This window comes from Geodermatophilus sp. DF01-2 (assembly GCF_004571065.1).
Taxonomy (GTDB): Bacteria; Actinomycetota; Actinomycetes; order Mycobacteriales; family Geodermatophilaceae; genus Geodermatophilus.
The window spans coordinates 54,460-110,427 of the sequence record NZ_SPQN01000002.1 but is presented as its reverse complement, the minus strand read 5'-3'; the positions used below and the strand labels follow the sequence as shown (position 1 = coordinate 110,427).

General features: G+C 74.5%; 59 protein-coding genes, 1 tRNA gene and 1 pseudogene (1 of these 61 only partly in view). 37 read left to right on the top strand and 24 right to left on the bottom strand.

The features are described 5' to 3' along the window. On the bottom strand, positions 1–347 hold the 5' end (the start) of the coding sequence (locus E4P41_RS01445) for an enoyl-CoA hydratase/isomerase family protein (RefSeq protein WP_135139092.1). Its footprint begins 433 nt before the window's first position; 347 of the gene's 780 nt are visible here — the first part of the coding sequence; it begins with the start codon at positions 345–347; its stop codon lies beyond the left edge, outside the window. A gap of 384 nt (positions 348–731) precedes the next feature. Here E4P41_RS01445 and E4P41_RS01440 point away from each other — a divergent pair, with 384 nt between their 5' ends. The 7 genes from E4P41_RS01440 (at position 732) to E4P41_RS01410 (ending at position 7,263) form a co-directional block, all read left to right on the top strand. Then, positions 732–1,124 (top strand): hypothetical protein, encoded by a 393-nt coding sequence (locus tag E4P41_RS01440; RefSeq protein ID WP_135139091.1) that lies wholly within the window; start codon positions 732–734, stop codon positions 1,122–1,124. 94 nt (positions 1,125–1,218) lie between these two features. Beyond that, positions 1,219–2,463, top strand: a complete 1,245-nt coding sequence (locus E4P41_RS01435; RefSeq protein ID WP_245177040.1) for a glutathionylspermidine synthase family protein — start codon at positions 1,219–1,221, stop codon at positions 2,461–2,463. Between the two features lie 18 nt (positions 2,464–2,481). Next, positions 2,482–2,928: a nitroreductase family deazaflavin-dependent oxidoreductase gene (locus E4P41_RS01430; RefSeq protein WP_135139090.1), complete on the top strand. Its 447-nt coding sequence runs from the start codon at positions 2,482–2,484 to the stop codon at positions 2,926–2,928. A 254-nt stretch (positions 2,929–3,182) separates the two neighbouring features. Next, positions 3,183–4,142 carry an iron-siderophore ABC transporter substrate-binding protein gene (locus E4P41_RS01425; RefSeq protein WP_245177039.1) on the top strand — a complete coding sequence of 320 codons (960 nt, stop codon included), beginning with the start codon at positions 3,183–3,185 and terminating at the stop codon, positions 4,140–4,142. 108 nt (positions 4,143–4,250) lie between these two features. After that, entirely contained in the window at positions 4,251–5,315 is a 1,065-nt protein-coding gene (locus tag E4P41_RS01420; protein ID WP_245177038.1) for an iron ABC transporter permease, read from the top strand. Continuing rightward, positions 5,312–6,391, top strand: coding sequence for an iron ABC transporter permease (locus E4P41_RS01415; protein ID WP_209307463.1), 1,080 nt, complete (start codon positions 5,312–5,314; stop codon positions 6,389–6,391). The genes E4P41_RS01420 and E4P41_RS01415 overlap by 4 nt, the downstream gene beginning before the upstream one ends. 53 nt (positions 6,392–6,444) lie before the next feature. After that, a complete protein-coding gene (locus tag E4P41_RS01410; protein WP_245177037.1) occupies positions 6,445–7,263 on the top strand; it encodes an ABC transporter ATP-binding protein in 819 nt (272 codons plus the stop codon). A gap of 263 nt (positions 7,264–7,526) precedes the next feature. Here the strand turns inward: E4P41_RS01410 and E4P41_RS01405 are convergent, their stop codons facing one another. Continuing rightward, positions 7,527–8,585, bottom strand: a complete 1,059-nt coding sequence (locus tag E4P41_RS01405) for a winged helix DNA-binding domain-containing protein (RefSeq protein WP_135139088.1) — start codon at positions 8,583–8,585, stop codon at positions 7,527–7,529. Positions 8,586–8,641: 56 nt separating this feature from the next. Between E4P41_RS01405 and E4P41_RS01400 the strand changes: the two genes are divergently transcribed. From E4P41_RS01400 to E4P41_RS01395, 3 genes are read left to right on the top strand one after another with little or no spacing between them, the layout of a single operon-like run. Continuing rightward, positions 8,642–9,256 carry a class I SAM-dependent methyltransferase gene (locus E4P41_RS01400; protein ID WP_135139087.1) on the top strand — a complete coding sequence of 205 codons (615 nt, stop codon included), beginning with the start codon at positions 8,642–8,644 and terminating at the stop codon, positions 9,254–9,256. Continuing rightward, positions 9,253–9,378, top strand: a complete 126-nt coding sequence (locus tag E4P41_RS23515) for a hypothetical protein (RefSeq protein ID WP_280658798.1) — start codon at positions 9,253–9,255, stop codon at positions 9,376–9,378. The genes E4P41_RS01400 and E4P41_RS23515 overlap by 4 nt, the downstream gene beginning before the upstream one ends. Positions 9,379–9,389: 11 nt before the next feature. After that, complete coding sequence (locus E4P41_RS01395; RefSeq protein WP_135139086.1) at positions 9,390–9,815, top strand: DUF1801 domain-containing protein; 426 nt, start codon at positions 9,390–9,392, stop codon at positions 9,813–9,815. Here E4P41_RS01395 and E4P41_RS01390 read toward each other — a convergent pair. Further along, on the bottom strand, positions 9,800–11,140 hold the full coding sequence (locus tag E4P41_RS01390; RefSeq protein ID WP_135139085.1) for a phosphoribosyltransferase family protein: 1,341 nt from the start codon (positions 11,138–11,140) through the stop codon (positions 9,800–9,802). The genes E4P41_RS01395 and E4P41_RS01390 overlap by 16 nt on opposite strands. 191 nt (positions 11,141–11,331) lie before the next feature. Here E4P41_RS01390 and E4P41_RS01385 point away from each other — a divergent pair, with 191 nt between their 5' ends. Next, entirely contained in the window at positions 11,332–11,538 is a 207-nt protein-coding gene (locus E4P41_RS01385; RefSeq protein WP_135139084.1) for a hypothetical protein, read from the top strand. 106 nt (positions 11,539–11,644) lie between these two features. Beyond that, entirely contained in the window at positions 11,645–13,264 is a 1,620-nt protein-coding gene (locus E4P41_RS01380) for an ABC-F family ATP-binding cassette domain-containing protein (RefSeq protein ID WP_135139083.1), read from the top strand. 84 nt (positions 13,265–13,348) lie between these two features. On the opposite strand, the gene E4P41_RS01375 is transcribed toward E4P41_RS01380, so the two are convergent. The 3 genes from E4P41_RS01375 to E4P41_RS01365 all read right to left on the bottom strand — a co-directional run bounded on the left by E4P41_RS01375 (position 13,349) and on the right by E4P41_RS01365 (position 17,090). Then, positions 13,349–14,185, bottom strand: coding sequence for a DUF4190 domain-containing protein (locus E4P41_RS01375; RefSeq protein ID WP_135139082.1), 837 nt, complete (start codon positions 14,183–14,185; stop codon positions 13,349–13,351). 368 nt (positions 14,186–14,553) lie between these two features. Beyond that, complete coding sequence (locus tag E4P41_RS01370; RefSeq protein WP_135139081.1) at positions 14,554–15,756, bottom strand: MFS transporter; 1,203 nt, start codon at positions 15,754–15,756, stop codon at positions 14,554–14,556. A gap of 152 nt (positions 15,757–15,908) precedes the next feature. Further along, entirely contained in the window at positions 15,909–17,090 is a 1,182-nt protein-coding gene (locus tag E4P41_RS01365; protein ID WP_135139080.1) for an alcohol dehydrogenase catalytic domain-containing protein, read from the bottom strand. Positions 17,091–17,193: 103 nt separating this feature from the next. Here E4P41_RS01365 and E4P41_RS01360 point away from each other — a divergent pair, with 103 nt between their 5' ends. The 7 genes from E4P41_RS01360 (at position 17,194) to serB (ending at position 25,672) form a co-directional block, all read left to right on the top strand. Further along, entirely contained in the window at positions 17,194–18,420 is a 1,227-nt protein-coding gene (locus E4P41_RS01360; RefSeq protein ID WP_348536447.1) for a cation diffusion facilitator family transporter, read from the top strand. 207 nt (positions 18,421–18,627) lie between these two features. Continuing rightward, on the top strand, positions 18,628–19,584 hold the full coding sequence (locus tag E4P41_RS01355) for a cytochrome c oxidase assembly protein (protein WP_135139078.1): 957 nt from the start codon (positions 18,628–18,630) through the stop codon (positions 19,582–19,584). Between the two features lie 117 nt (positions 19,585–19,701). Next, complete coding sequence (locus E4P41_RS01350) at positions 19,702–20,205, top strand: YfcE family phosphodiesterase (protein WP_135139077.1); 504 nt, start codon at positions 19,702–19,704, stop codon at positions 20,203–20,205. After that, on the top strand, positions 20,202–21,419 hold the full coding sequence (locus tag E4P41_RS01345; protein ID WP_135139076.1) for an MFS transporter: 1,218 nt from the start codon (positions 20,202–20,204) through the stop codon (positions 21,417–21,419). The genes E4P41_RS01350 and E4P41_RS01345 overlap by 4 nt, the downstream gene beginning before the upstream one ends. Beyond that, positions 21,416–22,282 carry a putative RNA methyltransferase gene (locus tag E4P41_RS01340; RefSeq protein WP_245177036.1) on the top strand — a complete coding sequence of 289 codons (867 nt, stop codon included), beginning with the start codon at positions 21,416–21,418 and terminating at the stop codon, positions 22,280–22,282. The genes E4P41_RS01345 and E4P41_RS01340 overlap by 4 nt, the downstream gene beginning before the upstream one ends. A 125-nt stretch (positions 22,283–22,407) precedes the next feature. Continuing rightward, a complete protein-coding gene (gene ctaD, locus E4P41_RS01335; RefSeq protein WP_135139075.1) occupies positions 22,408–24,159 on the top strand; it encodes a cytochrome c oxidase subunit I in 1,752 nt (583 codons plus the stop codon). Positions 24,160–24,406: 247 nt separating this feature from the next. Then, positions 24,407–25,672, top strand: a complete 1,266-nt coding sequence (gene serB, locus E4P41_RS01330; RefSeq protein WP_245177035.1) for a phosphoserine phosphatase SerB — start codon at positions 24,407–24,409, stop codon at positions 25,670–25,672. 145 nt (positions 25,673–25,817) lie between these two features. On the opposite strand, the gene E4P41_RS01325 is transcribed toward serB, so the two are convergent. Together E4P41_RS01325 and E4P41_RS01320 are read right to left on the bottom strand one after the other, a co-directional pair. After that, entirely contained in the window at positions 25,818–26,390 is a 573-nt protein-coding gene (locus E4P41_RS01325) for an isochorismatase family protein (protein ID WP_167760869.1), read from the bottom strand. Between the two features lie 12 nt (positions 26,391–26,402). Continuing rightward, positions 26,403–27,686, bottom strand: a complete 1,284-nt coding sequence (locus tag E4P41_RS01320; RefSeq protein WP_135139073.1) for a nicotinate phosphoribosyltransferase — start codon at positions 27,684–27,686, stop codon at positions 26,403–26,405. A 53-nt stretch (positions 27,687–27,739) separates the two neighbouring features. Here E4P41_RS01320 and clpS point away from each other — a divergent pair, with 53 nt between their 5' ends. Beyond that, positions 27,740–28,036, top strand: a complete 297-nt coding sequence (gene clpS, locus E4P41_RS01315; RefSeq protein WP_135139072.1) for an ATP-dependent Clp protease adapter ClpS — start codon at positions 27,740–27,742, stop codon at positions 28,034–28,036. Then, positions 28,033–28,530, top strand: a complete 498-nt coding sequence (locus E4P41_RS01310; RefSeq protein ID WP_135139071.1) for a DUF2017 family protein — start codon at positions 28,033–28,035, stop codon at positions 28,528–28,530. The genes clpS and E4P41_RS01310 overlap by 4 nt, the downstream gene beginning before the upstream one ends. Here E4P41_RS01310 and E4P41_RS01305 read toward each other — a convergent pair. Further along, entirely contained in the window at positions 28,469–28,825 is a 357-nt protein-coding gene (locus tag E4P41_RS01305; protein WP_135139070.1) for a hypothetical protein, read from the bottom strand. The two genes, E4P41_RS01310 and E4P41_RS01305, sit on opposite strands and share 62 nt — an antisense overlap. 203 nt (positions 28,826–29,028) lie before the next feature. On the opposite strand from E4P41_RS01305, the gene E4P41_RS01300 reads away from it, so the two are divergent. The 6 genes from E4P41_RS01300 (at position 29,029) to E4P41_RS01275 (ending at position 33,416) form a co-directional block, all read left to right on the top strand. Continuing rightward, the gene (locus E4P41_RS01300) at positions 29,029–29,502 is read left to right on the top strand and encodes a M67 family metallopeptidase (RefSeq protein WP_135139069.1); all 474 of its coding nucleotides are present in this window, start codon (positions 29,029–29,031) and stop codon (positions 29,500–29,502) included. A gap of 270 nt (positions 29,503–29,772) precedes the next feature. Further along, on the top strand, positions 29,773–30,048 hold the full coding sequence (locus E4P41_RS01295) for a ubiquitin-like small modifier protein 1 (RefSeq protein WP_135139068.1): 276 nt from the start codon (positions 29,773–29,775) through the stop codon (positions 30,046–30,048). 37 nt (positions 30,049–30,085) lie between these two features. Next, entirely contained in the window at positions 30,086–31,036 is a 951-nt protein-coding gene (locus E4P41_RS01290; protein ID WP_135139067.1) for a cysteine synthase, read from the top strand. 67 nt (positions 31,037–31,103) lie between these two features. Beyond that, complete coding sequence (locus E4P41_RS01285; RefSeq protein ID WP_135139066.1) at positions 31,104–31,844, top strand: MBL fold metallo-hydrolase; 741 nt, start codon at positions 31,104–31,106, stop codon at positions 31,842–31,844. Positions 31,845–31,883: 39 nt separating this feature from the next. Next, positions 31,884–32,837, top strand: coding sequence for an ATP-dependent DNA ligase (locus E4P41_RS01280; RefSeq protein ID WP_135139065.1), 954 nt, complete (start codon positions 31,884–31,886; stop codon positions 32,835–32,837). Between the two features lie 93 nt (positions 32,838–32,930). Then, the gene (locus E4P41_RS01275; protein WP_135139064.1) at positions 32,931–33,416 is read left to right on the top strand and encodes a DUF4262 domain-containing protein; all 486 of its coding nucleotides are present in this window, start codon (positions 32,931–32,933) and stop codon (positions 33,414–33,416) included. Between the two features lie 114 nt (positions 33,417–33,530). On the opposite strand, the gene bcp is transcribed toward E4P41_RS01275, so the two are convergent. After that, positions 33,531–34,031 (bottom strand): thioredoxin-dependent thiol peroxidase, encoded by a 501-nt coding sequence (gene bcp, locus E4P41_RS01270; RefSeq protein WP_135139063.1) that lies wholly within the window; start codon positions 34,029–34,031, stop codon positions 33,531–33,533. Between the two features lie 140 nt (positions 34,032–34,171). Then, positions 34,172–34,576 (bottom strand): YjbQ family protein, encoded by a 405-nt coding sequence (locus E4P41_RS01265; protein WP_135139062.1) that lies wholly within the window; start codon positions 34,574–34,576, stop codon positions 34,172–34,174. A 247-nt stretch (positions 34,577–34,823) separates the two neighbouring features. Between E4P41_RS01265 and rph the strand changes: the two genes are divergently transcribed. Together rph and rdgB are read left to right on the top strand one after the other, a co-directional pair. Further along, entirely contained in the window at positions 34,824–35,576 is a 753-nt protein-coding gene (gene rph, locus E4P41_RS01260; protein ID WP_135139061.1) for a ribonuclease PH, read from the top strand. After that, positions 35,573–36,184: an RdgB/HAM1 family non-canonical purine NTP pyrophosphatase gene (rdgB, locus tag E4P41_RS01255; RefSeq protein ID WP_135139060.1), complete on the top strand. Its 612-nt coding sequence runs from the start codon at positions 35,573–35,575 to the stop codon at positions 36,182–36,184. Before rph ends, rdgB begins: the two co-directional genes overlap by 4 nt. A gap of 122 nt (positions 36,185–36,306) precedes the next feature. Here rdgB and E4P41_RS01250 read toward each other — a convergent pair whose 3' ends face one another. Continuing rightward, positions 36,307–37,128 (bottom strand): hypothetical protein, encoded by an 822-nt coding sequence (locus tag E4P41_RS01250; protein ID WP_135139059.1) that lies wholly within the window; start codon positions 37,126–37,128, stop codon positions 36,307–36,309. 177 nt (positions 37,129–37,305) lie between these two features. Then, complete coding sequence (locus E4P41_RS01245) at positions 37,306–38,898, bottom strand: HNH endonuclease signature motif containing protein (RefSeq protein WP_245177034.1); 1,593 nt, start codon at positions 38,896–38,898, stop codon at positions 37,306–37,308. A gap of 404 nt (positions 38,899–39,302) precedes the next feature. On the opposite strand from E4P41_RS01245, the gene E4P41_RS01240 reads away from it, so the two are divergent. Beyond that, positions 39,303–40,223 (top strand): hypothetical protein, encoded by a 921-nt coding sequence (locus E4P41_RS01240; RefSeq protein WP_135139058.1) that lies wholly within the window; start codon positions 39,303–39,305, stop codon positions 40,221–40,223. Between the two features lie 6 nt (positions 40,224–40,229). Here the strand turns inward: E4P41_RS01240 and E4P41_RS01235 are convergent. Further along, positions 40,230–40,310: transfer RNA gene (locus E4P41_RS01235), tRNA-Leu, on the bottom strand. Positions 40,311–40,399: 89 nt separating this feature from the next. Between E4P41_RS01235 and E4P41_RS01230 the strand changes: the two genes are divergently transcribed. After that, complete coding sequence (locus tag E4P41_RS01230) at positions 40,400–40,630, top strand: DUF3618 domain-containing protein (RefSeq protein WP_135139057.1); 231 nt, start codon at positions 40,400–40,402, stop codon at positions 40,628–40,630. Between the two features lie 179 nt (positions 40,631–40,809). Here the strand turns inward: E4P41_RS01230 and E4P41_RS01225 are convergent, their stop codons facing one another. Next, a complete protein-coding gene (locus tag E4P41_RS01225; protein ID WP_135139056.1) occupies positions 40,810–41,436 on the bottom strand; it encodes a TetR/AcrR family transcriptional regulator in 627 nt (208 codons plus the stop codon). Positions 41,437–41,572: 136 nt separating this feature from the next. Between E4P41_RS01225 and E4P41_RS01220 the strand changes: the two genes are divergently transcribed. Next, a complete protein-coding gene (locus tag E4P41_RS01220; protein ID WP_135139055.1) occupies positions 41,573–42,652 on the top strand; it encodes an EAL domain-containing protein in 1,080 nt (359 codons plus the stop codon). On the opposite strand, the gene E4P41_RS01215 is transcribed toward E4P41_RS01220, so the two are convergent. After that, positions 42,630–43,211 carry a histidine phosphatase family protein gene (locus E4P41_RS01215; protein ID WP_135139054.1) on the bottom strand — a complete coding sequence of 194 codons (582 nt, stop codon included), beginning with the start codon at positions 43,209–43,211 and terminating at the stop codon, positions 42,630–42,632. The genes E4P41_RS01220 and E4P41_RS01215 overlap by 23 nt on opposite strands. Positions 43,212–43,328: 117 nt before the next feature. Here E4P41_RS01215 and E4P41_RS01210 point away from each other — a divergent pair, with 117 nt between their 5' ends. Next, complete coding sequence (locus E4P41_RS01210; protein WP_135139053.1) at positions 43,329–44,183, top strand: aldo/keto reductase; 855 nt, start codon at positions 43,329–43,331, stop codon at positions 44,181–44,183. A gap of 73 nt (positions 44,184–44,256) precedes the next feature. Here the strand turns inward: E4P41_RS01210 and E4P41_RS01205 are convergent, their stop codons facing one another. Beyond that, a complete protein-coding gene (locus E4P41_RS01205; protein ID WP_209307462.1) occupies positions 44,257–44,745 on the bottom strand; it encodes an STAS domain-containing protein in 489 nt (162 codons plus the stop codon). On the opposite strand from E4P41_RS01205, the pseudogene E4P41_RS01200 reads away from it, so the two are divergent. From E4P41_RS01200 to E4P41_RS01190, 4 genes and pseudogenes are all read left to right on the top strand, one after another. Continuing rightward, a pseudogene (locus E4P41_RS01200) lies at positions 44,737–45,828 on the top strand (acyl-CoA dehydrogenase family protein); the annotation flags it as partial. The gene E4P41_RS01205 and the pseudogene E4P41_RS01200 overlap by 9 nt on opposite strands. 61 nt (positions 45,829–45,889) lie before the next feature. Next, entirely contained in the window at positions 45,890–46,075 is a 186-nt protein-coding gene (locus tag E4P41_RS22940; protein ID WP_245177033.1) for an acyl-CoA dehydrogenase family protein, read from the top strand. Beyond that, positions 46,068–46,802: a PaaI family thioesterase gene (locus E4P41_RS01195; protein ID WP_135139051.1), complete on the top strand. Its 735-nt coding sequence runs from the start codon at positions 46,068–46,070 to the stop codon at positions 46,800–46,802. Before E4P41_RS22940 ends, E4P41_RS01195 begins: the two co-directional genes overlap by 8 nt. A 476-nt stretch (positions 46,803–47,278) precedes the next feature. After that, positions 47,279–47,539 (top strand): DUF3024 domain-containing protein, encoded by a 261-nt coding sequence (locus E4P41_RS01190; protein WP_209307461.1) that lies wholly within the window; start codon positions 47,279–47,281, stop codon positions 47,537–47,539. Between the two features lie 79 nt (positions 47,540–47,618). Here E4P41_RS01190 and E4P41_RS01185 read toward each other — a convergent pair whose 3' ends face one another. The 7 genes from E4P41_RS01185 to E4P41_RS01155 all read right to left on the bottom strand — a co-directional run bounded on the left by E4P41_RS01185 (position 47,619) and on the right by E4P41_RS01155 (position 55,777). Beyond that, positions 47,619–48,323, bottom strand: coding sequence for an N-acetyltransferase (locus tag E4P41_RS01185; protein WP_135139050.1), 705 nt, complete (start codon positions 48,321–48,323; stop codon positions 47,619–47,621). Further along, positions 48,320–49,096, bottom strand: coding sequence for a class I SAM-dependent methyltransferase (locus E4P41_RS01180; RefSeq protein ID WP_135139049.1), 777 nt, complete (start codon positions 49,094–49,096; stop codon positions 48,320–48,322). Before E4P41_RS01180 ends, E4P41_RS01185 begins: the two co-directional genes overlap by 4 nt. A gap of 39 nt (positions 49,097–49,135) precedes the next feature. Continuing rightward, a complete protein-coding gene (locus tag E4P41_RS01175; protein ID WP_135139048.1) occupies positions 49,136–51,151 on the bottom strand; it encodes an HNH endonuclease signature motif containing protein in 2,016 nt (671 codons plus the stop codon). Between the two features lie 282 nt (positions 51,152–51,433). Continuing rightward, entirely contained in the window at positions 51,434–52,552 is a 1,119-nt protein-coding gene (locus tag E4P41_RS01170; protein ID WP_135139047.1) for an NAD-dependent epimerase/dehydratase family protein, read from the bottom strand. Beyond that, a complete protein-coding gene (locus E4P41_RS01165; RefSeq protein WP_167760867.1) occupies positions 52,545–53,825 on the bottom strand; it encodes an MFS transporter in 1,281 nt (426 codons plus the stop codon). The genes E4P41_RS01170 and E4P41_RS01165 overlap by 8 nt, the downstream gene beginning before the upstream one ends. Then, positions 53,822–54,391 (bottom strand): helix-turn-helix domain-containing protein, encoded by a 570-nt coding sequence (locus E4P41_RS01160; protein WP_167760866.1) that lies wholly within the window; start codon positions 54,389–54,391, stop codon positions 53,822–53,824. The genes E4P41_RS01165 and E4P41_RS01160 overlap by 4 nt, the downstream gene beginning before the upstream one ends. A 48-nt stretch (positions 54,392–54,439) precedes the next feature. After that, entirely contained in the window at positions 54,440–55,777 is a 1,338-nt protein-coding gene (locus tag E4P41_RS01155) for an MFS transporter (protein WP_135139044.1), read from the bottom strand. Between the last annotated feature and the right edge of the window lie 191 nt (positions 55,778–55,968).

Here is a 55,968-nt window from a genome sequence, read left to right as displayed (position 1 = left end):
GCCAGCTCCACCCCGCCGCCGATGCAGTGGCCGCGGATCATCGCGATCGTCGGCTTCGGGAACTCCCGCAGCGCCGCCTGGGCGGCGAGGTTGTCCCGGCGCAGCGCCGCCATCGGGTCCTCGCGGTCGGGGCCGCCGAGCAGGTCCGCGATGTCGGCGCCGGCGCAGAAGCTCGCGCCCGCCCCGGTCACCACGAGCACCCGGACGGCGGGGTCGCCGGCGGGGCCGGCGAGCGCTTCGGGCAGCGCCGCCCACATGCCCGCCGTCATGGAGTTGCGCTTCTCGGGCCGGTCGATGGTGAGGACGGCGACCGCACCGTCGGTGTCCACGCGCAGGAAGTCGCTCATCCTCGGCCCGATCGTGAGCCTCCGGCCCCCTCGAGCCCGCCCCCGCGGCGGTCCCGGACGCTCGACGTGCCGAGGCCGGCGCCCTCGCTGGACCTCATGATCCGAAGACCTCCCGGTCGACGTCGGACATCGCGAACCGCGCCTCGACCGCGTCACCGGCCGCGGCCAGGACCGTGGTGAAGCCGTCCTGCGCCGGTCTCGCTGGCCACCTGGGCGATCTCGGGTGGTCGCCGAGCGGACATCGGCGCCTTCCCACGGATACGGGCCTGGCGTCCGAACGGTACTGGCTGCGGCCGGATCCGGCGCTCGGGCGCCGGGCCGGGACCGCCCCGGGCGCCCGGCGCTCTAGGGTCGGTCGACACGCCCCTCGACCCGGGAGGACGCATGGCGGTCTCCAACCGCGTCCGCAGCGCCCTGACGACGACGGTGCTGGCGACCGCGGCCACCGGCTTCCTCGCCGGGTGTGGCACCGGGGAGGACGACGAGCAGGAGCAGGTCGCCTACTGCACGAACGAGGACGGCGAGATCGTCGACGAGGACTTCTGCGACGACGACTACCGCGGTCCCGGGCTCTTCTTCCTCTACCTGGGCGCCTTCCGCCCCGGCCTGCCGGTCGGCACCGTGCTGCCCAGCGGGGGCACCCGGATCAACCCCGCCGACACCGCCGCCCGCCAGCGCGCCGGACTGCCCCCGACCGGCCGGGTCGACGCCGGCACGCGGGTCACCGGCGGCATCGGCTCGGGCCTCGGTGGCCGCGTCGGCACCGCCGGCGGCTGATGTCCGCCCCTCCGCCGAGACCTGCGAACTCGTGGCCATCAGGGCCCGATCGCCACGAGTTCGCAGGTCTCGCGGGTCGCGGAGGTGACCGCGGGTGAGGCGCGTCGAGGGCGGGGTGGTCCGCCCCGGCTGGGAGGCCGAGATCGAGGCCCAGGGACTGGTCTACAACCGCACGGAGCTGCCCGGCGGTGAGGTGCGCAGCTACTGGCGCGAGGGGCCGTTCTACGACTTTCCGATGGAGGAGGTCGAGCGGCTGGAGGGCTGGGTCGCCCAGCTGTTCGAGATGTGCGTGGCCGCCGGCGACCACGTGATCGAGCACGACCTGTTCGACCGGATGGGCATCCCGCCGATCGCCCGGCCCGAGATCCGGCGCACCTGGGAGACCGAGCCGCCGAGCGTCTACGGCCGCTTCGACCTCCGCTACGACGGCTCCGGCCCACCGAAGCTGCTGGAGTTCAACGCCGACACCCCGACCGGGCTGGTCGAGTCCGCCGTCACCCAGTGGAACTGGCACCTGTTCACCGGGCAGGGCGCCGACCAGTGGAACGCCCTGCACGACCGGCTGGTCGCCGCCTGGCAGCGCAACCTGCTGCGCTGGGAGCGGCGCACCGGCGTCCGCCCGCGGGTGCACCTGGCCTGGACGTCGGAGGAGCGCTCCGGCGAGGACCGGATGACCGTCGCGTACCTCATGGACACCGTCGTCCAGGCCGGCTACGAGGCGATCGAGCTCGTGGTCGAGGACATCGCGCTCGACGACGGCGACGGCCGCTTCTACGACCAGCAGGGCCGCCACCTCGACGTCGTCTTCAAGCTCTACCCCTGGGAGTGGCTGCTCGAGGACGAGTTCGGCCCCGCCGTCCTCGCCGACGCCGCCCGCCCGGGCGGCACCACCTGGGTGGAGCCGGCCTACAAGATGCTGTGGAGCACCAAGGCGCTGCTGCCGGTTCTGTGGCAGCTGTTCGGCGGGGACCCGGTGCTCTCCCCGCTGCTCCTGCCGGCCTACTTCGCCGACGAGATGCCCTCGTCGTGGCGCACCTTCGTGCGCAAGCCGCTGTGGGGCCGGGAAGGGGCGAACGTGCAGATCGTGCGGAACGGGCAGGTCGCCGTCGACATGCCCGGGCGCTACGGCACCGAGGGGTTCGTCGTCCAGGAGTTCGCCCCGCTGCCGGACTTCGCCGGCGTCGACGGCTCGCACCACCCGGTGCTGGGCGCGTGGGTGGTCGACGGCGAGCCGGCCGGCCTGGGCATCCGGGAGAGCGACGGGCTGGTCACCGACAACCTCAGCTTCTTCGTGCCGCACACCATCGACTTCACGGCTCCGGAGGCCGCACGCCGGTAGCCCCCCTACGGTCGGGTCATGCCGTTGGAAGGTGAGTACGAGCCGAGCCCCCAGGCCTGGGTGCGCGAGCAGGTCGAGCGCTACGAGGCCACCGGAGGCGGGGAGGCCAACACGCTGCGCGACACCGGGCTGCCGGTGGCGATCTTCAGCACCCGGGGCGCCAAGAGCGGCAAGGTGCGCAAGCAGCCGCTCATGCGGGTGGCGCACGAGGGCGCCTACGCGATGGTCGGATCGCAGGGTGGGGCGCCCACGGACCCGGCATGGGTGGCCAACCTGCGGGCCCACCCGGACCAGGTGACGGTGCAGGACGGACCCGAGCCGTGGGACGGCGTGGCCCGCGAGGTGACCGGCGAGGAGAAGCGGCGGTGGTGGGAGCGCGCCGTCGCCGCCTATCCGCCCTACGCCGAGTACCAGAACCGCACCGACCGGGAGATCCCGGTCTTCGTCGTGGAGCGCCGGCGCTGAGGGACCCGTCGGGCGTCGGCGCCGTCCGGGGGAGGGAACCCGTCCCAGGAGTGCGTTGCCGGCCCTGGCTGTGCCGAGGCCCGCGGCTCCCGTGGTCGGGGGACGGCGGTCGCCGCCAAAGGCGCATGCTCTAAGGTATGCCTTGCCTAAGCAGCGGGTCGACAGCTCGGCCCGTTCCGACGGGCTCGATCCGGCCTCACGCGCGTCGAGCCCGGCGGTCCCGCGCCGCTGACTCCCGGAAGGACGTGCGCCAGGTGCGCTCACGACTGCTCAGCCCCGCCTTCGTCGCCACCGCTGTCATCGCCACCGCGGCCCTGACCGGCTGCGGCTCGACCACCGAGAACGTAGGAGAGGAGGCATCCGCCCAGGGCGGCTCCGGGTCCGTGGAATCATCGTCGGTCGCCCATGCCATGGGGACGACGGAGGTCCCGGCCGATCCGCAGCGGGTGGTCACCCTCGACACCCCGCACCTGGACACGGCGCTGTCCTTGGGGGTGACCCCGGTCGGGTCGGTGCAGTCCAGCGTCGCCGAGGGCCTGCCGGGCTACCTGGGCGACCGCACCGAGGGCATCGAGATCGTCGGAACGATCGAGGAACCCGACCTCGAGGCCATCGCGGCACTGGACCCCGATCTGATCCTGTCGTCGCAGGTGCGGCACGAGCAGATCTACGACCGGCTCAGCCAGATCGCCCCGACTGTCTTCACCGACTACGAGGAGGGCTGGCAGTCGATCTTCACCACTACCGCGGAGGCGCTGGGCCTCGCCGAGGAGGGCGAGCAGGCCCTGGCCGAGTACGAGCAGCAGGCCGACCAGGTCGGTGAGGCCATCGGCGCTGAGGGCGCCACCGCCTCTGTCGTGCGGTTCCTGCCCGACGAGACCCGGATCTATGGGCCGGAGACCTTCGCCGGCAGCGTGCTGACCGACGTCGGGTTCGACCTGCCCGAGCTGGAGTACGACGAGTACTCGATGGCCTACATCAGCCCGGAGCAGGTCGAGCAGGCCGACGCGGACGTCATCTTCTCCACCACCTACGGCGACCCTGTCGCGACCACCAAGGACGCCGTCACGGCACTGTGGGGCAACCTGGAGGCGGTGCCCGACTGTGCGTTCGAGGTCGAGGACGACGAGTGGATGCTCGGTATCGGGCTCATCGGCGCCGAGATCGTCCTGGACGACGTCGAGTCGTTCCTGGACGAGGGCGCCTGTCTGTGACCGGTCGGCCGTCGGGCGCGGCTGGTGGCAGCCGCACCCGACGGCCACGGCATGTACGCAGTGTGCTCGGGACTACTGCCGCAGCCCTCGTCTGATCGGGTCCCTTGGATGATCCACACCGCCCGTCCTGACCAGCGGTCGACTCCGCCCACCGCCCGCCGCGCGGCCCGCGCACTGCGGCCGGCCCTGCGGTCGGCGGGGCTGCTGGCCAGCCTCGGCGTGCTGGTGGGGACCGTCCTGGCCAGCCTGCGGTTCGGCTCGCTTCCGCTGTCCACCGCGACGGCGATCGAGGCCTTCACGGCGTTCGACGGTTCGACCGAACACCTCATCGTCCGCGAGCTGCGGCTGCCCCGGACGGTGATCGGCCTCGGCGTGGGCGCGGCGCTCGCCGTGGCCGGCGTGGCCCTGCAGGCGGTGACCCGCAACCCGTTGGCGTCGCCGGAGATCCTCGGCGTCAACGCCGGAGCGGCCTTCGCGGTGGTGGCCGCGGTACACCTGCTGGGGATCGTCTCCCCGTCGGCCTACGTGTGGTTCGCCTTCGCCGGAGCGTTCGTGGCGATGGTCGTGGTCTTCCTCATCGCCTCGGCCGGGCGGGACGGCGCCACCCCGATCAAGCTGGCCCTCTCGGGCGCCGTGGTGACGGCGCTGCTCACCTCGTGGATCTCGGCAATCCTGGTCCTCGACGAGCGCACGCTCGACCAGGTGCGGTTCTGGCTCGCCGGATCGCTCGTCGGCCGGGACCTGGACGCCTTCGCCGAGATCGCCCCCTTCCTGCTGGTGGGACTGGCCATCGGCGGGGCAATGGTGCGGCAGTTCGACACCATGAGCCTGGGCGAGAGTCTCGCCGCGGGCCTCGGCCAGCGCACTCGGGCCGTCCGTGCGCTCACCGTCCTGGCCGTGGTCCTGCTGGCCGGCGCCGCGGTCGCGGCCGCGGGGCCGATCGCCTTCATCGGGCTGGCCGTGCCGCACGCCGTCCGGGCCGTCGTCGGGCCGAGCCACGGCTGGCTGCTGCCCTACGCCGCCATCTACGGCGCGGTGCTGCTCCTGGTCGCCGACGTGCTCGGCCGCATCGTCGCCCGGCCCAGCGAGATAGAAGTCGGCATCATGACCGCGATCATCGGTGCGCCGTTCCTCGTCCACCTGGTCCGGAGCCGGAGGTTGAGCCAGTTGTGACCGCGCTGAGAGCGGGCGCACGACGCCGGACCGAACCAGCCAGGCTCCGCACCGTCCGGCGGGCCGGGCCGGTCCGGATCTCCTTCCGCTACCGCCCGCGCGTCCTCGTCACCGGAGCCTTCCTCACGTTGGTGGCCGCCGGCCTCATGGCCTGGACCATGTCCCTCGGTGAGATCCGCATCCCGCTGGCGGACGTGTTGACGACCTCGCTCGGCTTCGGTTCGGGAGAGCACGACTTCGTCGTGCGGACCCTCCGCCTGCCGCGCACCCTGGCGGCCTTCGGCGTCGGGGTGGCGCTGGCCACCTCTGGCGCGATCTTCCAGTCCCTGGTTGGCAACCCGCTGGTCGCCCCGGACATTATCGGGGTGACGAGCGGAGCCGGCCTGGTGGCGGTGGTGCTCATCGTGGTGTTCGGGACACCGGCGGTCGTCCCGGTCGGGGCGTTCCTCGGCGCGCTCGGGGCGACCGCGCTGCTGTACCTGCTGACCTGGCGCGGCGGGATCGCCGGCTACCGCCTGGTCCTCGTGGGCATCGCCGTCCACGCCCTCCTCACCGCGCTGACCACGCTGGTCCTCGTGCGCTTCCCCATCGACCTGGTGAGCTCGGCGGTCCTGTGGTTGACCGGGACCCTGTACGCCACCACGTGGGAACAGGTCGGCTGGCTGGCCATCGGCCTGCTGGCCCTGGTGCCCGCGGCGCTCGTGCTGCTACCTCGGCTGCAGCTGCTCGAGCTGGGCAACGACACCGCCGCCGCACTCGGCACCCGCACCCAGACGGCGCGCGCGGGGCTGCTCCTGGTCGCCGCCTCGCTGGCCGCGGTGGGGGTGGCGGCCGCTGGGCCGGTCGGGTTCGTGGCGCTCGTGGTGCCGCACGCAGCCCGGATGCTGATGGGCCCGCTGACCAGCGGGGTCTTCGTCGTGACCGGCCTGCTCGGTGCCGTGCTCGTGCTGGGCAGCGACCTGATCGCCCAGCATGCCTTCTCCCCGGTGAGCCTGCCGGTCGGCGTCGTCACCGCCGCGGTCGGCGCCCCCTACTTCCTGTTCCTGCTCTGGCGAACCAACCGAGGTGTCTCCTGACCCGCCTGACCGTCGATGCCGTCACCCTCGCCTACGGCAGCGCTCGCCCGGTCGTGGACGAGCTGTCCCTGGGCGTGCCGGACGGGCGGATCACCTGCATCATCGGTCCGAACGGCTGCGGGAAGTCGACCCTGCTGCGCGCCTTGGCCCGGCTGCTGCGCCCGACCGCCGGAGCGGTCCTGCTGGACGGCCGGGCGATCCACCGGCTGCCGACCAAGGAGGTGGCCCGCCACGTCGGCCTGCTCCCGCAGGCGCCCGTCGCGCCGCAGGGCCTCACCGTGGCCGACCTGGTGGCCCGCGGTCGCTTCCCTCATCGCCACCTCTTCGACTCGTGGTCCTGTGAGGACGAGGCGGCCGTGGAACAGGCGCTCACCGTGACGCACACCGCCGAGCTGCGTGACCAGCAGGTCGATGAGCTCTCCGGCGGACAGCGCCAGCGGGTCTGGATCGCGATGGCCCTCGCCCAGCGCACCCCCGTACTCCTGCTGGACGAGCCGACGACCCACCTCGACATCGCCCACCAGCTCGAGGTGCTCGAGCTGCTGGCGGAGCTCAACCGATCCCAGCAGCGCACCGTGGTCATGGTGCTGCACGACCTCAACGAGGCGGCCCGGTACGGCCACCACCTCGTCGCCATGCGCGCCGGGCGGATCGTCGCCGAGGGGCCGCCCGGCGCGGTCGTCACGGCCGAGACCGTGCGGGCCCTGTTCGGCATCGACAGCCGAATCCTGACCGACCCGGTGACCGGTGGACCCCTGCTCGTCCCGGTCGCCAGGGCCGGGTCCTCGCCTGTTCCGGCCGCAGGCCCCCCGAGCCCCCGAGAGAGCCGTCCGGTCGCCGATCGTCAGAACCCGATAACCGGACGGGGCTGATGGGGCTCCTCCAGCCGGGCGACCTCCTCGTCGGTCAGCCACGTGCCGACCGCGGCCGCCGCGCCGTCGAGGTGGCCTCCTGACGGCGCCGACGATCGGCACGGTCAACACCGGTCTGGCCAGCACCCAGGCCAGCGCCATCCGTGCCCGGGAGGGATCCCGCGGTCGGCTGCGGCCTCGGCCACCATTGCCGACCGAGTTCCCGCTCTGCCCGGAACCGACACCGACCGTGCGCGGACAACGCCGGCAGTGAGTCGGCCGGGTCAGGGGAGCGCGGCCGCGGCGTCCGGGATCGCCGCGGCGACGTCGTCGGGGAACGTGGTGAACGGTGTCGCGGCGACCGTCCGCTTCGCGCCGCGCCCCTCCCAGGCCCACGTGCCGAGCACTCGCCCGCGGTGGACGACGGTCGGCCGGAAGACGCCGTTGCGGCCGGGGACGATCCGGTCGGCGAACTCGGGCGGGACGGCGCAGCTGCGGTCGGCGTAGCCGAGGACGAACTCGTCGAAGCCGGGCAGCAGGAACAGCTCGGCGGCCTCCGCGCGGCATCCGGCCAGCAGGTCGGCGGTCCCGGGCGCCAGCAGGTGCTCGCGGCCGTCGACCTCGACGGCGGCCAGCCGATCCCGGACCGCGGCCACCCCGGCCCGGACCTGGGTCACCGGCAGCCCGGCCCAGCGGGCGAGGTCGGCGACGGTCGCGGGCCCGTGGCCACGGAAGTAGCGCAGCGCCAGCTCGGCCAGCGCGGCGTCCCGGTCCAGCCGTCGGGGTGCGGTCACCCACTCGTCGAGCAGCACGAACAGCTGCTCGCCGCCGGCCATCGGGCCCAGGCAGAGGGTGCCGGTCTGGGCCAGGTACCAGAGCAGGTGGTAGCCGCGCTGTCCGGTGACGGCGACGCCGCCCTCGGCCACGGCGGCGAGCAGCTCCTTGCGCCCGCACCGGCCGCCGGCCAGCGCCGCGGTGACCAGCTCGCGCGCCCGCTCGGTGTCCGCCTCGGTCAGGCCCAGCACGGCCCGCCGCCGGGCGGCGCCGGCCAGCGCCCGCGGGCCGAGCAGCTCGAGCATCCAGGGCAGGTCCTCGGCGGGCAGCAGGTGCAGGGTGCCGCGCATCGGCCAGGAGCGGACCACCTCGCCGGCGTCCAGCGCCGCCGCCACCCCGGCCCGCGTGCGCTGCGCCGTCCGCAGCGCCACCGAGGTCAGGGCACCGGGCAGGTCCTGCCCCTGCACGCAGGTGAGCAGGCGGACCGCCTCGGTCGCGGTGGCCGGCGGCGGGCTGGCGACCCGCTGGGCCACCAGCCGCAGCAGCGCCAGGTCGCGTGCCGTCGTCATGTCCCGGAAGCCTGCCAGCGGGGTGCGACGCGATGGCCGGCTGACACACTCTCCGTGTGCAGGCGGAGGACTGGGACGCGCGCTACGCCGAGCAGCAGCAGTGGTCGGCCGGGCCCAACGCGCTGGTGGCCGAGCTGCTCGCCGACCTGCCGCCGGGCGCCGCGGTCGACCTCGCGGCGGGGGAGGGGCGGCACGGGCTGTGGCTGGCCGAGCGCGGCTGGCAGGTGACCGCGGTCGACTTCTCCACCACCGGGCTGGCGCGCGGCCGCAGCCGGCCGGGCGCCGACCGCGTCACGTGGGTGACCGCCGACGTCCTCGCCTGGGACGCCCCGGCGGCGTCGCTCGACCTCGTGCTCGTCGCCTATCTGCACCTGCCGCAGGCGGACACGACCGCGGTGCTGCGCCGCGCCGTCGGCTGGTTGCGGCCGGGCGGCCGGCTGCTCGTGCTCGGCCACGACGTCGACAACGTCGCGCACGGCGTCGGCGGCCCGCAGGACCCGGCCATCCTGCACAGCACGGCGCGGCTGGCCCCGGTGGCCGCGCTGCTCGAGGTCGACCGGCTCGAGCAGGTGCGCCGCGCGGCGCCGGCCGGCACCGCGCTGGACACCCTGCTGTGGGGACGCCGCCGGGGGCCGACTCGTCGGCCCACGGCGGTAGCGTGCGCCCCGTGATGGGGATGGGCGGGGCCGGGGGCCCCGACGCGGAACGGCGCCGGCGGCTGATCGCCACGGTCGTGGTGGTCGCACTGTTCGTGACGGCCGCGGCGACCGTGCTCTCGATCGCCTTGGGCTGACGGAGTACGCCATGGACGCCCGGATCGAGGAGTGGTTCGCCGCGGCCGGCCCGCGCGAGGCGGAGCTGCGGCGGGTCGACGCGCTGGTCGTGGCGGCCGCGCCGGGCATCGACCGGCAGCTGGTCCCCGCCGGGTCCGGCCGGATGCTCGGCTACGGGCTCATGCCCTACCGGCCGAGGTCGGCCACGAAGACGGCGACGTGGCCGCTGGTCGCGCTCGCGGCCCGGAAGCGGCACCTGTCGCTGTACGTCTGTGCCGTCGTCGACGGTGAGTACCTGCCCGAGGCCCGCGCCGGACGGCTGGGGAGGGTGTCCTGCGGGAAGAGCTGCATCCGGTTCACCTCCCTGGACCGGGTCGACCGGGTCGAGCTCACCGCGCTGCTGCAGGACGCCGTCGCCGCGACGCGGGCGGGCGCGAACGCCTACTCCGCTGGCTGATCGGCCCGCCGCCGGGCCGGCGGCCCGGGGTTCCCGGGCCCGGCCAGGTACGTGGCGAACCAGTCGCGGGCCAGTTCCGCGACCACCTGCAGGGTCCCCGGCTCCTCGAACAGGTGCGAGGCGCCGGGGACGACGGCGAGCCGGTTCCGGCACCCCAGTCGGGTCTGCGCCTCCCGGTTGAGCTCCAGCACCTGCTGGTCGTGGCCGCCGACGACCAGGAGCGTCGGCGCCCGGACGTCGGCCAGCGCCGGTCCGGCCAGGTCGGGGCGGCCCCCGCGGGAGACCACCGCGCGCACGCTGCCGTCCCCGGCCGCCGCCACCAGTGCCGCCGCGGCGCCGGCGCTGGCCCCGAAGTACCCCCGCGGCAGGGCCGTGCAGGCGGGCTCGGCGGCCACCCAGCGGGCGACCGCGGCCAGGCGACCGGCCAGCAGGGTCACGTCGAAGACCGGGCGGCGGTCGGTCTCCTCGGCCGGGTCCAGCAGGTCCACCAGCAGCGTCGCGAGCCCGGCGCGTTGCAGTACCTCGGCCACGAGGCGGTTGCGAGGGCTGCGCCGACCGCTGCCGCTGCCGTGCGCGAAGACGACCAGCCCGCCGGCGTGGCCGGGCACGGTCAGGTGTCCGGGGAGGCCGTCCGGGCCGGCGTCGGCCACCACGTCGTCGTCCCGCGGGATGGGGGTCACCGCCGGGAGGACCGGGGCGGGACGGCGCAGCAGCCCGAGAACCTCCTCGTCGGCGGTCGGCCGGAAGTCACCGTAGGCCTGCCCGACCGCGGTGAACCGACGCGGGCTCTCCAGGCACACCACCTCGTCGACCACCGGGGCGATCTCGCGGAGCGCCTGCGGCGAGCCGACCGGCACGGCCAGGACCACCCGCGCCGCGCCGTGCGCCCGTGCCACCGCGCAGGCGGCCCGGGCGGTGGCCCCGGTCGCGACCCCGTCGTCCACCACCACCGCCGTCCGGCCCTCGAGCGGGAGCCGGGACCGATCGCCGCGCAGCTGCCGGGCCCGCCGGTCCAGCTCGGCCCGCTCGCGCTGCTCGACCTCCGCGAAGGTGCCTCCGTCGACCCGGCCGGCCCGCACGACGTCGTCGTTGACTACGACCACGCCGTCCTCGCCGACCGCGCCCATCGCCAGCTCCGCGCGGTGCGGCAGGCCGAGCTTGCGCACCAGGACCACGTCCAGCGGCGCACCGACCGCGCGGGCCACCTCGGCGGCCACGGGCACCCCGCCGCGGGGCAGACCGAGCACGACGACGTCGCGGCCGGCCACCGGCGCGAGCCGGCGGCCCAGCTGCCGGCCCGCGTCCCTGCGGTCCTGGAACGGCACCCGCGGCTCCCTCCCCGGCGTCGACCCCATGGTCACCCTGGTCCTCCGGGAACGCGATCCGCAACCGGGGGTTGCAGCGATGACCTTGGTCCCTGGTGCACGCGGCCGTCGGCAGCCACCGTGGAGGGCGCCGACGCCGAGGGGCGTCCGCTCGACGCCCATGTCCCCGCGCGCACGGAGGCGCCTGACGCATGACGCTGACCGACGATCCCGCCGTCGAGCAGGCCGTCGAGCAGGCCGTCGCCCGACTCGCAGACGAGTTCCGCACCCGACTGCGTCCGCAGGTCGTCGACACCGTGGTCCGCACCTGCCGTGAGGACCTCAGCGGGGTACCGGCCACGGCGTTGCCCGAGCTGGTCGAGCGGCTGGCCCGGGAGCGGCTGCAGTCCGTCGGCTGACGAAGGACCCCGTCCTCCCGCCCCCGCAAGCTCGCGGCGGGACCTGGGAGGCGGCCGGACGGAGCCGCCTCGGCAAACGGGTTGCCGTCGTCCGGACGATGTCGGAGTGGGCTACGTCGACGTGACCGGGGTACGGCACATCCTCCCCGACGGCCGGGTGCTGTTCGACGGCGTCTCCCTCCGGGTCGGTGAGGGCGCGCGCGCCGCGCTGGTGGGAGAGAACGGAGCCGGGAAGACGACGCTGCTGCGGATCGTCGCCGGCGACCTGGTGCCCGAGGCCGGCGCGGTCACCCGCAGCGGCGGCCTCGGCGTGATGCGCCAGTTCATCGGCTCGGTCCGCGACGACACGACCGTCCAGCGCTTCCTCGTCGACCTCGCGCCGCCGGCCGTGCGGGCGGCCTGGGAGGCGGTCGGGTCCGCCGAGCTCACCCTCATGGAGACCGACGACGACGCGGCGCAGCTGGCCTACGCCGACGCGCTCGCACAGTGGGGCGACGCGGGCGGCTACGACGCCGAGGTCACCTGGGACGCCGTGACCGTGGCCGCGCTCGGCGTCCCGTACGACCGCTGCAAGTACCGGGAGCTGTCCGCCCTCTCCGGCGGGGAGCAGAAGCGGCTCGCGCTCGAGGCGCTGCTGCGCGGTCCGGACCAGGTGCTGCTGCTCGACGAGCCGGACAACTACCTCGACGTCCCGGGCAAGCGGTGGCTCGAGGGGCGGCTGCTGGAGACCCGCAAGACCGTGCTGTTCGTCAGCCACGACCGGGAGCTGCTGGCCCGCGTCGCCGACCGCGTGGTCACCGTCGAGGGCGGGACGGCGTGGGTGCACGGCGGCGGGTTCGCCGGCTACGCCGAGGCGCGGGCGGCGCGGCACGAGCGGATGGCCGAGGTGCGCCGGCGCTGGGACGAGGAGCACGCGCGCCTGGTCGAGCTGGTGCGCACGCTGCAGCAGCAGGCGGCCAACTCGCCGGACATGGCCTCCCGGTACCGGGCGATGCAGACCCGGCTGGCGAAGTTCGAGGCGGCCGGCCCGCCGCCGGACCGCCCGCCGGAGCAGAAGGTGGCGATGCGGCTGCGCGGTGGCCGCACCGGGGTTCGGGCTGTGATGGCCGAGCAGCTCGAGCTGAGCGGCCTCATGCGGCCGTTCGACCTGGAGGTCTGGTACGGCGACCGGCTCGGCGTCCTCGGGGCCAACGGCGCGGGCAAGTCGCACTTCCTGCGGCTGCTGGCCGGCCAGGACGTCGCGCACACCGGTTCGTGGCGGCTGGGCGCGCGCGTCGTCCCCGGCTTCTTCGCGCAGACCCACGCGCACCCGGAGTGGCTCGACCGCACGCTGGTCGACCTGCTGTGGCACGGGGAACCCGGCCGGCCGGGCGTCGACCGGGGTCGGGCGATGGCCGCGCTGCGTCGCTACGGCCTGGCCGCGGCCGGCGACCAGCCGTTCGGCACGCTCTCCGGCGGCCAGCAGGCCCGCTTCCAGGTGCTGCTGCTGGAGCTCTCCGGCGCCACGCTGCTGCTGCTCGACGAGCCGACCGACAACCTCGACGTGCTCTCGGCCGAGTCGCTGGAGGAGGCGCTCGCCGCGTTCGAGGGCACGGTCCTCGCGGTCACCCACGACCGCTGGTTCGCCCGCTCATTCGACCGCTTCCTGGTCTTCGGCGCCGACGGCCGGGTGTACGAGTCGGCCGAGCCGGTGTTCGACGAGACCCGGGTCGTTCGAGCACGCTGAACCCGGATGGTGCAGCGGTCATTGAGAGGCTGCGCCGACCGGACCCCGTGATCGGGCGTCCGGTCGGCGCGGCCGGGGGACCGGCTACTGGATCGCGTAGAACACCCGCTCCGAGGAGTCGAAGCTCAGCGTCGGCTCGATCGACAGCTGCCCGCCCTGGACGGCGGCCGGCGGCACGTCCATGCAGAACTGGAAGGTGTCCGTCCCCCCCGGGTTGAGGGTGGGCGCGTCCATCGCGTCGTCCGCCAGCAGGGCCATGCAGTCGGCATCGCTGTACTGACGGGCGTCCGTGCCGTGGAAGACCGCAGTGAGGTCCCAGCCGGGCGCGCCCTCCCCGGTGCCCGTGTACGTGGCGGTCAGCTGGGTGAGCACGTACTGCCCGGCCGGCGGCTCGTTGAACTCGTCGGCGGCGGCCACGGAGGCGTTGGCGTCGAGCTCCACGGCGTCCACCGTCACCTGGTAGTCACCGATCCGGGCCGGGACCCCGAGCGGGACGACCTCCGCCGGGTCGGATGCGCCGCCCGTCGCGGGTTCGGCCAGGTCGGAGGTCACGGTGTCGGACGGCGCGCTGTTCAGCTCCTCGTCGATGCTGCGCTCGACCTCGTCGATGACCTTGGCGTAGAGGAACTGCGTCGCGATGACCAGGACGAGGGCCACGACCGAGGTGACGAGGCCGGTGATGGCCAAGCCCTTCCCGCCGTGCGTGCCCCGGCGGGCGCGCAGCAGCGCGGGGATGCCGAGCCCGAGGCCGACCACCGCCAGGACGGCGGCGAGGTTGTTGATGATCGGCACCCAGCTCAGCAGCAGGGCGATGATGCCGAGCACCATCGAGGCGACGGCCAGCCCGGCACCCCTCTTCGGCTGCTCGTACTGCGGGACCGGCGGGTACGGCTGGTACGGCGCCTGGGGCGGATGGCTCACGGAACTGCTCCTTCGGTGGGCTGACGAGTCGGAGCGGGACCGTATGTGGCCGGTGCCCCGCTCCAGGGACGTGCCGCCCGACCCGCCGGGCCCCTCACCAGCCGCCTCAGCAGCACCCCTGGTCGCCCCGGGCGCCTGAGTGGATCACGGGCTCGTTGCGCGCCGCGCCGGCGCGTCCATCCGTGTCGCCGACGACGACCCGTGCTCATCACAGGCATGTCAGGCCGTGTCGACGGTCGGCTCGACCTGGCGCCCGCTGCGGCATGGCCGACCTCGACGTCCTCGACCGCGCCGCACGCTGGCCACCGCCGTCCGGCGCTGCGACGAACTGCGCAGGCGGGGCGGCCCCCACCCTGCCGTTCCGACGGTCAGGCGGCGGTGCGGCACTCCGCGGCGACCGGGGCGGGGTCGGCGACGGCCGGGGCATCGGCCCGCCGGTCCACCGCGCGGGCGACGACGGCGATCCCGGCGCCGAGCAGCGCCAGCAGCGCGCCCACCCAGATCGGCGCGGTGTAGCCCAGGCCGGCGGACAGCACCGCCGCGCCGAGGGCGGCCCCGAGGGCGTTGGCCACGTTGAACGCACCCTGGTTGGCGGCCGAGACCAGGCTGCCGCCGCGCACCCGTGCCGCCTCGATGACGCCGTTCTGCACCACCGGGCCGAGGGCGAACGCCAGCGTGCCGAAGAGCACCAGCAGCACGACCGCGGCGACCGGGCTGCGGGCGAGGACGGCGAAGGCCGCCAGGACGACGGCGGTGGCCAGCAGGCCCACAGCGACGAACGAGAACCCGTAGCGGTCGCCGAGCCGGCCGCCGACGAGGGTGCCCACGGTGGTGCCGATGCCGAACAGCGCGAGCACCGGCGTCACCCACTCCACCGGGATGCCGCCCAGCTCGGTGAGGATCGGGCTGACGTAGCTGTACACGGCGAACAGCGCGGAGAACCCGACCATGGTGAGGCCGAGCACCAGCCACACCTGGCCGCGGCGGAAGGCGGCGAGCTCGCTGCGCAGGTCGCCGGGCTCGCCGAGCTCGCGCGGCATCCAGGCCAGCAGCCCGGCGATGGTGACCAGGCCGACGACGGTGACCGCGCCGAGGACCAGCCGCCAGCTCGACTGCTGGGCGACGAACGTGCCCAGCGGCACACCGATGACGTTGGCGAGGGTGAGACCCACCAGCATCAGCGAGATCGCTCTGGTGGCCCGGTCGGGGGCGACCAGCCGGCGGGCGGCCACCGCTCCCACGCCGAAGAAGGAGCCGTGCGCCAGCGCGGTCAGCACCCGGGCCGCGGCGAGCGTCTCGTAGGTAGGCGCCAGCGCCGACAGTGCGTTGCCGACGGTGAACACGGCCATCAGGGCGACCAGCGTCCGGCGCGGCGGGAAGCGCACGCCGAGCGCGGTGAGCGTCGGGGCACCGACGACCACGCCGACGGCGTAGGCGGAGATGAGCAGGCCGACCGACGGCACCGAGACCCCGAGGCCCTCGGCGATCTCGGGCAGCATGCCCATGACGACGAACTCGGTGGTGCCGATGCCGAAGGCGCCGATGGCGAGCGCGAGCAGGGCGCGGGGCACGGGGAACAGCTCCAGGAGGGCGACGGCGGAGGACGGTGCGGCGGACGTCGTCGTCCTGCCGAGTCCTGGACGACAGGACCCTCCCGGAGCCAAGCCGCCGCCCCGGGCGGACATGCCCGGGGCGGCGGGTGGGTCTGCTCACATGCGGCGGCTCAGGGCTGGAGCAGCACCTTGACCGTGCCGTCCTTCTTCTCGCGGAAGTTCGCGTAGGCCTCCGGCGCCTGCTCCAGCGGCACGTGGTGCGTGGCGAAGTCGTCCACGCCCAGGGGGTCGCCCTCGGCGAGGATCGGCAGGATGTCGGGCACCCAGCGCCACACGTTGGCCTGGCCCATGCGCAGCTGGATCTGCTTGTCGAACATCCGCATGAGCGGCAGCGGGTCGGTCGCACCGCCGTAGACGCCGGACAGCGAGATGGTCCCGCCGCGGCGCACCGCGTCGATGGCGGTGTTCAGCGCGGCCAGCCGGTCGACGCCGGCGACCTGCATGACCTTCTCCATGACCGCGTCGGGCACCACGGCGGTGGCCTTCTGCGCGATGCTGGCCAGCGGGGAGCCGTGCGCCTCCATGCCGACGGCGTCGATGACCGCGTCGGCGCCGCGGCCGGCGGTCGCGTCCTGGATCTCGCGCACGACGTCGTCCTTCTTCGTCGAGCGGATGACGTTCGTGCCGCGGGCGCTCGCCCGGGCGATCCGCTCCGGGACGACCTCGGAGGCGTACACCTTCTCGATGCCCAGGTGGTGGGCGATGCGGGTGCACATGTCGCCGATCGGGCCCAGGCCCAGGACCAGCAGGGTGCCGCCGGGCGGGACGGCCGCGTACTGCACCGCCTGCCACGCGGTGGGCACCACGTCGGAGAGGTAGACGAACCGGTCGTCGGGCAGGCCGTCGGGCACCTTGATCGGCAGCGTGTTGCCGAACGGCACCCGCAGGTACTCGGCCTGGCCGCCGGGGACCTGACCGTAGAGCTTGGTGTAGCCGAACAGCGAGGCGCCGAAGCCCTGCTCGCGGTTCTGGGTCGTCTCGCACTGGGACTGCAGGCCCTGCGAGCACATCCAGCACGTGCCGCACGAGATGTTGAAGGGGACGACGACCCGGTCGCCGGGCTTGACCGCGGTCACCTCGGAGCCGACCTCCCGGACGATGCCCATCGGCTCGTGGCCCATGATGTCGCCCACCGTCATGAACGGGGCCAGGACCTCGATGAGATGCAGGTCCGATCCGCAGACGCCGCTCGAGGTGACCTCGATGACGACGTCGGTGGGCTCCTGGATCGTGGGGTCGGGGACGGTGTCCACCCGGACGTCGGCTCGGCCGTGCCAGGTCACTGCGCGCATGGGGGATGAACTCCTCGGATCGACGTCCACGGGCTTCGACGAGAAGACTCCTGCCCCGTCGTGAGCTGCATCGCCCCTCGTCTCGCCCCCGCTCGGCGCGCCCATCACTCTCCGTCACAGGCGTCTGCGCAGCCCGGGCCAGGTGGTGCGCGCCGGCGACACCGTCGCGGTGCTCGGCAACCGCGGGCAGTCCACCGGCCCGCACCTGCACTTCGAGGTGCGCCTGGGCGGTCCGGGCGGCGAGAAGGTCGACCCGGTCCCGTACCTGCGGGAGCGCGGCGTCCAGATCTGGAGGAGGGACCACCCTTCCCCCCACGCCTTACGTGCTTGCTCGGCGCAGGCCCCTGAAGGGTGGCCGCTCGATGCGCGACACTCGCACTGTGCGCGGACGGGCGGGGAAGAGCTGATGGGTCACGGTCACGGTCACGGGCGTCCGCCCGGTACCGCGTCGGCCGGGTACCGCCGGCGGCTGGCCGCCGTCCTCGCGCTCACCGTCGCGGTCATGGTCGCCGAGGTGGCCGGCGCGCTGGCCTCCGGGTCGCTGGCGCTGCTCGCCGACGCCGGGCACATGGCCACCGACGCGCTGGGGATCGCCCTCGCCCTGGGTGCTGTCTCGCTGGCCCAGCGGCCCGCCCGCGGCCGGCGGACCTTCGGCTGGCAGCGGGCGGAGATCCTCGCCGCCGTCGCCAACGGCCTGCTGCTCGTCGGAGTGGCCGGGTACGTGGTGGTGGAGGCGGTGCGCCGGATCGGGGACCCGCCGGAGATCGGGTCGGGCGTCATGCTCGCCGTCGCCGCGCTGGGCCTGGCGGTCAACCTCGTCGGCCTGGTCGTCCTGCACGGCGGGCGGCGCGACTCGCTGAACGTCCGCGGTGCCTACCTGGAGGTGCTCGGCGACGCGCTGGGTTCGGTCGCCGTCCTGGCCGCCGGCGTGGTCATCGCCACCACCGGCTGGACCCCCGCCGACACCGTCGCCTCCCTGCTGATCGCCGCGCTGGTGCTGCCGCGGGCGTGGTCGCTGCTGCGCGAGGCGGTCGACGTGCTGCTCGAGGCGGCGCCGCGTGGGGTCGACATGGACCGGGTGCGGGCCCACATCCTCGGGGTGGACGGCGTCCTCGGTGTCCACGACCTGCACGCCTGGACGATCACCTCCGGCCTGCCGGTGCTCTCCGCGCACGTCGTCGTCACGGACGAGGCCCTGGAGGCCGGCCACGGTGGCCGGGTGCTCGACGCGCTCTGCGCCTGCCTGGGTGACCACTTCGACGTCGAGCACTGCACCTTCCAGCTGGAGGCCGCGGCGCACGCGGGGCACGAAGCGCCGGTGCACGACTGAGGGCGACCCTTCCCCCCACGCTCGGCGCGGGCCCCTGGAGGGTGGCCCGTTCCAGTACGTCACCAGGCTCGTGGCGGGACCCTGCAGGGAGCTGCCGTCCTCCCCGCTCCTCGCACGCTCGGGGTGGTGCCCGGGACGGGGCCGCCCGGGCATCGCCCGAGTGGGACAGTGGGGATCGCGCGCGGCACGTCACGGCAGGAGGCATCGGTGGACCACGGTCAGCACTCGGGCATGTGGGTGCCGGACGAGCCGCCGACCTGGGGCCGGATGTTCCTGCCGCACCTCGACGGCTGGTCGTGGCTGGCCGTCCTGAGCCTGCTGGGTGCCGTGGGCTACCTGGTGGCGCTCGTGGTGCTGCGTCGCTCGGGCGTGGCCTGGCCGTGGTGGCGGACGGCGTCCTGGGTCGCCGGCTGCGCCGCGCTGTTCGCGGTGACCGGCACCTGGCTCAACGGCTACAGCATGGTGCTGTTCAGCGTGCACATGGCCCAGCACATGGTGCTGTCCATGGTGGCGCCGATCCTGCTGCTGCTCGGCGCGCCGGTCACCCTGGCGCTGCGGACGCTGCCCCGCGGCAGGCGGCTGGCCGGCGTCCCCCGGGCGCTGCTGCTCGACGCGCTGCACAGCCGGGTCGCCCGGGTCGTCTCGCACCCGGCGTTCACGCTGCCGCTGTTCCTCGCCAGCCTCTACGCCGTCTACTTCACGCCCATCTTCGACGCGCTCATGGCCGACCCTCTCGGCCACCAGTTCATGCTCGCGCACTTCACGGTGACCGGGCTGCTGTTCTTCGGCCCGATCCTGGCGCAGGACCCCTGGCCGCGGACGGCAGGCCACGGCGGTCGGATGCTCGAGCTGCTCGTCCCGATGCCGTTCCACGCCTTCTTCGGCGTCGCGATCCTCATGGCCGGCTCGCTGGTCGTGGAGACGTTCGCCGACCCCCCGGCCGGCTGGGGCGTCGACCCGCTCGCCGACCAGAAGACCGCCGGCAGCATCGCCTGGTCCTTCGGCGAGATCCCCACCGTCTTCGTGATGGCGCTGGTCCTGTTCGCCTGGATGGGCTCCGAGCAGCGCAAGGCCCGCCGGCTGGACCGCGCCGCGGCCCGCACCGAGGACGCCGAGCTGGCCGCCTACAACGCCCGCCTCAAGGCCCTGGCGGAGCGGAGCTGAGCCACCCGGTTCCCGACGACGGGGAGCTCGAGGCTCTCCCGAGGAGGTAACGCCGCGGCTCCACGGCGGCGGGGGACCGCAGTTGGCCGCTGTCGTCCGGAGGACGACGATGTCGTCGTGCCGGCCTCCCTGGTGTTCACCGCGGACACGCACGTCCCCAGGCGGGCGCGTGACCTTCCTCCTCCGCTGTGGGCGGCGATCGACGCCGCGGACGTCGTCGTGCACGCCGGTGACTGGGTGGACGTCGCGCTGCTCGACCGGATCGAGGAGCGCGCCCGCCGGCTGGTCGCCGTCCACGGCAACAACGACCACGGGCCGCTGCGGGAGCGGCTGCCGGAGGTCGCCCGCGCCGAGGTCGAGGGCATCCGACTGGCCGTCGTCCACGAGACAGGGGACAGGAAAGGCCGCGAGGCCCGCTGCGCCGCCCGCTTCCCCGACACCGACCTGCTCGTGTTCGGACACAGCCACATCCCCTGGGACACCACCGCCGACACCGGCCCGCGTCTGCTCAACCCCGGCTCGCCGACCGACCGGCGCCGGCAGCCGCACGGCACCTTCGTGACCGCGGTGGCCGACGGCGGCGCGCTGCGGAACGTGACCTTCCACCCGGTAGCGAGGTGACGGGCGGGGACACCGCTCGCTGGCGCCACCTCGGGGTGAGCCTGGTCGGGCTGGTCGCCGCCTGCGCCGTCCAGAACGGGCTGCCCTTCCTCACCGTCGCCTTCCGCGCCCAGGGGCTGTCACTGGCCGCGATCGGACTGTTGGTCAGTGCGCTCACGGCCGGCCTGGTCCTCACCCTGGTGGCCTGGGGCGCCGCGGCCGACCGGTACGGCGAGCGGCTGGTGCTCAGCGCCGGGCTCGGCGTCGCCGCTGCCGCCCTGACCGGCGCCGCGCTGGCGGGAACGCCGGTCGCCACGGGGCTGTGGCTGCTGCTCGCCGGCGCCGGCAGCGCATCGGTGCACGCGGCGAGCGGGCGGCTGGTGCTGGGCTGGTTCCCGGCTCGCCAGCGGGGCCTGGCCATGGGGATCCGCCAGGCCGGGCAGCCGATCGGCGTCGGGGTGGCGGCGCTCGCGCTGCCGCGGCTGGCCGACGAGGGCGTCGGTGCGGCGTTCGCCGCGCTGGCCGCGGGCTGCGCGGTCACGGCCGTCCTCGTCGGGTTGCTGGTGCGCGACCCGGCCCGGCCGGCGCCCGCCGCGGGGGCCCCTCCGGTGGCCTCGCCCTACCGTTCGCCGGTGCTGTGGCGGGTGCACGCGGCGAGCACCCTGCTCGTCGTCCCGCAGTTCGTGGTCGCCGCCTTCAGCTTCGACTTCCTGGTGCGCGCCGCCGGCTGGAGCGTGGGCGCCGCCGGCACCCTCCTGGCGATCACCCAGCTCGGCGGCGCCGCGGCGCGGCTCGGCGCAGGGGCGTGGTCCGACCACGTGGGCAGCCGGGTGGGGCCGCTGCGGCTGATCGCGGTGGCGGTGGCCGCCGCCGCCGGCACCCTGGCCGCCGTCGCCGGGCTGACCCCCGACGTCCTGGGCACGGCGCTGGTCGCCGTGGCCGTCGTCCTCGCCACGATCGTCACGGTGAGCCCCAACGGGATCGCGTTCACCTCCGTCGCCGAGCAGGCCGGCAGCGCCTGGGCCGGGCGGGCGCTCGGTGCCCACAACACCGCGCAGAACCTGTCCGCGGCCCTGACCGTGCCGCTGGCCGCGCTGCTCGTGGAGAGCGGGGCCGGTTACCCGGCGGCCTTCGCGGCCGGGACGGTGGCGGCGGCGCTGGCGGTCGGCGTCGTCCCGGGGCGGGCGGTCGAGACGGCATCCCTGCGGGCGGCCGGCCGCGTGGCGAGCCGGTGAGGCCCCGCCGTCCCTGGCCCCCGCGGGCGGTGCGGCTGCTGGCGTGCCCGGTGTGCGGAGCGCCGCTGGCCGCCGAGCCCGGCGACGCCGGGCTGCGCTGCCCGGCCGGACACGCGTTCGACCGGGCGCGGCAGGGACACGTCACACTGCTGCCGCCCGGGCACGCCCCGCCGTCCGGCGACTCCGCGGCGATGGTCGCCGACCGCGTCGCCTTCCTCGCCGCCGGTCACTACGCGGGTGTGACCCGCGCGCTGGGGGACGCCGTCGTCGCGGGGGACGACGGACCGCCCGGCGCGTTGCTCGACCTCGGCGGGGGCACCGGACAGCACCTGGCCGGTGTCCTCGACCGGCTGCCCGACGCGGTGGGCGTGGTCCTGGACTCGTCCCGGTACGCCGCTCGCCGCGCGGCCGGCGCGCACCCGCGGGCCCTGGCGGTGGTCGCCGACGCCTGGGCCCGGCTTCCGGTGCGCGACGCCGCCGTGGACCGGGTGCTGGTCGTCTTCGCGCCGCGCAACGGCCCGGAGATCGCGCGGGTGCTGCGCCCGGGTGGGCGGCTGGTCGTGGTCACCCCCGCCGCCGACCACCTCGCCGAGCTCGTCGGGCCGCTCGGGCTGCTGCGGGTCGATCCGGAGAAGGCCCGCCGGCTCGCCGCGACGCTGGAGCCGCACCTGCGCCCGGACGTTGCGTCCGGCCGCCGGGAGCGGCTGGGGCTGCACCGGACGGCGGTCACGACGCTGATCGGGATGGGCCCGCACGCCCGGCACCTGGCGCCCGGGGAACTGGCCGCGGCGGTGGCGCGGCTGCCCGAGCGGACGGCGGTCACGGTCTCGGTCGACGTCAGCACCTGGACCCGCGCCGGCTGACCGGCCGGCGCGCCGGTCACGGTCCGGGAACGGCGCGGGCGGCGCCGGGAAGGGCTGAGCTGCGGCGATCGGCGCGCCCCAGCGTCGGGGGGAGGGCTCCCGCGCAGACCGTCTAAGCTGCGGCCGTGACGATCGCACCGGCGCCGATCGTGAGCCGGCCGAGCCCGGCTCACGAGGTCGAGAAGGGCTCGCGGCTCTCCAACCTGCTGCGGACCACCGACCACAAGACCATCGGCCTCATGTACCTGGCCACCTCCTTCGCCTGGTTCGTCATCGGCGGCCTGATGGCGATGCTCATGCGCGGGGAGCTGGCCCAGCCGGCTCTGCAGTTCCTGTCGCCGGAGCAGTACAACCAGCTGGTCACCATGCACGGCACGATCATGTTGCTGTTCTTCGCGACGCCGCTGTTCTTCGCGTTCTCGAACCTGATCATGCCGTTGCAGATCGGCGCGCCGGACGTCGCCTTCCCGCGACTGAACTCCTTCTCCTACTGGCTGTTCCTCTTCGGTAGCACGCTGGCGGTGTCGGGGTTCCTCACGCCGGGCGGTGCGGCGGACTTCGGGTGGTACGCCTACGTCCCGCTGTCCCTGGAGGTGCACTCGCCGGGCGTGGGGGCGGACCTGTGGATCGCCGGCCTGGCGGTGAGCGGTCTGGGCACCATCCTCGGCGCGGTCAACTTCATCACCACGATCGCCTGCCTGCGGGCGCCCGGGATGACGCTGTTCCGGATGCCGATCTTCTGCTGGAACACGCTGGTGACCAGCCTGCTGGTGCTCTTCGCGTTCCCGATCCTCACCGCCGCCCTGTTCGGTCTCCTGTCCGACCGGCAGCTCGGTTCCCTGATCTTCTCGGAGGAGAACGGGGGGCCGTTGCTGTGGCAGCACCTGTTCTGGTTCTTCGGGCACCCCGAGGTCTACATCATCGCGCTGCCGTTCTTCGGCATCGTCACCGAGATCATCCCGGTGTTCAGCCGCAAGCCGCTGTTCGGCTACAAGGGGATGGTCTTCGCGACCCTGGCCATCGGTGGTCTCTCGCTGACGGTGTGGGCCCACCACATGTACGCGACCGGCGCGGTGCTGCTGCCGTTCTTCGCGTTCCTCACCTACCTGATCGCCGTGCCGACCGGCATCAAGTTCTTCAACTGGATCGGCACCATGTGGCGCGGCCAGCTGACCTTCGAGACGCCGATGCTGTTCTCGATCGGCTTCATGGTCACCTTCCTCCTCGGTGGGCTGACCGGCGTGCTCCTCGCCTCACCGCCGCTGGACTGGCACGTCAACGACAGCTACTTCGTGGTCGCCCACTTCCACTACGTGGTGTTCGGGACCGTCGTCTTCGCCGCCTACGCCGGGATGTACTTCTGGTTCCCGAAGATGTGCGGCCGGATGATGGACGAGCGGCTGGGCAAGCTCCACTTCTGGCTGACGTTCGTCGGCTTCCACGGCACGTTCCTGGTGCAGCACTGGCTCGGCGGTGAGGGCATGCCTCGCCGGTACGTCAACTACCTGGCCACGGACGGGTTCACCACGCTGAACACGATCTCGACGATCTTCTCGTTCGTGCTCGGCGCCTCGACCATCCCGTTCTTCTACAACGTGTTCAAGTCGTGGCGGTACGGCCCGCTCGCGCTGCGCGACGACCCGTGGGGCCACGGGAACTCCCTGGAGTGGGCGACGTCGTCCCCGCCGCCGCGGCACAACTTCGTGGAGATCCCGAGGATCCGCTCCGAGCGGCCGGCGTTCGAGGCCCACTACCCGCACCTCGTCGACCGCCTGCAGCAGGAAGCACACGCCGGTAAGAGCAAGGGCCACTACGCCAGCGAGCTGATGAACGGCACCGGTCCTCGGCAGGGGGACAAGGACCCCGACCCCACCTGAAACAGGACCCCCCTGCCCCCCGCACGGGTAGAAGGACCCTCTCCCCGAGCCCTTCGCAAGCTCTGGGCACGCCAGGAGAGGGCCGGGGCCCCTGCAGAGGGGCCGCCCCTCCTTCTCACCCCTCGCGAGCTCGGGGCGGTGCCCCGGAGGGGCCACCTGCGACGCCCCGTCGGCTCCGGCCGGCGGGGCGTCGACGCATCCGGGGCGGTGGGGGGCGGCGGGACGGCGGTGCGGCACGATGGCTGCCGTGCCGTTCGACCCCGCGCCTCGCACGTCGCCGACCGCTCTCGCCACTCCACCGCGGGCGCTGCTGACCGTCACCGGGATCGACCGGCCGGGGGTCACCGCGCGGCTGTTCACCGCCCTCGCCGCGCGCGGGAAGGACCACCCGCAGGTCGAGGTGGTCGATGTCGAGCAGGTCGTCGTCCACGGTCAGCTGGTGCTCGGCGTCGTCGTCGGCGCGCTCCCGGACGAGAGTGTGCCCGTGGTGGAGGAGGAGCGCTTCCTCGCCACGCTCGGCCGGTTGGCCGCGGAGGTCGGCCAGGCGACCGGCATGCGGGTGGAGGTCGAGTCCGCCGCCGACGCCGGCCTGGACGCCGTCCCCGCGGGCCGGCCGCACCACGTGATCCTGCTCGGCCGCCCGGTGCCGCCCGAGGCGGTCGCCGGGGCCGCGTCGGCCATCGCCGGGGTCGGCGGCAACATCGAGGCCATCCGCCGGCTGTCGGACTACCCGGTGACCAGCTTCGAGCTCACCGTCTCCGGCGGGGAGGCCACCGAGCTGCGCACCGCCCTGGCCTCCGTGGCGTCGGCCACCGGCGCCGACATCGCCGTCGAGCAGGTCGGGCTGGCCCGCCGCAGCAAGCGGCTCATCGTGCTGGACGTCGACTCGACCCTGGTCCGCGGCGAGGTGATCGACGAGCTGGCCGCACGCGCCGGCCGGGCCGCCGAGGTCGCCCGGATCACCGCCGCCGCGATGAACGGGGAGCTGGACTTCGCCCAGTCGCTGCGGGCCCGGGTGGCCGCGCTGGCCGGACTGCCGGTGGAGGTGCTCGACGAGGTGCGCGAGGCCCTGGTCCTCACGCCCGGCGCGCGCACGCTCATCCGCACGCTCAAGCGGCACGGCTTCCGCTGCGGCATCGTCAGCGGCGGCTTCACCCAGATCACCGATCCGCTGGCCGATCAGCTCGGCCTGGACTTCACGGCCGCCAACACCCTCGAGGTCGCCGACGGACGGCTGACCGGCGGACTGGTGGGGGAGATCGTCGACCGCGCCGGGAAGGCCCGGGCGCTGGCCCGCTTCGCGGAGGAGTACGGCATCCCCCTGGAGCAGACCGTGGCGGTGGGTGACGGCGCCAACGACCTGGACATGCTCCGGGTCGCCGGGCTGGGCATCGCCTTCAACGCCAAGCCGTACGTGCGCGAGCAGGCGCACACCGCCCTCAACCAGCCCTACCTCGACGCCGTGCTGCAGGTGCTCGGCTTCACCCGCGACGAGGTGCTCGACGCGGTGTGATTGCAACGCGGTGCGATTGCAACGCTGTGCGGTTGCAACGCCGTGTGATTGCAACGCTGCTCTTGCGGTGTTTCACCTGCTCTTGCGGTGAGGCAGCGCCGCAAGAGCGCCTGGAGGACCGCAAGAGCAGGCGTGGTGTGCTCACTCAGGCCCGGTGGACGGCGCCTTCCAGTCCGACGCCGGCGCTGCGGAGCTGGTCGAGGGCGGCGTCGGTGGTCGCCTCGCTGACGCCGGCGGTGAGCGGCAGCAGCACCCGGGTCGCGAAGCCCTCGCGGACGGCGTCCAGCGCGGTGGCCCGCACGCAGTGGTCGGTGGCGATCCCCACGACGTCGACGGCGTCCACCGCGTGCGCGCGCAGCCACTCGGCCAACGGCACGCCGTCGCAGCGCCCCTCGAAGCCGGAGTAGGCGGCGGCGTGCTCGCCCTTGTCGAACACCGCCTCGATGGGCTCGCGCTCCAGTCGAGGGTGCAGCTCAGCGCCGTCCGTACCGACCACGCAGTGCGCCGGCCAGGTCTCGAGGAAGTCCGGTTGCTCGGCGAAGTGGCCGCCGGGGTCGACGTGGTGGTCGCGGGTGGCGACCACGTGCGCGTAGTCGGCGGTGTGCGCGCGGACGTGCTCACTGATCGCACCGGCGACGGCCGCCCCGCCGGCGACGGCGAGGCTGCCGCCCTCGCAGAAGTCGTTCTGCACGTCCACCACCACCAGGGCGCGGGTCATCCGGGTCCCCTCTCAGGCCGTCACGGTCTCGATGGCGCAGTCTCCACGGGACAGCGCGAACGCCTCCGCGGGCATCGCCTCGCGGGCCCGCGCGTGGTGTGCCCGTGCCGCGGCCAGGGCGGCCCTCGGCGCGGCCGGCGTGCACGGCTCGCCACCGCGGACGAGCTCCACGACCAGGCGCCGGTCGCCGTTCCCGGGGTCGATCGGTGCGCTGCTCACCACCTCGGCGGTTGCCGTCCCCGAGCCGTCGTGCCGGCGGACGGCGTGCTTGCGGCCGCCCACCGAGTTCTTGCCCTCCGAGCGCTTGGCCACCGGGACGCCGTCCCGCTCGACGAGCTTGTAGACCATCCCGGCGGTCGGGGCGCCCGACCCGGTGACGAGCGAGGTGCCCACCCCGTAGCCGTCGACCGGGGCGGCCATGAGCCCGGAGATGGCGAACTCGTCCAGGTCGCTGGTGACGATGATCTTCGTCCCGGTCGCGCCCAGCTCGTCGAGCAGCTGCCGCGCGTGCGTGGCCAGGGTTGGCAGATCGCCGGAGTCCAGCCGGATCGCCCCCAGCTCGGGGCCGGCGACCTCGACCGCCGTCCGGATCCCCTCGTCGACGTCGTAGGTGTCCACCAGCAGCGTGGTGCCGATCCCGAGGGCGGCGACCTGGGCGCGGAACGCCGCGGCCTCGTCGTCGTGCAGCAGGGTGAAGGCGTGCGCGCTGGTGCCGGTGGTGGGAAGCCCGTAGCGGCGGCCGGCCTCGAGGTTCGAGGTGGCGGCGAACCCGGCGAGGTATGCGGCGCGGGCGGCGGCGACCGCGGCCTCCTCGTGCGTGCGCCGCGAGCCCATCTCGATGCACGGCCGCCCGCGGGCGGCGGAGACCATCCGGGCCGCGGCGGAGGCGATCGCGCTGTCGTGGTTGAGCACCGAGAGGACGAGCGTCTCGAGCAGCACTGCCTCGGCGAACGGCGCCCGGACGGTGAGCACGGGGGAGCCGGGGAAGAACAGCTCTCCCTCGGCGTAGCCGTCGACGTCCCCACTGAACGAGAAGCCGGCCAGCCAGTCCAGCAGCCGGCGGTCGGTGAGGCCCTGCTCGTGCAGTGCGGCGAGGTCCTCGTCGGTGAACCGGAAGGCGGCGAGCGCCTCCAGCAGCCGGCCGGTTCCGGCGAGCACCCCGTAGCGGCGGCCGTGCGGCAGGCGCCGGGCGAAGACCTCGAAGACGCAGTCGCGGTCGGCCGTGCCGTCGGCCAGGGCCGCTGCGACCATGGTCAGCTCGTACCGGTCGGTCAGCAGGGCGGGACCCGTCGGCATGGCCCCGGAGCGTAGGCGCGACCCGATGTGCGCGGCGTTCTATGGTGGGCTCCGTGGCCGGACCGCTCGCGCCGACACGGACGCCCGAGGAGACCGTCGAGGAACGCGGCGATCTCGACCGGCCCTGGGTGACCATCGTCTGGAACGACCCGGTCAACCTCATGACCTACGTGACCTACGTGCTGCAGGAGCTCTTCGGCTACGACGAGCCGACGGCGACCACGCTGATGCTGCAGGTCCACCAGGAGGGCAGGGCCATCGTGAGCTCCGGGCCGCGCGAGCGGATGGAGCACGACACCAGCCGGCTGCACGCCTACGGGCTGTGGGCCAGCTTCCAGCGCGACTCATGAAGCCCTTCCGCCGCAGGGGCGAGGAGCTGGTGGCGCGGCTGGAACCGGCCGAGGCCCGCATCGTGGCCCTGCTCCTCGACCAGCTCGAGCAGCTGCTCACCGCCGAGGCCGACGACGTGGCCGGCGACCCCGTGGTGACCCGGCTGCTGCCCTCCGGGCACCGCAGCGATCCGGAACTGGCCGCCGACTACCGCGGGATGACCGAGTCCGCGTTGCGCTCGGGCAAGGCCGACGACCTGGCCACCGTCCGCGCGAGCCTGCCGCCGGACGGCGGTCCTCTCCGCCTCGACCCGGACCAGGCGGTCGCCTGGCTGCGCACCAGCAACGACCTGCGCCTGGCGCTGGGCACCCGGCTGGACATCCAGGAGGACACCGAGCCGCCGGAGGACCTCTCCACCGAGGAGGGGCAGCAGCTGGCCGTCTACTACTGGCTCACCGGCCTGCAGGGGTCGCTCGTCGACGCGCTCGCCGCCGGTCGCGCCGACCGAAGGTGAGCACGACCAGCACCGCGAGGAGCAGGTCGAGCACGAAGAACACCGATACGAGGCTGGGCATCTCCAGGTCCCGCACGATCGCGCCGACGGCGCAGACCAGGACGACGACCGACAGCACGGCGACCAGCAGCAGCGTCAGCAGCCGCATGGACACCAGCAGCACCAGCGAGACCCGGTCGGCGCCGGCGTCGCTGCTGTGGTGACCGCTGCGGCGGTGCAGCCCGCCGGAACCGAGCACCACCGCCGGCACGGCGAGGAGCAGCACGCCGGCGACCATGAGCAGCTCGAGGGCCACGGACGCGCACCGTATCGGGCGGCCCCGTCCAGGCGGCCCTCCTGCAGGGCCTTTCTGCCGAGCCTGCGAGGGGGGGAGGACGGCGGCCCCCCTGCAGGGTCCCGCCGCCGGCCCCGTCCACAGGCCATCCCGAGCGTGCGAGGGGATGAGGAGGACGGGGTCCTTCCTCGGTGGGGGCAGGGGGGTCCTCTTAGACTGGTGTCGTGCTGCGCATCGACCGCGCGACCTACGACGCCATCGTGGCCCACGCCCGGGAGGACCACCCGGACGAGGCCTGTGGCGTGGTCGCCGGCCCCGAGGCCAGCGACCGCCCCGAGCGCTTCATCCCGATGCTCAACGCCGCCCGGTCGCCCACGTTCTACGAGTTCGACTCCGCCGACCTGCTGCGGCTGTACCGCGAGATGGACGACCGGGACGAGGAGCCGGTGGTGATCTACCACTCGCACACCGCCACCGAGGCCTATCCCTCGCGCACCGACGTCGGCCTCGCCTCCGAGCCGAACGCGCACTACGTCCTGGTCTCCACCCGGCACCACGGGGAGCAGACCGGTCTGGCCGGCGACGAGGTCGAGTTCCGCAGCTTCCGCATCGTCGACGCCGTCGTCACCGAGGAGGACGTCGAGGTCGTCGAGTCCTACCTGTTCGGCCACTCGCCGACCACCGTCGTCTACGACTGAGGAAGGACCCCGTCTCGGCCCCAGGAAGGACCTCCCTGCCCCCCACCGCTCGTTGAAGGACCCCGTCCTCCCCACCCCTCGCAAGCTCGGGGCGGTGCCCGGGACGGGGCCGGGGACCCTGCAGGCAGGCCGAGGGTGAGGAGGACGGGGTCCTTCTGCGGCCGCCCCCAGGAATGCCCGACGGCGAGCGGGCGTTGCCCGTCCAGACGTCCGTCCCGCTGCGTGACAGCGGCCACGCAAAACCCGAGCCCCTGAGGAGAACAGCACGCCATGGCCATCGAGGTCCGGATCCCGACCATCCTGCGCACCCACACCGGCGGCAGCAAGACCGTCGAGGGCGACGGGGACACCCTGGCCGCGCTCGTCGACGACCTCGACGCCAAGCACCCCGGGCTGAAGAACCGCCTCGTCACCGAGGAGGGCAAGCTGCACCGCTTCGTCAACGTCTACGTCAACGACGAGGACGTGCGCTTCACCGGTGCGCTCGACACCCAGGTCAAGGACGGCGACTCGGTGACGATCCTTCCGGCGGTCGCCGGCGGCTGACCACCGTCCTCACTCCCTCGGACACGGAAGACTCCTGATGGCCCGCTTCGCCTCCCTCGTCGACTCGCTCGGCAACACCCCACTGGTGGGGCTGCCGAACCTGTCGCCGACCCCTGACGTCCGGCTGTGGGCCAAGCTCGAGGACCACAACCCCACGGGGTCGATCAAGGACCGGGCCGCCATCTCGATGATCGAGGCGGCGGAGAAGGAGGGGAAGCTCAGGCCGGGCGACACCATCCTCGAGCCGACCAGCGGCAACACCGGGATCTCGCTGGCGATGGTCGCCCGGCAGCGGGGCTACCGGCTGATCTGCGTGATGCCGGAGAACACCTCGGTCGAGCGCCGCCAGCTGCTGGAGATGTACGGCGCCCAGATCATCAGCTCCCCGGCGGCCGGCGGCTCCAACCAGGCCGTCGCCGTCGCCAAGGGGCTGGCCGCCGAGCACGACGACTGGGTGATGCTCTACCAGTACGGAAACCCGGCCAACGCCGAGGCGCACTACACCGGCACCGGCCCGGAGATCCTCGCCGACCTGCCCTCGATCACCCACTTCGTCGCGGGGCTGGGCACCACCGGCACGCTCATGGGCGTCTCACGCTTCCTGCGGGAGAAGAAGCCCGAGGTGCGGGTGATCGCCGCCGAGCCCCGGTACGGCGAGCTGGTCTACGGCCTGCGCAACATCGACGAGGGCTTCGTCCCCGAGCTCTACGACCCCGCGCTGCTGGACTCGCGGTTCAGCGTCGGGCCGCAGGACGCGGTCCGCCGCACCCGGCAGCTGGTCGAGCAGGAGGGCATCTTCGCCGGCATCTCGACCGGAGCGATCCTGCACGCGGCGCTGGGCATCGCGGACAAGGAGGTCGCGGCCGGGCGCCGGGCCGACATCGTCTTCATCGTCTGCGACGGCGGCTGGAAGTACCTGTCCACCGGCGCCTACGCCGGCACGCTCGAGGAGGCGACCTCCGCGCTGGAGGGCCAGCTCTGGGCGTGACGACGGTCTCCCGGCCCGCCCGGCTAGCCTGACCGGCGCCGATGGGAAGCGAGCGGGGGAGCACGGCGTGAGGCTGACGGTGGTCGGCTGCTCGGGCAGCGGCCCGGGACCGGCGTCCCCGGCGTCGTGCTACCTCGTCGAGCACGATGGCTTCCGCGTGCTGCTCGACCTCGGCAACGGCGCCTTCGGGACGCTGCAGTCCCTCGCCGACCCGGCCACCATCGATGCGCTGTACCTGTCGCACCTGCACGCCGACCACTGCCTCGACGTCGCCCCGTTCATCGTGTGGCACCGCTACTCGGGGCGCTCCCGGGGGCGACCGGTGCCCCTCTACGCCCCGCCGGGCGCCGACCGCCGCCTCGCAGCGGCCTACTACGGGGACGGTGCCCCCCTGGAGGACGTCTTCGACTTCGCCGTTCTCACCGGCGAGCCGTTCGACCTCGGGCCCTTCGCGGTGCGCACGGCGCGCACCGCCCACCCGGTCGAGTGCTACGCGGTCCGGCTGACCGCCGGCGGCCGGTCGCTGGTCTACACCGGCGACACCGGCGCGAGCGTCGCCGTGGTCGAACTCGCCCGCGGCGCGGACGTCCTGCTGGCCGAGGCCGCCCACCCCGACGTCCCGGATCTCCCGGAGGGCCTGCACCTCACCGGCCGCGAGGCCGGCGAGCACGCCGCCGCCGCGGACGTCGACCGGCTGATGCTCACCCACGTGCCGGCCTGGGTCGATCCCGCGGCGCAGCTCGCCGCGGCCCGGGCGGTCTTCCCCGCCGCCGAGCTGGTCGCCCCGGGCGCCACCTACGAGATCTGAGCGGTTGCCCGGGCGGGCGCGCCCGGGCACGGTGGGCCGGTGGCCGACGACGAACGGGACGGCGTCCGGCTGACCAGTCTCGACTCTCCGCTCGGCGACGGGCTCGAGGTCACCAAGGGGGACCTGGTCGACCACCTCGACGCGAACGCCTTCCGGCTGGTGCCCCAGCTGGCCGGCCGCCCGCTGTCGGTGAAGCGGGTGCGGCCGGGCCAGGAGCCGTTCGTGCAGCGCAACGTGGCCAAGGGGGCGCCGAGGTGGGTGCGCACCGTCCCCGTCTGGTCGGTCGGCGCGCACCGCGAGGTGCACCAGGTGCTCTGCGACGACCGGCGGACGCTGCTCTGGCTGGCCAACCAGCGGGCGGTCGAGTTCCACGTGCCGTTCATCCGCGCCGGCGAGGAGGAGCCGACCGGGATCGTGCTCGACCTCGACCCGCCGGAGGGCGCCGACTTCGCCGTGGCGGTGCGGGCGGCGGAGCTGGTGCGGCGGGCGCTGGCGAACTCCGGCCTCGCCGGGGCGGTGAAGACCAGCGGGTCGAAGGGCCTGCACGTCGTCGTCCCGGTGCGCGGATCGAGGCCCGAGGACGCCGCCGCCGCGACCCGCGCGCTGGCCGCGCGCTCCGCCCGGCTCGGCCCCGACCTGGCGACGACGGCGTACATCGTCGAGGACCGGCACGGCCGGGTCTTCCTCGACTCCACCCGGTCGTACGCCTCGACGGTCGTGGCCGCGTACAGCCCACGCATCCGCCCGGGACTGCCGGTGTCGGCGCCGGTCGCATGGGACGACCTCCCGTCGGTGCGGCCCGGCGACGTCACCGTGCGTACCGCGCCGGAGCGGCTCGGGGACGGCGACCCGTGGACGGCGCTGCTCCCGGACCCGCAGGAGCTGCCCGCCGACCTGGTGGCCGAGGGGCACACCATCCCGGTCGCCCGCGTGCAGGCGATGCACGAGGGCCGCCGTCGCGCCCGCGCCCGCCGCGCGGAGGCGGGGGACTGACGTTCCGCCGCGCCCTCCACAGCGCGCGGCGCCGTCCACAGCCCGCCGCTCGCGCACCGGCACGGGCTCGGCCCTCCCGTGCACCCTCCGGCCATGCCCCTCGACCCGCAGACCACGGCCTGGCTCGACCAGGAGGACGCCCACCTCGCCCAGGTGATCCGGCAGCACCGCTGGGCGGTGCAGTACGTCGGCTCCGGGGAGGAGGACGGCGAACCGGCGTTCGGATACACCATCGGCCTGTTCGGGCTCGGCCACCCCGAGCTCGTCCTGGTGGGCCTGGGCGTCGACACCACGCACGGCGTGCTGCAGCGGGCCGCCGAGGAGGTCGCCGCCGGTCGCGACCTGGTGCCCGGTGAGCTGATCGTCTGGGACGACTGGGAGGGGCGGCTGTGCGTCGAGACCTCACCCAACCCCGGTGAGGTGGTCCTGGGGGCCAACCGCTTCTACCAGCGGCCGCCCGAGTACTCGGTACCGGCCTACCAGCTGGCGTGGAGCCACGCGGACGGGTACTTCCCCTGGGAGGAGGGCTACCCGTGCGGGCCGGAGTGCCAGCCGCGCCCCGGCACGTGGCGGGCGTGAGCCGCGGCCGCCCTCCAGTGCCCGCTGGCCTCGTCCCGGGCCCTCGCCCTGAGCTTGCGAGGGGTGGGGAGGACGAGTCCTTCTACGAGGCGTGGGGGGAGGGGTGGTCCTCGTTCAACCCAGGCCGAGGTCGCGGCGCAGCTTGGCGACGTGCCCGGTGGCCTTGACGTTGTAGCCGGCCTTCTCGATCCGCCCCTCGGCGTCGATGACGAAGGTCGACCGGATCACGCCGACGACCTCCTTGCCGTACAGCTTCTTGGTCCCGTACGCGCCGTACGCGGCCAGCACCCGCTTGTCGGGGTCGGAGAGCAGGGTGATCCCCAGGTCCTCCTTCTCGCGGAAGCGCAGCAGCTTCTCCGGCGGATCGGGGGAGATGCCGATGATGTCGAGCCCCGCCTCGGCCAGGTCCCCGGCGGAGGCGGTGAAGTCGACGGCCTGTGTGGTGCAGCCCGGGGTCATGGCCGCGGGGTAGCAGTAGACGATCACCCGGCGTCCCCGGTGGCCGGTGAGCGAGACCGGGTTGCCGTCGGCGTCGGGCAGCGTGAACTCCGGCGCGGGGTCGCCCGGCGCCAGGCGGACGGGAGCCGTGTCGAGGCCGCTGTCGGTGTCGGTCATGCCGGTATCCTGCCGTGCCCGACCGACGTCCCTCCACGGGGCGCGCCACGGAGGAGAGGCCACCCGGCGGTGACATCGGCCGGCTTCCGCGTCCCGGTCCGCTCCTCGCTCGCTCCTCGCCGCGATGCTGCCGGGGCTGGTCAGCCGGCGAGGAAGGACAGCCGGACGTGCCGCTGCGGGTTGTCGGTGTTGGTGTCCACCAGGCAGATCCGCTGCCAGGTGCCCAGCTGCAGGCGGCCCTCCAGCACCGGGACGCTGGCGTGCGGCGGGACGAAGGCCGGCAGCACGTGGTCGCGGCCGTGGCCGGGGCTGCCGTGCCGGTGGCGCCAGCGCTCGTCCCGCGGGAGCAGGACGTCGAGCCGGGCCAGCAGGTCGTCGTCGCTGCCGGAGCCGGTCTCGATGATGGCCACGCCCGCCGTCGCGTGCGGCACGAACACGTGCAACAGCCCGTCGTCCTCGCCGCGCACGAACTCGGCGCACTCGTCGGTGAGGTCGACCACCGTGGGCACGCCTCCGGTCCGGACCGTCCGCAGCTCTGATCGCATGACCGGTGACGATGACATGGCGGTCCTCCGGACCGCACCGCGGTGACGTCGTCGTCCTACCGGACGACACCGCGGCCCGGTGCCGTCCCCTCCGCGGTTCAGCCGTTGCCCGTGTCCCGGTCGGTGGAAGGACCCCCTCCTTCCCACCCCTCGCACGCTCGGGGCGGTGCCCTGGAGCGGGCCTGCGGGCCTCCGCGACCGGTCCACACCGCGGCCCCGTGTCGTCCCGCCACTATCGTCGGCGTACGTGACCGCAGCAGCCGCGAGCCCGCGCCCCGACGGCCGGGCGGCCGACCAGCTCCGACCCGTGACGATCACCCGCAACTGGCTCGACCACGCCGAGGGTTCGGTGCTCGTCGAGTTCGGCCGGACCCGCGTGCTGTGTGCGGCCAGCGTCACCGAGGGGGTGCCGCGCTGGCGCAAGGGCTCGGGGCTGGGCTGGGTCACCGCCGAGTACGCGATGCTGCCGCGGGCCACGCACACTCGCAGTAACCGCGAGTCGGTCAAGGGCCGGGTCGGCGGGCGCACCCACGAGATCAGCCGGTTGGTCGGGCGCTCGCTGCGGGCGTCGATCGACCTGGCGGCGCTGGGGGAGAACAGCATCGCGGTCGACTGCGACGTCCTGCAGGCCGACGGCGGGACCCGGACGGCGGCGATCACCGGCGCGTACGTCGCCCTGGCCGACGCCGTGTCCTGGCTGGGGGAGCGGCGGAAGCTGGCCCGCGCGAAGGCGATCCTGCAGTCGGTGGCCGCGGTGAGCGTCGGCGTGATCGACGGCCAGCCGCGGCTGGACCTCGCCTACGAGGAGGACGTGCGCGCCGGCACCGACATGAACGTCGTGTGCACGGGCGACGGCAGCTTCGTCGAGGTCCAGGGCACCGCGGAGAACGGCGTCTTCGACCGCTCGACCCTGGATGCGCTGCTCGACCTGGCGGTCGCCGGGTGCGCCGACCTCACCCGGCTCCAGGCCGAGGCCCTGCAGCAGGCCGGCGCCCGATGAGCGCCCGGTTGCTCCTGGCCACCCGCAACCCCGGCAAGCTGGCCGAACTGCAACGGCTGCTGGAGAGCGCCGTCCCCGGGGTGGCCGTGGTGGGCCTGCGGGACGTGCCGGAGTACCCGGAGGCCCCGGAGACCGGCGTGACGTTCGCGGAGAATGCGTTGCTCAAAGCGCGAGAGGCGGTCCGGTACACGGGCCTGCCGGCGGTCGCCGACGACTCGGGCCTCAGCGTCGACGCGCTCAACGGGATGCCCGGCGTCCTGTCGGCGCGTTGGTCGGGCCGGCACGGGGACGACGACGCCAACACCGCGCTGCTGCTCGGCCAGCTCGCCGACGTGCCCGACGAGCGGCGCGGCGCGGCCTTCGTCTGCGCGGCCGCGATCGTGACCCCGAACGGCGCCGAGCGGGTGCTGGAGCGCTCGTGGCGCGGCCGGGTGGTCCGCGGGAAGCGGGGTGGCAACGGCTTCGGCTACGACCCGGTGTTCGTGCCGGACGGGCTGGACCTCACCGCGGCCGAGCTGACGGCGGCGGAGAAGGACGCACGCAGCCACCGTGGGCAGGCGTTCGCCGCGCTGGTCCCCCTGGTCCCGGAGCTGCTCGTGCGGTCCTGACACCGGCCGGCTGAGACGTTCGGCCGGTCGACCAGCTGGTGGTCTGGTTCGACGCGACGGTCGCCGTCCGGCTCCGACCGGGTTCCCGCGGCCCCGACGAGGTCGGGGCCGCGGGCGCCTGGTCAGGGCGTCGGCTCGGCCCCTGCGCCCGGTGCCGGTGCGCTCCCCGGCGACTCCTCCGACGGGTCGCCGGAGGAGTCGGTGGGCTCACTGCCGGTGGCCCGCCCGCTGCCCGAGGACGTCGTGGGCGTCGCCGGCTCGGACCCGTCGCTGCCGGACTCCTCGTCCTCCACCGTCGAGCCGTCGTCCGTCGGGGTGACCGGTGCGCCGGTCCCGGTCGCCGGCGCGGTGGTGGTAGGCGACGACGGCATCGACGGGTCGGACTCCTCGGACTCCTCGGACTCCTCCTCGGACGACGACGCGGTGGTGATCGCGCCGATCGTCGTCGTCCTGGCGGTCTCGGTGGCGCCGACGAGCGCGGACACCGGCTTCTGGCCGATCAGCTCGATCCCGGTCACGATGCCCATGGCCATGACGAACACGGCTGCGGCGTAGGCGGCCACGCGGGTCCAGCGCGGCCTGCGTCGCGGAGCCGGTGCGTGGCGTGGGTCGATGCGGGCGGGCAGTACGCGGGTGGCAGGGGCCGCGTCGGGCTCGTCGACGACGCGGGCGTGGCGCCCGGTGAGCTGCCCGCGGGCCCGCTGCAGCCGCTGGTTCGTCCTCTGCAGGGAGCTGCTGTAGAGCGCGGCGCTGACGGTGCTGATCACGCTGGCCAGCGCGGCGCCGACCAGGGTGCCGGCGAGGCCGAAGAAGGAGGCCACCACGGCGGAGGACACCGCGGCCAGGGCGCCGGCGGCCACCTGGGTGGCGCTGAGCTGGACGCCCTGCGGCCTCTCCTCGGGCTGTTCGGAACGGTCGGTCGTCTCGGGGCGCGGGGAGGTCATGAGCTCCGACGGGGTTGATGACGTGCAGGGAAGAGGGACCTGGATCGGGCAGCACTGCGCGCCAGGCCTGCTCGCTCAGCCTACGGGTCCTGTTGCAGGCTGTCCGACCCCGCTCACGCTCAGCAAGCCGCTGACCTGCGGTGACGCAGCGGTGTGATTCCCCTCTCCGGGCCCGACCTAGAACGGTGGTGGGTCGTCGGCGGGGTCGGCCGCCGGTGGTGGTTGGTCGGGTGGGCGGGTGAGCACGCGGGGGCCGGTGAGTTGCAGGCCGGGTGGTCGGCTGGTGCGGGTGACGCCGGCGGGGGTGGTGACGGTGAGGATGCCGTCGGGGGTCATCGCGTAGGTCCAACCCGGGGCGAAGGTCTTCAGCCGATGGTGCCGCCGACACAGACAGCACAAGTTCGAGCAGGCGGTGGCCCCGCCGGCGGCGTGCGGAATGACGTGGTCGGCATCCGCCCAGCCGGCCCGGTTGTCACACCCCGGATGCCGGCAGGTGCGATCCCGCGTCTGGACGAACCGGTCCTGCGCCGCGGTCGGCTCGTAGGCGTCGGTCGGTGCGGGCCGGGTGATCACCGGGCAGCCGCAGTCGCTCCCCGGGTGGTCGCGGCAGCCGCGCCGGCCAGCGGCGCGCAGCTCGCGCAGCGTGGCGAGGGCCTGCAGGGCGCCTGCGTCGTCGGTGAAGGAGAAGGTCAGGCTGCCCCCGGGCGGTGCTTGAAGGCCGATGGCGTCGAGCTGGGCCAGCAGGTCGCGCACGTGCGCAGCGGTGATCGGCGTGCCGGCCACCGCCCCGGTCGGCTCGACCACCGATCCGGGCCGGGCGAACGCCGGCGGCACCGGGGCGCCGGAGGCCAGGAACCGCTCCGGGGTCAGCGCGCCGACCGGCACCTGCACCTCCACGTGTGCGGCGACCGGGTCGGGCACCAGCCAGGGGCGCTGGATCAGGTCGGCGAGCACGCCGACGCGCAGCATCCCGATCGGGCGGTCGTCCCCGGCCTGCTTGGCCCGCCAGGCCAGCTCGTCGAGCGTGGCCTGGCACGCCGCGGCCAGCTCGTCGGGCATCCCGGCGACCAGCTCGCTGATCCCGTCGCCGACCGGACGGCGGCGGACGTTCACCGCCCGGTGCACCTTATCCCGCCGCCGATCCGACGCCGCGGCGTCCCGGGCGGCCAACTCGGCGCGCAGCCGCTCCTTGAGCTTGCGGATCGACAGCGACGCGGCCTCGGGCAGCACCGCGGCCTCCACCTCCGCGAGGACAGCGGGGTCGGCGTCGCGCACCTTCCACCCCAATTCCTCGGCAAAGGTCCGGGCCCGCGGCCAGTCCAGCCGGCCCTGGGTCAGCTCCGCGTGCGTGGCCCGCAGCGAGCCGGTCAGCGTCAGCGCGTGCTCGGTCAGCGTGGTCGCCGTCGCCCGCGCGCAGTTCACCGTCAAGGCCAGTTCGTCGGCGAAGAACTCGCTCACCCCCTCCGGCGCCCCCACGCCCGGCACCGCGTCGTCCCCGGCTTCAGCCGCGGCACCGGGCTGACCGGGCTGCCGGTCGGCCGAGGCCGGCCGGTCGGCGGCGAACGCAGCCACCAGCTCCAGCTCGTAGGCGGCCAGTTCGGCCTTGAGCTGCTGCACCCGCTGCAGCTCCAGCGCCTTCTCCTCCGGCGAGCGGGCGTGCACCGGAAGGATCTCGCCCAGCGACGGCCACGCCGTCCCCGGCGGCGCGACCAACGGCAACTCGACGTCGGTCACCGTCAGACCGACGCCGTAGCCACCACCGATGAACACACCACGAACCTACGGCGCAGGTACGACACTTTCCGGCCCTGACCAGCGAAGACCGCTGACCGGTCGCCGTCGACACGGCCGGAGCGGACAGCCATGCCGCCCCGGTGCGTGTGCGCAGAGTGGTGCCCGACCTGACCAGTGGGTCGTTGGAGGCGGCGACGGCCTTGTCGGCGACGTTCTCGGGCTCGAGCTCGTCACGGACCACAACTGGATCGTGACGCTCGCCGACCCGCAACGGCCCGAGGTGCAGGTCGGCCTCATGACGCACGACCAGACCGCGCCCGTCGTCCCGGACGTCTCCACCGAGGTGGACGCCTGTCACGCGGCGGCGGTCCGGGGCCGCGCCGAGATCGTGACGGCGGGCCGAGCAGGCGGACCGCCCGGCCCGCAGGCAGAGTGGCGGGGTGCGGGTGACGGTGAACGACGTCCGGACACTGAGCTTCGACGACGGGACCGAGGTGACCGCGGCCTCCGCGATCGCGCCGCTCGGTGACGGCTGGCTGATCGCCCAGGACGACTCGACGTCCGCCGCATGGTGCCTGGCCGGCTCGGTGACCCCGGTGCGCCTCCTGCCGCCCGTGGACGGTCACGACCGGTTCAGCGAGGCGGCGGGGACCAAGCACCTCAAGCCGGATCTCGAGGTGGCCTGCCCGGCGGAGGTCGACGGGAAGCCGGCTGTCCTGCTGCTCGGCTCGGGTTCGACGGCCCGACGCACGCGGGGCGTGCTGGTGCGCCTGGACGACGGGCGTCCCGTGGCGCAGGCCGGGGAGCTTGCCCCGCTCTACGGACGCGTGGCTCGGCGCCTCGGGCTCCAGGACGACCAGCTCAACCTGGAGGGCGCCAGCCGGCACGGCGACACCGTGCGCTGGTTCAACCGCGGCAACCTCGCCGCGGGGGTGCGGCCGGGCAGCGTCGACGTCCCGCTGGCGGGTCTGGTCGACGCCGTCCTCGGCCGGGTGGACCCCGCGTCGGTGCCGGTCGAGCGGCCGCGGGTCTACGACCTGGGCGAGGTGGACGGCGTGGGGCTGGCGGTGACCGATGCGATCGCCCTGCCCGACGGCCGGCTGCTGCTGAGCGCCGCCGCCGAGGACACTCCCAACGCGGTGGACGACGGGCCCGTGGTGGCTGCCGCGCTGGTGCTGGTCGACGGGGAGACCGTGCTGGACGTCGGCGCGATCCCCGAGGTGGACGGGCGCGTGCCCAAGGTCGAGGGACTGGCCCTGCGCGCCGTCCACGGCGAGGAGGTGCAGTTGCTGGCCGTCGTGGACGACGACGATCCCACCCGGCCGTCCACCGCCCTGGAGCTCCGGGCCGAGCTCGGCTGACCCGAGTGCGGGAGGGGGGAGTCGAACCCCCACGCCCGAAGGCACCAGATCCTAAGTCTGGCGTGGCTGCCGTTACACCACTCCCGCGTGGGCACAGAGTATGGGGACCCGCCCCTGCGGGTGGCCTCCGGCCGACGGACGCGCCCCATCCCGCGCCGTCTGGCAGGCTGTCGCCCGTGCCTCGCGACCCTCGACAGATCCAGCTGGAGATCGACGCCGCCCGTGAGTCGCTCGCGGCGACCCTGGACCAGCTGGTCTACCGGAGCAGCCCGCAGCGCCTGAAGTCGAAGGGGCAGGCCGCCGTCCAGCACTTCCTGCAGACGCCGGCGGGCATGGCCACGGTCGGCACACTCGGCCTCCTGATGACCCTCGTCGTGGTCCAGAAGGTCCGGCACCGCGACGACTGACGTGCGGCATCCCACCGCGACCCGGTCGGCCCGGGTCAGGAATCGGTCTGCTGAAGGGCCCCCTCCTCCCCACGCCTCGCAAGCTCGGCGCGGGTCCCGGAAGGGGGCCCGGCCGGGTGGTCGCCGGCACCGATCGGGCGGTGCGCGTCTGCGAGACCAGTCATCCGCCGGCTGGTGAGTCAGGCCGCCGAGGGCCGGGCCCTGCGCAGCAGCGGCCGGACGACGGTCTCGAACACCTCGTCGACGTAGGCCGGCTCCAGGGGCTCGCCGATGAGCAGCCAGCGCTGGACGATCAACGCGCTGGCCGCCTCCGCCGTCACCGAGAAGTCCATGTCGGGGCGGACCTCGCCGCGCGCCTCGGCCCGTGCCCACATCGCGGCGAAGGCGTTGCGCCACACGGCCAGCGGCCCGTCGCGGAAGGCCTCCACGAGGGCCGGCTGGTACTGCATGGCCGGCAGCAGGGACCGGGCCGCCGCGCCCGCAGGGCTCTGCACCGTCGTGACGACCAGATCCATGAGCGCCCGCACATCGCCCTCGACCGACCCGGTGTCCGGCGGCACGGCGATCGCCCGGTTGATGTCGGAGATGGTGTCGACCACGAGGTCGTGCTTGGTCCGCCAGCGGCGGTAGATCGTCGCCTTGCCGACGCCGGCCTCGGCGGCCACGGCGTCCATGGTGAGCGATCCGTACCCGACCTCGGCCAGCAGCCGCAGGATGGCCGCCCGGATCACCCCGTCCCGGCTGGGGTCGCGGGGACGCCCGCCGCGCGAGGAGCGCGTCGGCTCGGACTGCTGCACAGCGACCATGGTGCTGACCTTAGACATTCAAGTCAGTGACGACGACGGAGAAGCGCGTGCGCGCCACCATCTGTGCTGGATCGTCCCGTGTCGCCCGACCGCGCGCCTGTCCGGTCCGGCCGCGGGCCTCGGTCATCCTGCTGGCGTGGCGAGCACCAACGGCCCGACGCGGCGCCGGGAGTACTGGCACGTCCCCGTCCGCGCCACCCGCGTCCTCCTGGCGACCTCGGACGCGCAGCTGCTGTCGGAGGTGGCCTCCACGGCACGCGCGCTCGGGTTGTCGGTGTCGGCGGCGCCGGACCTGCTCGACCTCGACGACGAGGAGGGCAGCCGCGGCATCGAGCGGCTCTTCCGCCGGCTGGCCCGCGAGGTGACGACGGCGGAGGCCGAGGACGTCCGGGTCGCGACCGACCCGCCGGAGGAGTGGTCGGCGCTGGCCGCCCGGCTGCTCACCGCCCCGACGCTGGCTGTCGAGCTCGCCCGTCGCGGGATCACCGCGGAGATCGGCCTGCTGGCCGAGGCCGAGCTGTGGTCGGTCTACCAGCCGATCGTCCGGCTGGCCGACCGCGCCGTGGTGGCCCACGAGGCGCTGCTGCGCGGCCTCGTCGACGGCCGCGACGTCGGCGGCGAGGACCTCTTCTTCGTCGCGGAGTCCGCCGGGTGGCTGTCCCGGCTGGACCGGATCGGCCGGGAGTCGGCGATCACCGGGGCGGCGCCCTGGGTCGGGGACGCCACCCTGTTCGTCAACTCCGACCCCGCCTCGACACGTCGTCCGCAGGCGGACCTGGCCGGAACCCAGCAGGCGCTGCAGAACGCCGGCATCGACCCGGCCCGGCTGGTCGTCGAGGTCGGCGAGGTGTCCGCGGTCAAGGACCGCGGCCACCTGCTCTCCGTGCTCGAGCACTACCGCTCGCTGGGCTGGCGGGTCGCCCTGGACGACGTCGCCGCCGGCTGGTCGAGCCGTTCGCTGCTGGCCGCCGTCCGCCCGGACGTCGTCAAGCTCGGCAAGGCGCTGGTACGGGCGCTGCCGGACGACGGCGCGCGCACGATGGTCCGGTCGGTCGTCGAGCTCGCGCACACCCTCGGCGCGCTGGTCGTGGCCGAGGGCGTGGAGACCGAGCGAACCGCCGAGGAGGTGACCCGGCTCGGCGCCGACCTGGGTCAGGGCTGGCTGTTCGGCCGTCCCGTCGCCCCGCACGAGGTCAGCGCAGTCCCCAGCCGGTGAGCACCGGGCGGGCGTGCTCGTGCCCGAGCACCCCGTAGGAGCCGGCCGGAAGGGCGAGCAGGGCACCCGCCCGGGGCTCCAGCCCCAGCCAGCGGGCGGTGAGGATGCGCAGCACGTGCCCGTGGGCGACCAGCACGACGTCGCCGTCGGCGAGCAGCGGCCGGGCCCGGTCCAGCACCCGGTCCACCCGCACGCCGACGTCGGCCAGCGTCTCGCCGGGTGTCTCGCCGGGGACGGTGCCGTCGACCCAGATGGACCAGGGCTGGCCCAGCTCCTCGCTGATCGCCGCCGTGGTCCGCCCCTCGTAACCGCCGTAGTCGAGCTCCACCAGGTCCTCGTCGGTGGCGGTGGGGGTGATCCCGGCCAACTCGGCGGTCCGCCGCGCCCGCAGCCGTGGGCTGACCCACACCGCGGCGAACGTGCGGCCCGCGAACACGCCCGCGAGCCGACGGGCCTGCTCCTCGCCCTCCGGCAGCAGCGGCAGGTCGGTGACGCTGGTGTGCTGGCCGCTGAGGCTCCACTCGGTCTGCCCGTGGCGCAGCACCACGATCTCACCCATCGGACCTCCTCCGTGCCGGCGGTCACATCCCGGAAGAGCAACGCCCGATGCGTCTGCTGCCGCCTCCAGTGCCCCTGCGGCAGCAGGTCGCAGGGCGAGCCGACCCCTGGAGGGACCATGACCACGGTCGCACCCACTGACACCTTCGCCCTCGGCGGGGACCTGACCGTCCACCGCCTCGGCTACGGCGCCATGCAGCTGCCCGGCCCCGGCGTCTGGGGTGAACCGGCCGACCCGGAGAACGCCCGCCGTGTCGTCCGCGCCGCCGTCGAGCAGGGCGTGGACTTCATCGACACCGCCGACTCCTACGGCCCGGTGGTCAGCGAGCGGATCATCGCCGAGGCGCTGCACCCCTACCCGGAGGGTCTCGTCATCGCCACCAAGGCCGGCCTGACCCGACAGGGGCCGGGCATCTGGACGCCGGTCGGCCGCCCCGCCTATCTCAAGCAGCAGGTGGAGCTGTCGCTGCGCACGCTGCGGCTCGAGCGCATCGACCTCATCCAGCTGCACCGCATCGACGTCGAGGTGCCGCTGGCCGACCAGCTCGGCGCCTTCCAGGAGCTGCAGGAGCAGGGCAAGGTACGCCACATCGGCGTCTCCGAGGTCTCGGTGGCCGAGCTCGAGCAGGCCCGCGAGATCGTCGACGTCGTCAGCGTCCAGAACCTCTACAACCTGACCAACCGGCAGTCGCAGGACGTCCTCGACGTGTGCACGGCCGAGGGGATCGCCTTCATCCCGTGGTTCCCGATCGCCACCGGTGACCTCGCCGCGCCGGACAGCCCGGTCGCCGACATCGCCCGCGAGCTCGGCGCCACGCCGTCCCAGGTGGCGTTGGCCTGGCTGCTCCAGAAGTCGCCGGTCGTGCTGCCCATCCCCGGCACCAAGTCCGTCGAGCACCTCACCGAGAACCTCGGCGCCGCCCGGCTGACCCTCTCCGCCGAGGACATGGCCCGCCTCGACGCCCTGGCGTAGAAGAGGACCGCCCTCGGAGCCGCCCCTTCCAGGACGTCCCCGAGCCTGCGAGGGAACGCCCTGCAGTCCTTCTTCAGTGCCAGCGGCGCAGGGCCCCGAGCCGCATCCGCCGCCGGGGTGCGCGCTCCTCGGCGCATCGTGCGGGCCGCACCTGGTGGAGGACGACCGCGCGGCGTGCCGAGGTGGCCGCTCGGGGGTGCGTCAGCGGGTCGGCCGTGACCGAGAGAGCCGGCTCCCCGTTGTCGACGGGGCCGTCGAGCTCGAGTCGGTCGGCGAGCCCGGCCGAACGGATCAGGCGGCGGGTGGCCGCCGGCGCACCGACGATGCGGCACCGGCGCCCGGCGGCGGAGAGCGCGTCGGTGAAGAGGCTCAGCACCTGCAGGCCCGAGAAGTCCCGGAAGCGGGTGCCCGCGACGTCGACCACGACCGCACCCCGCCCGACGACGGCGGCCTCCTGGAGGGCCCGGGCGAGCCGGGCGGCGGTCGAGGCGTCGGCGTCACCGGAGAGCCGGACGACGACCTGGTCCGGTGCGGGGACCAGAGCGATCTGCAGGTGCGGCACGGGTACCTCGGCAGGGGTGTCCTGCACCGCCGACGGTTTCGGGCGGTCGTCCCGACGGTAGTGCGGGTCGCCGCCGTCCACAACCAACGGTGCTCGCGCGGTTGCGCAGCGCGCTTGTGCGTCGCGGCGGCCCCCGGCGCAGCGGCCGGAGGTGACGCGCGGCACGATGACGGCGTGGACGCCGAGGACTTCCGCCAGATCAGGAACGCCGTCCGGACCCTCGTGCGGGAGGTCGTCGTCCCGCTCGAGGAACGGATCGAGGACGAGGACCGCATCCCCGACGAGCTACGCGAGCGCACCGCCGAGATGGGGTTGTTCGGGTACGCGCTGCCCGAGGAGTACGGGGGGCTGGGCGTCTCGATGGCCGAGGACGTCGAGCTGGCCTTCGAGTTCGGCTACACCACCCCGGCCTTCCGCTCCCTGTTCGGCACCAACAACGGCATCGCCGGCCAGGTGATCGCCAAGTTCGGCAGCGAGGAGCAGAAGAAGGCGTACCTGCCCCGGCTGGCCTCGGGGGAGCTGATCGGCTCCTTCGCGCTCACCGAGGCCGAGGCCGGGTCCGACCCCGCCGGGCTGCGCACCACCGCCCGCCGGGACGGCACGGACTGGGTGCTCGACGGCGCCAAGCGCTACATCACCAACGCGCCGCTGGCCGACCTGTTCGTCGTCTTCGCCCGCAGCGACCCCGAGCAGCGCGGCGGCCGCGGGATCTCCAGCTTCGTCGTCGACGCACGCACGCCCGGGGTCACCGTGGGCCCGCACGACAAGAAGATGGGGCAGGCCGGTGCCTGGACCGCCGAGGTCTTCTTCGACGACGCCCGCGTGCCCGCCGACGCGCTGGTCGGGGAGGAGGGCCGCGGCTACGCCAAGGCGCTGACCGTGCTCTCCCGCGGCCGGCTGCACATCGCCGCGCTGTGCGTCGGGATGGCCCAGCGGGTGCTCGACGAGTCGGTCGCCTACGCCGCGACCGCCAAGCAGGGCGGCGCGCCGATCGGCCGCTTCCAGCTGGTCCAGGCCCACCTCGCGGACATCCACGCCGAGCTGCTGGCCGGCCGGGCGATGGTGCGCGACGTCGCCGCTCGTTACGACACCGGCGAGGACACCTCGATCGGCCCGTCGTCGGCGAAGCTCTTCTGCACCGAGAATGGTCGGCCGCGCCGTCGACCGTGCGGTGCAGGTGCACGGCGGCCTCGGCTACCTCCGCACCACACCGGTCGAGCGCTTCTACCGCGACGCCCGGCTCTACCGGCTCTACGAGGGCACCAGCGAGGTGCAGCGGGTGATCATCGGCGGCGGGCTGCTGCGTGACGCCGGCATGCCGCGTGGCTGAAGAAGGACCCTCCTGCCCCCCACCGCTCGCGAGCTCGCGGCGGGACCCTGCAGGAGGGCCGGACGAGCGGGCCGTCCGGCGGGAGGTCGTCGGTGAGCTCGGCGCGGCGCTGCGCGACCTGGTCGACGCCGCCGTCCGCACCGAGGTGTCGGCCGGGGAGCTGGCGGCCGTCGCCGAGGCCGCCCGCGAGCTCACCGCCCGGCTGCGCGTCGCCGGGCGCGAGCTGAACGAGGTCGCCACCGTCGACGACCCGGACGCCGGTGAGCGCTGGTACAGCCCCGTCTACGGCCCGGGCAGCCCCGTCGCGCCGCCGCTGGTCGCCAGCGACACGTCCGACGGGCGGGCCACCGGCCGGGTCACCGTGGGCAAGCCGCACGAGGGCCCGCCGGGGCTGGTGCACGGCGGGGTGGTGGCCACCCTGCTCGACCACGTGCTGGCTCGCGCCGTGCGGACGGCCGGGCGCGGCGGGCTGACCGCCACGCTCACGGTGCGCTACCGCCGGCCGGTGCCTCTCGGCGTCCCCTTGCTGGTCGCCGCGGAGATGGGACAGACCGAGGGCCCGCGCACCACCGCCACCGCGCGGCTGGTCGCCGAGGACGACCCCGACACCGTGCTCGCCGAGGCCGACGGGCTGTTCGTCGCGCTGCACCCGGAGCGGTCGGCCCAGGTGTTCGCGTCGATGGACCGGCCGGTCGGCGCCTGGACGGCGCACGGTGGAGACGACTGAGTCCCGTAACGCCGCAGCTTCTCTCCGTGACCGTCCGCGGGCCCGACGAAGCCGGCACCTGCCGGGACCACGTACCACCAGCTCGCGCGCCGGATGGTCCGATGAGCGGATGCCCGAGCAGTACCCGGTGCAGGCCGAGCTGTCCCGCGGGCACCGGCCGCCGGAGGGGTAGCGCAAGCGGCGGGCCGACCACGTACTCGAGCTGGAGCCGGGGCTCCCGCTCGTGGTGGTCGAGGCCAGGTCGTGCGCCAGCGCGATGCCTGTCCGCGGCGGGTCGGCACTGCGCCCAGCGCCTCGGCGGTCGGGACCGCGGCGTGCGCCGGCGTTCCCTCGGCGAGGGTGGCCACGTCCATGACCCGCGAGCGGCGATCGAGCACGGCGACCACCTGCATGACGCAGACGGCCGTTCCCGAGCTCGAGCTGGCGGCGGTCCAGCGATGGGCCGCAGTCGTGTGCCCGGACGAGCTCTCCACCAGGTGCGGATCGAGGCGGAGGTCTCCGGCCGCGACGTCACGATCGTGGAGCGCTGGGCGCCGTGGTGCCCGGACGACGGGCCGGAGTGGACCCGCTTCCCGGTGGCGCGTCTCCGGTACCTGAGGTCACGGGGCGTCTGGCGGCTGTACTGGCGTGACCGCGACGAGCGCTGGCACGAACACCCCGAACTTCCCTTCGCGCGGGACGTCCGCGGCCTGCTTCACGAGATCGACGACGATCCGACCGCGTTGTCCTGGGGCTGACCCTGCGTCGACCGTCCGTGCGGTCCGCGTATCCGGAGCGCCCGGTGGCTCGCCGACGGACGTTCCCGCGAAGACGTGGTCAAGGATGAGGGCTCGACGACGTTCCCGCGGGAACGGCCGGCCCCCGGACTCCGGAGCCGGCCCGGCGGAACAGCTGCGACGAGCCGACCGGCACGAAGCCGGCCGCCAGCACGGCTCGCAGGCTCGCCGCATTGCCCGGCGCGACCGCGGCGACGACCGGCTCGCCGGCGGGCACCTGCTCCAGCGCGGCCCGCACGAGGGCCGCGCCCGCGCCGCGGCTCCGCCGCTCGGGCTCCAGCTCGACGCTCAGCTCGGTGAGCCCGCCGACGCCGGTGCCGAGGACGGCCACCGCCGAGCGGGCCGGGTCGGGGAAGCCGAGGACCCGCAGGTTCCCGCGGACGGCGGCCGCGAAGGACGCTCGCGGGTGGCCGTGCAGGTCGGGCCGTTCCACCAGCGGGCTCGCGCCGCCCCGGCCGCGGGCGACGAGGAGCGCATCGAGGCTGTCGATCCACCCGTCCGGGCCGGCGAGCGCGGTGACCACGCGCGGGTCCTGCGCGCCGCCGAGGCCGTGCACCCCGAGCTCGTGCAGCCGGGCGTCGGTCACGTCGTCCGCGACCGCCAGCACCGCGTGCCCGGTGAACGCGACGACGGCCTCGAGCCCCGGCCGCCACGGGGGCACCCGCCGCCAGGCGCCGTCCGCCGGCGGGAAGCGGCCCTCCGCCGCCTCGGTGAGCAGGGCCGCCAACGGATGGCCCGCGGTCACGACGGCAGGACGCCGGTCCAGAGGGTCCAGCGGTCGGTCTCCACCACCGGCTCGCCGACCGGCAGGCGGGCGGCGAGGACGTCGACGAGCCGGGCGACCTCGCGGTCGTCCAGCTCGTGCAGGATCGAGCGTCCCTTCCGCCGCCGGATCTCCTCCAGGTACGTGTCCCGGTGCGGGTGCACGGCCCGCACCTCCCACAGGACGTGCGTCGTGACGTCGAGGCCGGCCTCGCGCATCAGCCGGGCGAGGGCCTCGGCGTCGGGACGCCGCGCCAACTCCACGTCGAGCAGGCGGGGGAACACCTCGAACAGGTACCCGCGGGGATGCCGGGCGCTGGCGGCCTGACGCACGTCGTCGGCCGTCCGGTCCTGGACGAGGCAGTGGCCACCGGGGCGCAGCAGCCGCCGTGCCTCGGTGACGACGGCGTCCAGGTCTGGCACGTGGTGCACCAGCGCCCGCTCGAAGACGACGTCGGCGGAGGCGTCGGGCAGGGTGGTGGCCGCGGCGTCCCCGAGGACGAACCGGAGCCGGTCGTCGCCGCGTGCCTCCTCCTCGGCAGTGGAGAGCATCACCGGGCTCGAGTCCACGCCCACCACGCTGGCGGCGCCCAGCTCGGCCCAGGCGCGGGCGTAGATCCCGGCGCCGGAGCCGACGTCGGCGACGTCGAGCCCCGCCGGGTCCAGCAGCGACCGCACTGCGTCCCGCCAGGAGGCGTCCACCTCTCGGCCGGCGTAGGTCTTGCGGTTGGCGGGCGCGGAGAAGTCGATCGGCACGGCGTTCAGTCTCGTCCCGCGGCTGTCCCCACGCCTTCGTCAATAGGGCGGGATGTCGAGGTCGGTGCCAAACCTGGGTGGGTGGCTGACCCTCACCTCGCCGTTGGGCATGGTGATCGCCAGGCCGCCGTCGTCAGCCGCATCGAAATGCCACCCCGGTGCCTGGTGCTTGAGCCGGTGGTGGTGCTCGCAGGTGCAACACAGGTTGTCATGAGACGTGGGCCCGTCGGGCCACTCTCGGCGGTGGTCGAGGTCGCACTTCCGAGCGCGGGCGCGGCAGCCCACGAAACGGCAGCGACGATCACGTAGCCGGACGAACCGGTCGAGTTCGGCCCCCGGGGTGTAGCCGTCGGTCGCGCCGGGCGGGCCGAGGGCAGCACCGCGGCGGATGCCGGTGGCGTCGGTGAGGGCGACCAGGCTGCCGCGCAGCTGGTCGACGATGGCGATGTGCGGCCGATGCGCCAGACCGGTGCCGGCGAGGTCGCGCACCCCCATCAGCGCGCCCAGGTCGAGGACCGCGCGCAGCTCGCCATCGGTCCACACGCCATCGCGGATCGCCTGCGCGGCACCGGCCAGCCCCTCCCGGATGGCGGCCTCGTGGCGTGCCGCGGCCCACGAGAGCCATTCCGAGAGTGAACGGTCCCGCACGGGTACGGGTCCGGGTGCTGGTCCCGGTCCCGGCTCAGGTCCGGGGCCGGGCTCAGGTGCGGGGTCGGGCTCAGGTCCCAGTACCGGTCCGGGTTCCAGTTCTGTCGACGACTCGGGCCGAGCACCCGGCGAGGGAAGCGGCACCTCAGCAGGCGACGCCGGCTGCTGCTGACCCGCGGGTGGCTTCGTCGACGGCACGCGCGGCGCCGGATGGCCGGCGGCGGTGTCCGACTCGACGTGGTCGGCGTCGTGCCCGGCCGCAACCGGCTGGGCACGAGTTGTCGCCGGTTCGTACCCCGTCCCGCCGTCCGGAAGATCGTCGAGGTGGGGGGCGGGGCGGGGCATCAGGCTGAAGGCGTAGCCGAGCTCACGGACCAGCGCCGCCGGCACCAGGTGCCCCTCGACCTGCCCGGGTTCGGCGCCGCCGAGCATCGTCTCCAGGGTGGCCACCAGAGTGAGCGCGATGGTGACCGGCGGCATGCCGTGTTCGCCGGGCCGCAAGATCAGGTCCTGCACGACGTCGGCCATCCGCTGCTGCTTGGTCCGCTCGTCACCGTCGACCCGGGCCTGCTCGGCGTGGGCCTCCAGGGTCCGGTAGATCGCCGCGGCGGCCGGCAGCGGCAGATCGATCGCCACGGTGGCGGTGCCGTCACGGCGGTCGTGCAGCCGCACCCCCCGCTCCCGGACCGCGGCCACCAGCTTGCGCGCGGCGGCCTCGGCATCACGGCGCAGCACGATCCGCCGGGCACAGTCCCCGAGCTGGGGCGGCGTCTTGTCCTCGAGCAGGCCCAGCACGTGCGCCTCGATGTCGGCCCGCAGCCCGTCATCGGCCACCGGACCCACGACGGTCACCATCTGCCGGGCATGCGCCGGGCTCAGCTCCCCCCGGCCGAACAGTTCCAGCGTGCGCGGCAGCCGCTCGACCAGTACCAGCGCCTCGGCCAGCTGCGCGCCGGCCGCCGCACCGCTGATCCGCAGCGTCGGCGCCACCTCGTCCACCGCCCACTCACTGACCTCGGTCAGCGCCGCCGGCCGCGCCGCCCGGGTCGCCGCCGACATCGCCCCGCGCTCGCCGGGCTGTCGATCGAACAGCGCCGCCGGCCGACACCGGGCGAACTCCGCCAGCGACACCGCGACCACCGCCGACAGGCGGGCGATCTCCCGCGACGCCGCCGCGGCCCGCGCCAACGGCTCCGCACCCGCGGCCAGCAGCCGGTCCAGCTCGGCGGCACCCGCGGCCAGCCCCTCGGCGTCCGGGAACTCGGCGTCGGCGCCAGCGACGGACCCGAGTGCCGTAGCGCTCACCCGGTGCCGAGGCGCCGCGGTATCGAGCGCCCACGCCCAGCCACCGCGCAACTCCGGGTGCAGCACGTCAACGATGAACAGCTTCCCGGCCCCCAGCGTCACCGGAACGGCGTCCGGACGCTCGAGTACCGCGGTCAGGGCGCATTCGGCCGACGATGCACCCGGGGATCCGAGCGGCGCCGTGTCGTCGAACACATGTTCGAATGTATCAGTTGGCGGGCGGCCTCACCAGGAAAGATGCCGTCTGTGGACCCACAGGACCGGATGGGTGCAGGAGCACGACGACTGAATGACAAGGGTCGCGTGGGGTGCGGTCGGCTCCACCCTCGGTCTGCGCTTCGTCAACAGGGCCGGGCCGCAAGGCCAGCGCCTGGGAGGCGCCTGTCAGTTGGCCCGCGGGCCAGGGGTGTTGGCCGGGTCGCCGCCCGGGTCGCGTTCGGGCCCGCCGGCCGGGTGCAGCAGCGGGCCGGGCGCGCCCTCCCCGCGGCCCAGGGCGGCGACGAACTGCTCCAGCACGTCGTCGCCCTTGTGGGACGGCGCCCAGTCCAGCAGCCGGCGGGCACGGGAGGTGTCCAGCGCCGGCGCCTGGGTCCCGATGTCGAGCCAGCCGGGCTCGGTCGGCACCAGGTGGGCGTGGAAGGCCACCGACAGCGCCGTCCGCAGCGCGAACGCCGGCACCGGCACCCGCACGGTGCCGAAGGTCCGCGCGATGGCGTCGGCGTCCAGCACCGGCTCGGCGGCCAGGTTGAACGGGCCCGCGGCGTGCCGGTCGAGCATCCGTTCCAGCGCGTCGGCGACGTCGTCGGCGTGGACGAACTGCACGTGCACCGACGGCAGTGTCAGCGGCAACAGCCGCGCCACCGAGCCGGGGAGCAGCCGCGCGGCGCCGAACAGCAGCGGGCCGAGGAAGTAGCGGCCGATCTCGCTACCGGCCTCCGGCTGCAGCACCAGCGTCGGGCGGACGACGGTGAGCGTCGTCCCCTCCCGGGAGCCGAAGACCTCCCGGACGACCAGTTCGGCCTGCGACTTGTCCCGGCTGTACTGCGCGCTGGGGATGCCGGTGGTCGGCCAGTCCTCGGCCACCTTCCGCCCGCCCGCGCCGGCCGCGTAGGCGCCGAGGGAGGACATGTGCACGAAGTGGCTCACCCCGGCGGCCGCCGCGGCGCGGGCCAGCCGCCGGGTGCCGTCGACGTTGACCCGGTGCAGCCGCTCCGGCTGCCGGCCCGGCTGCAGCGCCCAGGCCAGGTGGACGACGGCGTCGACGCCGTCCAGGAAGCGGGCGAGCACGTCCTCGCTGCGGGTCTCGCCCAGGTCGGCGAGGTGCCACCGGACGTCGTCGTAGGGAGCGCCGGCGGCCGGGTTGCGCCGGACCAGCCCCCGCACCTCGGCCACGCCGCTGTCCGGTGCGGTGAGCCGCCGCAGCAGCGCCGTCCCCACGTTGCCGCTCGCGCCGGTGACGGCGACCTTCAGGCCCTGCAGGCGGTCGCGGGTCGGTTCAGCCATGCAGCGCCGCTACCCGCGACGCGCCCGGCGTACCCGGGCGCAGCCCGACGGAGAGCACCGCGACGAGCAGCATCGCCGCCGCACCGGCCAGCAGACCAGCCGGCGTCCCGGCCGCCTCGGCCAGACGGGGCAGCAGCAGGTTGCCGAGCAGACCACCGAGCATGAGGGCCAGCGACTTCGCCGAGACGGTCGTCGACCGCTGGGAACTCGTCGTCCGCTCGTGCAGCAGCTGCTGGCGCAGCGGCCAGCCGACCGCGTTGAACAGGTAGAACAGCACAAAGGCGGCGGCCACCAGCGCCACCTCCGCGGAGAGCGCCACCGCGGCGACGGTAAGAGCCGCCACCACCGAGCTGACCGCACTGGCCCGTGCCACCGACCCGCCGGCGGACCGGCGGGCGGCCGGAGCCAGCAGCGAGCCCGTGCCCGCGGCGCCGAACGAGACCGCCATGACCACGCCAAACACCGCCGCGCCCCCGGCCGGGCTGCCGACGAGGTCGGCGACGTGCAGCGGACCGAGCAGTTCGAGCGACGTGAGCGCGACGCCGGTCGCGAAGGAGATCAGCAGGAGCAGCCGCAGCAACCGGTCCCGGTGCAACAGTCGGCCGGTGTCCCGGATCACCCGCGGGACCTCCCGGACTCCGGCCGCGAGGGCGGCGACACCGGATTCGGACGGCGGGCGCAGCGGCACCACCAGCAGCGCGACGGCGAGGACGGAGGCGCCGGTCAGCGCGGCCGCGAGCAGCAGCGGCAGGGCGAGGGCCGCGCCGCCGGACGACTCGGCCAGCAGCGGGATGAGCCCACCCAGCACCGCACCGAGCGCGAGGCCGAGGCCGTCGGCGGCCGCCGCCCGGGACAGCCCCGGGGTCACGTCGGCCGCCGGGTCGCCGGCGTGGACGGCGTCGACGTACCAGGCCTCGAGCGGGCCCGAGTCCAGCGCTCGGCCGGCTCCCAGCAGTCCCCACGCCAGGCCGAACACGGCCATGCCCTCGGCCACCGCCATGGTGAGCAGCCCTGCCGTGGTGAGCAGTCCGGACAGGACCAGCACCGGGCGGTGGCCGATGGCGTCGGCCAGCCCCCCGGTCGGCAGCTCCAGCAGCAGGGTGACCGTCGAGTACACGGCCAGGACGACGCCGATGTCGGCGGGGGAGAGGCCGCGCGCCGACGCCAGGAGCACGGTCACCGGGACGCTGATGCCGAGGGGCAGCCAGCGCAGCGCGGTGAGGCCGACGAAGCGGCGCCGCGCCTGCCCCGGGCTCAGGCCGGCTGCGCTCACGAGGGGTACTCGCCGAGCCGGAAGACGTCGACCAGCACGCTCACCAGGGGCTGCGCCCGCTCCTCCCGCTCGGCGCGCCACCGGCGCAGCACCCCGTTGAGCTCCTCGGCCAGCTCCCGGGCGGCGGCGGGGGAGAGGTGCAACCCCCAGTCGTTGAGCGACGTCGCGTCGCGCCACTCGGGATCGAGGTCCTCCCGCTGCTCGGCGTGCGCCGCCAGCATCCGGCGCTGCATCGACAGGGACAGGTGGGTGAACTCCTCGACCACCTCTCGCCCGCCGGGCCGCTCGATGACCTCGTCGGTCTGCCAGCGGGTGCTGCGGTGCCGCGCCTGCCACCAGCGCTCGCGCGCGGAGCCTCCAGGCACCTCCTCGACGAACCCGAGCGCCGCCAGTTGCCGCAGGTGGTAGCTGGTGCTGCCGCTGCTCTCGCCGAGTCGCTGGCCCAGCTTGGAGGCCGTCGACGGGCCCTCGCTGCGCAGCAGGCCGAGCAAGGCGTTGCGCAAGGGGTGCGCCAGGGCGCGCAGCACCCGCGGGTCGTGGACGTCGATGGACGGCTCATCGGGCACACCTCCGACCGTAAACCGCAGAGACTCCTTTGCAAAGGAGGCTCTGCATCAGTCGGCGGCGGCCTCCAGCGACTCGCCGCGGCGCTCGGGCAGCGCGACGGCCGCCAGCGCGGCGACCACGAAGAAGGCGGCGAAGGTGGCGAAGACCAGGCCGTTGCCGCCGGCGGCGAGCAGCGGTGGCACGCACAGCGGCGCGGCGATCGAGGCGATCCGGCCGAATCCGGCGGCCGCGCCGGCGCCGGTGGCGCGCAGCGCGGTCGGGTAGACCTCCGGCGTCACCGCGTAGACCGCGCCCCAGGCGCCGAGGTTGAAGAAGGACAGCACCATGCCGGTGACCAGGACGGCGGTGTCGCCGTCGGCGAGCGCGAACAGCCCGGCGCCGGCCGCGGACCCCAGGAGGAAGACCACCAGCGTCGGTCGCCGTCCCCAGCGCTCGACGAGCACCGCGGCGACGGCGTATCCGGGCAACTGGGCCAGAGTGATCAGCAGGGTGTACCCGAACGACTGCACCAGCGAGAAGCCCGAGGCCACGAGCAGCGTGGGCAGCCAGATGAAGGCGCCGTAGTAGGCGAAGTTGATGCCGAACCACACCGCCCACAACGCCGCCGTCCGCCGGCGGGAACCCGCCGCCCACAGCGCGCGCGCACCGGGCGCGGGGGTCGGCCGCGCAGGGGTCGACGGCACCGGGGCGACACCGGCCGCCGACTCGAAGCGGCGCACCGCGGCCTCGGCCTCGTCGGTCCGGCCGCGCAGTTCCAGGAAGCGCACCGACTCCGGCAGCCCGCGGCGGACGACCACCGCGTACAGGGCCGGGACCGCGCCCAGCGCCAGCGCCCACCGCCAGCCGTCGTCGCTGCGGGGGACGACGAGGTAGCCGATCAGCGCCGCGAGCAGCCAGCCGACCGCCCAGAACGCCTCCAGCGCCACGACCACCCGGCCGCGCACCCGGGCCGGCGCGTACTCGCTGACCAGGGTGGAGGCAACCGGCAGCTCGGCGCCCAGGCCCAACCCGATGAGGAAGCGGAACACCAGCAGCGAGGCCACCGACCAGGCCAGGGCGGCGGCGCCGGTGGCCACCCCGAACACCAGCAGGGTCAGCGCGAAGACCTGCCGCCGGCCGACCCGGTCGGCCAGCAGCCCGCCGAGCGTGGCGCCCAGCGCCATCCCGACGAAGCCGATCGAGCCGATCCAGGACAGCTCGGTCGGGGTCAGCGCCCACTGGACGGCGAGCGCGGCCATGACGAACGAGATGAGTCCGACGTCCATCGCGTCCAAGGCCCAGCCCAGACCCGAGCCGACCACGAGCCGGCCGTGCTCACGCGTGAACGGCAACCGGTCGAGCCGCTGGGCGCGGGTCGCCGAGGTCGCGGTCGCGTCGGTGCTCATCGGCTGTCGCCGTACCCCGGCGGGGCAGCGGCCACGCGACCGGCGGAACGCCCACCGGCCGCGCGACCGGACGGGTGGGTCAGCCGTCGTCCACGGCGTCGGAGCCGTACGCGGCGGTGGTGGTGGTGAAAGGAGTGGCGGCGAGCGCGATGCCGGCGGTGACCAGCCGCCAGTGGCGGTCGACGCGGGGT

Coding starts and splice junctions, on each gene's coding strand:
- E4P41_RS01440 (WP_135139091.1), top strand. CDS start 732: ATGGCGGTCTCCAACCGCGTCCGCAGCGCCCTGACGACGACGGTGCTG.
- E4P41_RS01430 (WP_135139090.1), top strand. CDS start 2,482: ATGCCGTTGGAAGGTGAGTACGAGCCGAGCCCCCAGGCCTGGGTGCGC.
- E4P41_RS01420 (WP_245177038.1), top strand. CDS start 4,251: ATGATCCACACCGCCCGTCCTGACCAGCGGTCGACTCCGCCCACCGCC.
- E4P41_RS01405 (WP_135139088.1), bottom strand. CDS start 8,585: ATGACGACGGCACGCGACCTGGCGCTGCTGCGGCTGGTGGCCCAGCGG.
- E4P41_RS01395 (WP_135139086.1), top strand. CDS start 9,390: ATGGACGCCCGGATCGAGGAGTGGTTCGCCGCGGCCGGCCCGCGCGAG.
- E4P41_RS01385 (WP_135139084.1), top strand. CDS start 11,332: ATGACGCTGACCGACGATCCCGCCGTCGAGCAGGCCGTCGAGCAGGCC.
- E4P41_RS01365 (WP_135139080.1), bottom strand. CDS start 17,090: ATGCGCGCAGTGACCTGGCACGGCCGAGCCGACGTCCGGGTGGACACC.
- E4P41_RS01325 (WP_167760869.1), bottom strand. CDS start 26,390: ATGACCCGCGCCCTGGTGGTGGTGGACGTGCAGAACGACTTCTGCGAG.
- E4P41_RS01320 (WP_135139073.1), bottom strand. CDS start 27,686: ATGCCGACGGGTCCCGCCCTGCTGACCGACCGGTACGAGCTGACCATG.
- E4P41_RS01310 (WP_135139071.1), top strand. CDS start 28,033: ATGAAGCCCTTCCGCCGCAGGGGCGAGGAGCTGGTGGCGCGGCTGGAA.
- E4P41_RS01295 (WP_135139068.1), top strand. CDS start 29,773: ATGGCCATCGAGGTCCGGATCCCGACCATCCTGCGCACCCACACCGGC.
- E4P41_RS01290 (WP_135139067.1), top strand. CDS start 30,086: ATGGCCCGCTTCGCCTCCCTCGTCGACTCGCTCGGCAACACCCCACTG.
- E4P41_RS01275 (WP_135139064.1), top strand. CDS start 32,931: ATGCCCCTCGACCCGCAGACCACGGCCTGGCTCGACCAGGAGGACGCC.
- bcp (WP_135139063.1), bottom strand. CDS start 34,031: ATGACCGACACCGACAGCGGCCTCGACACGGCTCCCGTCCGCCTGGCG.
- E4P41_RS01265 (WP_135139062.1), bottom strand. CDS start 34,576: ATGCGATCAGAGCTGCGGACGGTCCGGACCGGAGGCGTGCCCACGGTG.
- rdgB (WP_135139060.1), top strand. CDS start 35,573: ATGAGCGCCCGGTTGCTCCTGGCCACCCGCAACCCCGGCAAGCTGGCC.
- E4P41_RS01250 (WP_135139059.1), bottom strand. CDS start 37,128: ATGACCTCCCCGCGCCCCGAGACGACCGACCGTTCCGAACAGCCCGAG.
- E4P41_RS01225 (WP_135139056.1), bottom strand. CDS start 41,436: ATGGTCGCTGTGCAGCAGTCCGAGCCGACGCGCTCCTCGCGCGGCGGG.
- E4P41_RS01215 (WP_135139054.1), bottom strand. CDS start 43,211: ATGGGTGAGATCGTGGTGCTGCGCCACGGGCAGACCGAGTGGAGCCTC.
- E4P41_RS01210 (WP_135139053.1), top strand. CDS start 43,329: ATGACCACGGTCGCACCCACTGACACCTTCGCCCTCGGCGGGGACCTG.
- E4P41_RS22940 (WP_245177033.1), top strand. CDS start 45,890: ATGGTCGGCCGCGCCGTCGACCGTGCGGTGCAGGTGCACGGCGGCCTC.
- E4P41_RS01170 (WP_135139047.1), bottom strand. CDS start 52,552: ATGGCTGAACCGACCCGCGACCGCCTGCAGGGCCTGAAGGTCGCCGTC.
- E4P41_RS01155 (WP_135139044.1), bottom strand. CDS start 55,777: ATGAGCACCGACGCGACCGCGACCTCGGCGACCCGCGCCCAGCGGCTC.